Genomic DNA, 57671 nt, shown 5'->3' with positions numbered 1-57671 from the left:
CGTAAAACAATGGATGAAATTGTCACTTGGGTTGAGTAAATATTTCGCATCCGCAATATCAACATTTCTTTTTTAATCAGGATGCCAAACGTGGCGTCCTTACTTTATGCATCAATTCAGCTGTTTACTTTCTTCCATTAAACTATCACATTCCCAACCGATGTATTCCCCCATAAATTGGGTTGCCAGTTTTTCAAATTTTTCCACCAGTTCAAAAATTTCGCTGTTATCAAGGGAAATTTCTTGTTCAAGTTTCACCAAATAATAAGGCTCGTCATCTTCGTTAAAGCGAATTGGTTGTGCCGAATATTGCAAAGTAGTAAAGGAATAATTGCCAAGGCTCACTTCATCCATAAAGGGAAACATTTTTTGTTCTTCATCGAAGTGAAAACTGTGTTCTACCAAATAAGTATCGCTTAAATTACGCCCTTTACTTTGCAACAAACCAAGCAATTCTTCTGTGGCATTCATTTTAATTTCAAGGGGAGAAGCAAGAAGAAAGTCAAAATAAATGTCCCAATTGGGATCATCTTGCACGCTAATTTCTTCTATAAAATTAATCTGCGACAAGGTTTCCAACACAATCTCGGGATGTTCGCAATAAAAATGCATTTTTGCCTGTCCGTTACAAATAAAATGGCCGGCAAAAAATACATTCGGCAGGGCGGTCAGTTGTGCCAAAATTTTGAAGACCCGATTAATTAACTTGTCGTATTCTTCCTCAGAGGGTAAGCCAATGCCATCACTTTCATAATGAATGGCGAACTGCACGATTTTGTTGCAGTTCTTGCCGTGAAATTGATCGACATCCTCAATATTTGCGGTAAACACGGCAGGCATATCATTCACGTTGGAACGATAATTCTGCCAATTTGCCATATCCATATTTTTATCCTATTTAAATTCAGCCCAAATCGGCGCGTGATCCGATGGCTTTTCCATTGCCCGAATATCCAAAGCAATGCCGACATCCACACAACGTTTCGCCAATTCGTGATTCACTAAAATATGATCAATGCGTAAGCCTCGGTTATCATCAAACCCCTTAGAACGGTAATCAAACCACGAAAATTTATCATTTGCGGTGGGGTTTAATTTACGGAAACTGTCTTCCAAACCGTAATCATACAAACGTTGATACCATTCGCGCTCTTCCGGCAAGAAAGAACATTTGCCGGTACGCAACCAACGTTTGCGATTTTCTTCACCAATGCCAATATCCAAGTCGCTTGGGCTAATATTCATATCGCCCATAATCAAAATGGGGTTGGCTTTATCGTGATCTTGTTCCAAATAGCGTTGAAGATCGGCATAAAATTTCTCTTTTGCCGGAAATTTGGTTTCGTGGTTACGGCTTTCACCTTGTGGAAAATAACCGTTAATCACCGTTAATAAACCAAATTCTGTTTCCAAATCCGCCATAATAATGCGTTTTTGGGCTTCTTCGTCATCTGTTGGAAAACCACGGCGAACGGCTTTTGGTGCTTGCTTGGTTAATAACGCCACACCATAATGCCCTTTCTGTCCGTGATGAAATACGTGATAACCTAGGTTTTCGGTGATTTCATAAGGAAATGCCTCATCTGCCACTTTGATTTCCTGTAACCCAATCACATCCGGTTGATATTTTTCGATCACAGCCTCAAGTTGATGAGGACGGGCGCGTAACCCATTAATATTAAAAGAGATAAATTTCATTGAAATTCCTATTTATAAGATAATTTGAAAAAATTGCGGGGCATTATACAGGATCTCGTGCTATTTTCTGAAATCCGTTCAGTTAAATTTCCATTCCTTTTCGTAAAGCACTTTGCACGCCGGCTTTCTGCCACCATTCCCCTTCTTTTGGATCAGTGAAAACCGCGATCTTTTCACCTTTAAATTCAAACGCCAGTTTGGCGGCGTGTAAGTAAGTGCGGTCAATTTCTGTCGTGTTTTTGCCATACAATCCATCGCCTAAAATTGGGCTGCCAAGGCTTTTCATTGCCACACGTAATTGGTGGGTTTTGCCGGTTTGCGGTTTAAGAATAAATAAACGTAAATTCGGCTCACAACTGACACTTTCAAATCGGGTAATTGCCGGATTTTCTTTGCTTTGGCACAATTTCCACGCCCCATTACGGGCTTTTTGCATATCGCCAATGATTAGTCCCTGTTTCTTTTTCGGCTTTTGATTGCTCAAGGCAAGGTAGGTTTTGTGGATTTTGTGTTCGGCAAAAAGTCTTGAAAATTCAGCCGCACTTTCAGCATTTAAAGCGAGGATCAGCAAGCCTGAGGTGATTTTATCCAAGCGGTGAACAAGCCATACTTGCGACACGCCAAGTTGATTCGCCAGCAATGTGGTTAAACCAAGCTTGGCATTATCTTTATGCACGCTGATACCACAAGGTTTATAAATGATGATAAAATCGCGGTGTTGATAAATAATCTCGAATTTCATAAGTGCGGTTAAAATTTTATGGGTTTTGAACACATTATACTGGTTTATATCATTCCTGTGTTGGCGTGGCTGACGATTATCTCGGTTACCCTTCGTCTTTTAGTAAAAAAACAATCCTCCTCTGCCACCCTTTCTTGGCTTATGCTCATTTATCTCGTTCCGGTCATCGGCGTGTTGGCTTACTTGATTTTTGGTGAAGTGAAACTGGGGACAAAACGTGCCAATGCCTTCAAAAAATTGCACCCCAAATATAGTGGTTGGCTTACCCATTTATCGCAACAGAAAGATCTCGTCAGCATACAAAAAAACCTGCGATATCGACCGCTCTTTGATCTGAATTATCGCCGTTTGGGTATTCCTTGTTTGAAGGGAAATGAATTGCATATTTTAGACACACCGGAAAGCATTATTCGCCAAATCATTGCCGATATTCATCTGGCACAATATTCGATCAATATGGTGTTTTATATTTGGTCGGATAAGGGGATGATAGAAGAAGTCGCTCAAGCCTTGTTAGAAGCCAAACAACGTGGAGTAAAAATTCGTATTTTGCTGGATTCCGTGGGTAGTCACCCTTTTTTGAAAAGCCAAACCTGCCGTGATTTACGAAAACAAGGCATTGAAATTGTCGAAACCTTGCACGTAAATTTATTTCGGATGTTTTTCAGCCGGATTGATTTACGGCAACATCGAAAAATCATTGTCATCGATAACCAAATTTCCTACACCGGTAGTATGAATATGGTCGATCCCGCCTTTTTTAAACAAGACAGCAAGGTGGGAAATTGGGTGGATATTATGGTGCGGGTGAACGGTGCGGCATCTGCCGTGTTAAATAGCCTGCACGCGTGGGATTGGGAAATTGAAACCGGCGTTGAACTGCCACTTTCGTTGCCAAGCAGCCCAACCATACGGGTCGATGAAAACGATACCCACTCGGTGCAAGTGATTGCAACCGGCCCTGAATTTCCTGACGATCTCGCCCCGCAAACATTGGCGTTGGCAATTTATGCCGCCAAAGAAAGCATTGTCATCACCTCCCCTTACTTTGTACCAAGCCACAGTATTGCCGAAGCCTTGCGAATTGCCGCATTACGGGGCGTGGAGGTTTCCTTAATCTTACCGAAGAAAAACGATTCTCTAATGGTGGGTTGGGCAAGCCGTACATTCTTTGATGATTTACTCGCCGCCGGTGTGAAAATTTATGAATTTAAAACCGGACTTTTGCATACCAAAAGTGTGTTAATTGATAACAAACTCGCCCTCGTTGGCACAATGAATATGGATTTGCGTAGCTTTTTCCTAAACTTTGAACTTGCCTTAGCGGTGGAAGATAATGCTTTTGCCAATGAAGTGGCGATTTTGCACGAAAGCTATATCGCCAATGCGGAATTGCTCGATCGTGAAAAATGGTTCAACCGCCCTTTTTATTATCGGATTATTGAGCGATTGTTCTTTTTATTTAGTCCGTTGCTGTAATCCTTGCTTCAGGTTTGAAATAAGAATAGTTTTCATATAGAATCCATCCAATTTTAATGTTTCTCACGGATTATTTGTGTTTCAACTTCAACAGGTTTCATTTTCTATTCCGCAACGGACATTACTTCATCCCTTATCCCTCAGCTTTGAGGCGGGAAAAATTTATGGCTTGATCGGGCATAACGGCTCGGGCAAATCGACCCTCATCAAACTAATGGCACGCCAACACCCCCTTTCCCAAGGGGAAATTTTATTGGATAACAGCCCAATCAAACACTGGAATGGGCGTGATTTTGCCAAGCAGGTAGCATATTTGCCACAACATTTGCCACAAGCCACCAATATGACGGCAAAAGAACTGGTGGCAATGGGGCGTTATCCTTGGAAGGGTTTATTCGGGCGGGAAAACCAAGCGGACAGAGAAGCGGTGGCAAATGCCTTGCGCCTTACCCACACGGAAAAATTTGCCGAACAATTGGTGGATACCCTCTCCGGCGGTGAACGTTCACGCATTTGGCTGGCAATGCTATTGGCACAACAAAGCCAATTTTTATTGTTGGATGAACCTCTCGCCGCATTGGATATTGCCCATCAAGTGGAAGTAATGCAACTATTGCATCAACTCAGTCATGAATTACATTTAGGGATCGTTATCGTGATCCACGATATTAACCTCGCCGCCCGTTTTTGTGATCATTTAATCGCCCTGCATAGCGGAAGACTTTTGGCGCAGGGGAATGCACAAGAAATTGTGAATACACCTTCATTACAACAAATTTATGGCATTACCTTAAATGTGATTGCTCATCCCGAAACCCATCGCCCTGTGAGTTTTTATTAAAATGTTACGCTTTATCAAAAATTCACTTCTTATTTTGACCGCACTTTTCGGCAGTCTAAAAAGCCTTGCCGATGAACCGAAGATCAACTATGCCACAGTGGATTGGTCGGTTGCGGAAACCTTGATTGCACTGGGGCAACCGCCCCTTGCCGTGGGTGATGTAAAAAGCTATCAAACTTGGGTGATCGAACCTCGGCTACCAAACAATACCCTTGATTTAGGAATTCGCCTGCAACCCAATTTAGAACGCATTTTAAGCCTTTCCCATTCGGCTCAACCGCTCACTTTTATTCATAGTTCGTTTTATTCGGCATTGAACGATAAATTATCATCCTATGGCAAAGTTTATAACGTGGATTTTTATCAAGCAGGAAATGCGTGGCAAAACATCGTTGCCGCCACAAAAGCCATCGGCAACATTATTCACAAGCCGGAAGCCGTGCAACATTTACTTTCTCAATATGAAAAAACCATTGCTCATTATCGCCCCTTATTACAACCTTTTCGCCATCAACCGATTGCACTGGTGCAATTTATTGATACCCGCCATTTACGCATTTATGGCGAAAATAGCCTGCTCGGTGCGGTGATCACCCAACTGGGGTTTAACAATGCTTATCGGCACGAAGTGAACGCTTGGGGCTTTCAAAATATTGATCTTACCGAACTGGCAAAACTGCCCGAAAATACCCGTTTTGTGGTGATAAAACCTTATCCAAACAATATCGCTGTTGCCCTCAAACATAACACCCTGTGGCAACGTTTACCCCTCGCCAAATCACCGTTGATTTTACCTGCGGTGTGGACATTTGGCGCGCTCCCTTCCGCCCAACGTTTTGTGACAATTTTCGCCAACGGATTATTACAGGGAGGGGAAACGTGGTAAATCGTGCCTTATTATTTGTGCTGGTTTTAATCACTCTCTTTATTGCCTTTTTCGGGTTAGTAATTCAGCAACAACTTCCTGAAAATACGGCAATATGGCAACTGTTCCAGCACTCGGATAATCTTGATTTATTGTTGCTGCAAAGCTATACCCTGCCCCGTATCGCCATTGCTTTACTTGCCGGCGGCAGCCTTGCTTTTGCCGGTTTACTGTTACAACAAGTAATGGGCAATCCCCTCGCTTCCGACAGCACGCTCGGCATTAATAGCGGTGCGCAATTTAGCCTTTTCTTAACGGCAATTTTCGCCCCCCATTTGTTGGAATATGGCTCGGGCTTTATCGCCTTTGTCGGTGCGCTGCTCAGTTTATTACTGGTAATGACACTTGCAATGCGTAAAACCCTATCGCCGTTATTGTTAATCCTCGCAGGGCTTGTGGTGAACCTCTATTTTGGTGCGTTTACCTCAATGATGATGTTGTTCTATCCCGAAGAATCACGCGGTTTGGCACAATGGGGAGCTGGTTCATTGGTGCAGGAAAGCTGGTGGGATAGCCAAATTTTATTGCTACAAAGTGCGGTCGGTTTTGCCTTTATTTTTTTGCTCCGCCGGCCTTTAAGTATTCTTGCTTTAAATGATCACAATGCCAAAAGCCTTGGCGTGCCGGTGGGGAAACTTCGTTTTATTGCCGTATTGGTAAGTGCCTATTTGATCGCCTCTGTCGTCAGCGCGGTGGGAATGATCGGTTTTATCGGTTTAGCTGCGCCAACCCTCGTTCGCCAATTAGGTGTTCGTTCTTTTGCTTGGCAATTAATATCATCATTCTTAGTGGGGGCATTATTACTTGCCCTCACGGATTTAACCTTACAACTGCTTCATTTTTATTATCGGATCAATTTGCCGACCGGTGCGGTTACCGCCCTTCTTGGCACACCATTATTGCTTTGGTTAATGTTCCGTGCATTGCCGCAAACAGGGCGTTTAATTTCTCCTTCCATACAAAAACATCGTCAATATCGACCGCTCTTTACTTGGTGGATTGTTGCTCTCTTGGCGATAAGTTTCGTGATTGCACTGTGTTTTGGCAAAGGCACATTAAATGCACAATGGGAAGTGATTTTCCCCACTCATCCCCTACATTCGGAGATTCTCGCCCTACGCTACCCTCGTCTTTTAATCGCAATCAGTGCCGGAATTTTACTTTCCATTGCAGGCGTATTATTACAACGTCTCACCCTTAACCCAATGGCGAGTCCGGAATTACTGGGGGTGTCATCCGGTGCAGGAATGGGGATTCTCGTGCTACTTTTTGTTTTCTCGGCACAACACGCCCTATGGTTTTGGCTTGCCGGTATTGGCGGTGCTTTAGTGGCATTAATGGTTCTTGCCACCATTAATGGGCGGAATGGAATGTTGCCGGAAAAAGTATTACTGACGGGAATAAGCCTTTCCGCATTATTTGACACTTTACAACGTATTGCCATTGCAAGCGGTGATCCTCGTGCCAATCAATTAATTAGTTGGACATCCGGCTCAACACAAAATCTTGATGCCACACTTTCTGTCCCTTTCATTCTGCTTGCGATCTTCTTATTGGCAATCAGCCTTTTGTTTAGTCGATGGTTGGATTTACTGAGTTTACAAACGCCAATGGCACAAGCCTTAGGGTTAAATATTCAGCGCACACGTTGGATCATTATTATTTTTAGTGCCGTTTTGGCCGCACTTGCGACATTAATTATCGGCCCACTCAGCTTTATCGGCTTGCTCGTGCCACATTTGACCCATTTTTTAGGCGTGCATAAAGCCCGCACCCAATTATTACTTTCTGCATTGCTCGGCAGCACCATTATGTTGATTGCCGATTGGATAGGACGACAAATACTCTTTCCTTACGAAATCCCCGCAGGCTTGGTCGCAACCTTGGTGGGCGGCACTTATTTGTTATTAATGATGCGGAAAGTGTAACCATTTATTCTCTCAACCTTGAAGGAACACAATATGAAAAAAACCTTTGTTTATAGCACGCTAACCGGTGCAATCATTTTTGCCCTCAATTCCGCCTATGCGCAAACCCCAAATGCGACATCACAAAATGTGGAGGAATTAGAAGAAATCAACATTGTCGGCTCGGTCGCCAAAGCCGGTAAAGTGGATTATATGACGCCACGTTCCATTGCGGTGATCAACGATGAAACCCTAAAAAACTGGAACTTGGATCAACTTGATGCAAGCCTGCGTTATGAACCCGGTACGCTATCCCAAGTGTATGGTTCGGATCTCGACACCAACGATTGGGTGAAAATGCGTGGAATGGACGCCCGCTTAACCATTGACGGCTCGGCGGTTTATAACACCGGTTACAGCCATTGGACACCGAATATGTACGGCGTAGAAGCGGTGGAAGTGGTGAAAGGCGCGGATTCCTTAACCTATGGTTCGGCACAAAGTGGCGGTTTAATCAACTTAATCACCAAACGCCCAACGGCTGAACCAAAAGGGGAAATCAATTTCAAATTGGGCAATCGACACGAACGTGGTATCAGTGCGGATATTAGTGACAAAGCGGCAGAAAATGTGCGTTATCGTCTCGTGGCGGACTACAACAAAAAACAAGGAGAATTACGTGGTACTTGGTTAGAAAGCTATTATTTCGCACCTAGTTTAACGTGGGATATTTCCAACCGCACTTCCCTTACCTTATTGGCAAGCGTGCAAAAAGATGTGGGCGTGCCAACTACCGGTTTCTTCCCAATGCAGGGAACCCTTTATACGGATTTAGGCAAAATTGACCGCCGCACCAATTTGGGCGATCCCACAACAGACAGCTTAAATCGTAAGCAATATTCTCTTGGTTATGAATTTACCCATAAATTTGATGACAGCTTAACATTCTCACAAAACTACAAATTCAATATGCAGGATGTGAAACAACAATCCGCTTTCTCAAACGGTGTGACGGTTTTCCCGACTATCGGACAAGGGGCGGTATTTAATGATGTGATCACCCGAAGCCACTCCATTGATAACCGTCTCACCAAAACTTGGACACGGGATAACTACGAAAATAGCCTAACCCTAGGGGTGGATTATCAACATTTGACGGCAAAAGGGGCATATAACAGCTACTATATGCCATATTCCGTGCCGGCGACTTTCACACCGCTTTATACCCTCAATAGCCTTGCGCCTGTTTACAACGCTATTCAAGTGCCGAATAACACCCTCGCCCGCCCCAATTACGATGTAACCCAACGTCAATTAGGCTTCTATTTGCAAGATCAGATAAAAATCGGTAACTGGCATTTCTCCGGTGGTGTACGTAATGACCGCGCCAAAGGTGAAGAAGGGGCAAATCGCTATAAAATCAATCACACCTCTTATTCCGGTGGATTAATGTATGTGGCGGATAATGGGCTTGCACCTTATTTTAGTTATTCCGAATCTTTCGTACCGGAAACCGCCCAATATAAACCAACAGAAGGCAGACAATACGAAGCCGGTATCAAATATTTACCGAGCTTTATTGACGGCACATTTTCCATTGCTTATTTTGACTTAAAACAAGATAACGCCTTCACCCCAAGTGCTACCGGTAATGCTTTCCAAACCAAAGAATTAAGAAGTAAAGGTGTTGAATTTGCCGCTAATTTTAACGTGGCGGAAAAAACCGCGATTACCTTGGGTTACACCTTTAATCACGTAAAAGATATTCGGGAAACCGGTGATGAAATTCGTCCGGCACTCATTCCCCGCCATACCGCCTCCGCACAGCTAACCCATCAATTCTTTGATAATTTCATTGCCGGTGCGGCGATTCGTTACATTGGCACTTCCTCAAATGGTACGGCGGATAATATTAAAGCGCCGGCAAAAACCTTAGCGGATTTAATGTTGAAATATCGCATTAACCCAAACTGGGAATTGCAGGCAAACGTCTCCAACCTCACCGATGAAAAATATGTGGCAAGCTGTTTTTATAGCACTTGTTACTACGGTGAAGGACGCCGTTTTAGCGCAAATTTAAGTTACAAATGGTAATTTAACGCCTTTCAAATTGTTTGTTTTTTTGATAAGAACGCGAAACGTCGCGCCCCTACCAATCACGTTATTTGAGCGTTGTGTGGTGGGGAAAATTTTGATGAATTCGTAGGGACGCCACGCTGGCGTCCTTAGTTAATTCATTGAAATTGTTTGGTTTTTTGATATTGAAATTGTTTGATTTTTGATAAAAACACGAGCATCGCGTCCTTACCTAAAGAGCAAGAGGGAAAAGTAAAAAGATCTCCGTTAAATCTGCGCTTTTTCTTTCACTTTTTTATTAAGCACTACATCTTTAAGGGTTGTTAAAAGTTCTTTTTGAATATGGGACAGTTTTGGTTTTTCAGAAGCCTGAAATGCAAGGGGGCGACAAAACTCCATTGCTTTTACGCCTAATCTTGCCGTTAGCAATCCCACGCCAATACCTTGTGCAACCCGTGCGGAAAATTTTGCCGTAATATCTTGTGAGAGCCAATCCATACTAATATCCTGCACCACTTCCGTCACGCCGGCAAAAGCAATATTCACCAGCACCATCCGAAATAAATGAATACGCGTGAAATAACCTAATTCAATGCCATAAATTGTCGCAATTTGATTGATGAGGCGAATATTTCGCCACGCCACAAAAAACATATCCACTAAAGAAAGGGGGCTTATCGCCACCACCACGGCGGATTCTGCTGTCATTTTGCCAATTAATTTCTTTGCTTTTTCATCAAAAGGTTTCAGTACCTGATGGCTAAAAAGTTGTGCGACCTCTTGTGCGGAATAGGCTTCATTCAACTGTGCCTGCCATTGCACAATAGAGGGCGATTGAGTATCTAAATGTAAACTTTTTGCTATTTCCAAACAAAGTTTTTTGCCTTTTTCACTTTCTTGATATTCAAAAACATCGGCATTTTTGACCGCACTTTGTCGCCAAAACAGACGGCTTTGCTGTTGCAATTGTTCACGTTTTTTTAAGCGAATCAAACGCCGCCACTCACCCAAGATTTCTTTCACGCCGAAGCACACCACAACCAAGCTCACAAGGGAAAAAGCAAAATAAATCCATTGGTGATTCTGATAACTATCCCAAATCCATTGTATCGACTGTGCCACCGTTGCCACGCCGAATAAAAGTGCGGTCAATTTCAGTGCCGTTTTCCAACCCTTTGATTTCGGTTTCATCGCCTGCTCAAACTGTTCTTCCAATAATTCCCCTTCTAAGGGTTCATCGGGGAGGGTTTCTACGTTAATAAATTCCTGTTTTGGCTGAAAAGTTTCCGCCTCTGATTCATCATATTGGTTGAAAATTTGCTTTTCCATTATAAAATACGCCCTGTTTCTAATTTTCGTCACCGTTTCGGTGATAACTTTGACTTATCAATATCACAATGACAACGCCAACTCAAATTTCATTTCCGACTTATGTGCAAATGTATCCTTATTCAAAGGATCGTCCCCTTGCCAAACAACTGCGGGAAAGAATTCGCTACTACGCCTATACCTTTCTTCATCAAAAACAATGCCGCCAACTCATTGAATTTTTAAATAAAATACCACTTTGGCAGCCGCTTTTTACGCAAGATTATTATCGTTTTAACCCACTTTTAACCACTTATTGTGATAAACGTTTTTCAGCCGAACAACGTTTTGAGGCGATTACGCAAAATTTAAATATTGCCGAACAAAAATGGGGAAAAACGTTCTGTTCCCGTTTGTTGCAAGAACAATCGATCTTATTAAGCCAACTCAGCGATGATCTTTCACTCAATTTAAGCTTGAACTTTATCGATCCTTTTGAAGGCTACTTTGCCATCAATATTCGCAATAAAAACAATGAACGCATTTATGATGCCTCCTTCACTTTTTTATCGCCAAATAAATTATTAATTGCCTCAATGCAAGGCCCCCGCCACGGCAATACACAAGAATTGGTCAAGCAAGCCACCAAAGATCTACACGGTGTTCGCCCGATGTTTATGTTAATGAACGTATTCCGTGAATTGGCAACATTTTGGCAATGTGATTTGGTCGGCATTCCACACAAATCACAGGGAAAATATCGCCTTTCCGCACGCAGTAAAATTCTCTTTAATTACGATGAATTTTGGCAGGAAAATCAAGGGACTTACCAAGCTCCTTATTGGCAACTTCCACTTGAAATTGAACGCAAACCACTGGAAGAAATTGCCAGTAAAAAACGTTCGATGTACCGCAAACGTTATGAAATGTTGGATCAACTTGCCCGAGATATTGAAAATCAGCTTAATTAATTCGATATTTAATAAATAAATCATCGGAAAAGTAGGAACGCCACGCTGGCGTCCTAACATTACCCCATTGATTTAATTGATATGGAGGCGAGCGTTGCGTCTCTCCCCTTCACTCTATCTCTAACATTAATCAAACCGATCCCCTAACAGGAATTGCAATACGGCGTCCATTCGCAAATGAGGGATCGTTTCTCCAGTTTCAAGCGGTTGAGGTTCAAAGCTATCAAAATCAAATGGAGATCTCTCCTCAATCTTTCCGTCAACGTGCGGTTGTTTTTGCCAAAATTCTTGGTTGGGTAATTTACTCGGCACACTGCCCGGATAAAGGGTCATTAACCGTTTATCTTTAGAACGCACGCCTTGGATTGCTTTAATTTGCTTGCCGTTTTGATTCACGATCACTTGTTTTGTTGCCCGAATAGCTGCAATTGCCGTGTATTCAATTTCAATGCCCTCAAATTCTACGTGACGACCACCCTCTTGCACTAATTGACGCATAAGGCTTACCAAATTAGGGAGTTGATCCGAGGTGATATGATCCGCTTTTGTGGCAATAAACATTAATTTATCAATGCGTGCAGAAAATAAACGATGCAAAAAATTTCGTTTACCATAATGGAAATTATTGAATAACCGATTTAATCCTAGCTGCATATCCAGAAAGGCTTGCTGACTGTGATTCAGTGGGGTTAAACAATCCGCTAAAATCACTTGGCGATCGAAGGTGGAAAAATAATTTTCATAAAAACCTTTCACGATCTTATTGCGATAATACTCATAGCGTTGATTTAAGAGAGCAAAATAACTGTTTGGTTTCGCCTCTTTTTTAAAGCTATTCCATTGTGCCTGCGTTAAATGCAATAGCGGGAAAAACTGTAAAGCCGGTGCGCCTTCTAATTCTCCCGGCAGTACAAATCGCCCCGGCTGGATAAATTGCATTCCCTGCATTTTGCATTGTTGAAGATAATCCCTATAACCTTTTGCGATATTGGCTAAAACCTCTTCATTTACCACCGCACTTAAATCCAGTTTTTGTATTTCTTCAAGCCAAGGCTTCGCCAATTCGGCACGCACCCCTTGAGTAATTTGACCTTGTTCCGCCGACCATTGCGTAAAATCTAAATTCAGCAAAGGTAAATCCAATAACCATTCCCCCGGATAATCAAAAATATCCAAGTAAAGCGTTCCCTGTTCTTTGATATGGCGAAACAACCCTGATTGGCGTTGAAAACGAATGGCTAGACGGGTTTCACTCACACCACGGGTAGATTGACACCATTGCGGTGGTTGTCGGGAAAGATCATTCAAATTCGCTTCATAATCAAAACGCGGTACGCTTAAATCCTGCTGCGGAACACGTTTTACCGCTAAAATTGTGCCATTTCGCACCGCTTCAAATAAGGGCAAATGATTTCGTGTATGTTGATCAATGGATAAAAGTTGATTGATGAGACTGGTTATAAAGGCGGTTTTACCGCTACGGCTTAAACCGGTTACCGCAAGGCGTAAAGTGCGGTCAAATCCACGGTTAATAATTTGATTGATTTCTTTTTGAATGGAATTAAACATTAGGGTCTTGAATAAATTCGGCGACTATGAATAACAAAATTAATATAAACAATTCGATAGCCTCTACAAAAGGCTTCTCGGCTACCATCTTCTCTTAATCGACCTATGGCTTGCGGCATAAAACCGATTAATGAAATTTTATCATTTAAATCATTAAATAATTTAAATCCGCTCTCAAGAGAATTTGTATATTCCACAATATTTTCAATAATTTCATCAATATGTTTTTGTGCTTTTTGTGTCACAACAATCTTAGGCATATACTTTATTTTCCATTGCAGTGAATTCTCGTGCTTTACGTTCCAATAATGCCAAGGTTTTAGCTTGAGATTCCTCGTGGCTTAACACGCGTCCTGCTTGGATATCTTCCCGAGATTCTTTGAGTTGTTGCGCTAAAAACTCATCATAGCCTTTTTCTTTAAACATCTTTTTTCACCTCTATTTTTGTGTTGAAAAACTATACGCTTTACTCTCTACAAAAGCAACGTCTAGCCATTTTTAGCAATATACCTTACAATTTGCGGCATAATTTATCACAACCCGTTCATTATGTTACGCCGAAATTTTATCTTTTTCTGTTTTCTTTTAAACTGGGGCTTTTCTCAGCCTCAAGCTGCGCCCCGCGTGCCTGCCGATTTAACGGAAAACGGTTTAATTTATTGTACGAACGCCTCAGGATTTTCCTTTAATCCACAAACGGCGGATGCCGGCACCAGTATGAATGTGATAACGGAACAAATTTACAACAAGCTGTTTGAAATTAAAAATCACAGTGCCACCGTAACCCCTTCTTTAGCGCAATCTTATTCTATTTCCGCAGACGGAAAAGAAATTTCCATTTATCTACGCAAAGGGGTGAAATTTCACCACACACCTTGGTTTACGCCCACTCGTGATTTTAATGCGGAAGATGTGGTGTTTTCTATTAATCGGGTGTTGGGTCACGATACTTACCTGCCGACATTAAGCCAAGACAGTTCGGCGTATGAGAAAAATCCGCAATACCGTGTGTTTCACGAACAAGCCAAAAAAGTACGTTTTCCTTATTTTGATAGCATTAAGTTAAATCAAAAAATTAAATCCGTGACGGCGGTTAATCCCTATTTGGTCAAAATCGAATTATTTGAACCGGATTCCTCAATTTTGTCCCACCTTGCCAGTCAATATGCCATTATTTTCTCGCAAGAATATGCTTATCAATTAAGTGCGGATGATAATTTAACACAGCTGGATACCCATCCTGTCGGCACCGGGCCTTATCAAGTGCAGAATTATGTCTATAACCAATATGTACGCCTGTTGCGTAATGAAAATTATTGGAACAAAGAAGCGAAAATTAAGCATATTTTGGTGGATCTTTCTACGATTCACACCGCCCGTTTAATTAAATTTTTCAATAATGAATGTCAAATTGCCGCCTATCCGGAAGTCAGCCAATTAGGGCTTTTGCATAACAATGACGAACGCTATTATTTGCAATCGGTCGAGGGAATGAATTTATCTTACCTTGCCTTTAATTTTAATAAGCCCCTTATGCAAAATGCACAAATTCGCCAAGCGATTTCGCAAAGTATTAACCGAGCGCGCATTGTGCGGAATATCTATCACAACACCGCAACGGTCGCGAACAATATTATCCCGAATGTTTCTTGGGCATCAAATATTAATACACCGGAATTTGAATTTGACTATTCGCCCAAACACGCCAAAAAGATACTACAAGATAAAAATCTTCACCTAAATATGTGGGTACTGAATGAGGAACAAATGTACAATCCTTCCCCAATCAAAATGGCGGAATTGATCAAATGGGATTTGGCACAAGCAGGGGTAGAAGTCAAAGTGCGGTCGGTTACCCGCACGTTTTTATTGGAACAACTTGATAAAGAGACGGAAGACTACGATATGATTCTGACCGGTTGGCTTGCCGGAAACCTTGATCCTGACGGTTTTATGCGTCCTATTCTAAGTTGCGACACGAAAAATGAGATCACCAATTTATCCAACTGGTGTAACCCTCAGTTTAATCAATTAATGGATAAAGCACTTGCTACCACCGTTTTGCGTGAACGGGCAAAAGATTACAATGCAGCGCAAGATCTTGTGTTAAAAGAACTTCCGATTGTTCCAATCGCCAATGCAAAACGTTTTTTAGTCGCCAATAGCAAAGTAAAAGGTATACAAGCTACCCCCTTCGGCAGTATGAATTTTTCCACGCTCTATTTTGCTAAGGAGAAAAAATAATGTTGTGGTCGGCATTGCGTCATCTTCTTTGGGTGGCATTGTTATTATTTATTCTGACGTTGGTCAGTTTTGGCATTTTAATGCGTGATCCACTGAATTCTGCATTGGTTACGGATAATGTTTATAGCGGTTATTTCAACTATTTAGGCGGTTTACTTCAGGGTGATTTAGGCATCACCTACAATGGAGGAGAATCATTAAAATCGCTGATTTTTACCGTGCTGCCGCCCACATTGGAACTTTGCTTTATCGCGCTTTTGCTCGCTTTTATACTCAGTATTCCCCTTGGTATTCTAAGTGCGGTCAATAATCAGGGCGTTTTTGCAAAAACCTTGCAAACCTTGTCTTACCTAGGATTATCCATTCCAATTTTCTGGCTTGCACCTATCCTACTTTATACGGCGGCAATTTATGGCTGGGAAATTTCCGCCACCGGGCAATACAATTTACTTTATGAAATTAATCCGATAACCGGTTTTCCCGTGATTGATGTATGGTTTGTCGATGTGCCTTATCGTACGAAAATCGTGCAAAGTGTGTTACAACATTTAGCCCTACCTGCGCTCATTTTATGTATTCTGCCGACAATGGAAATTATCCGAATCATTCAACAACGTGCCGAATATATTCTTCACCAAAACTACACCAAGGTTGCGATCACGCGGGGTTGGTCAAAGTGGAAAATTTTACAACGATACGTTTTCCGTAATACCTTCCCTTTGGTTGTGCCGCATATTACCCGTGTCTTTACCTTAGTGATGACACAATGTATGTTGGTTGAAACCGTGTTAGGTTGGCCCGGTATCGGACGTGGCTTAATCGATGCCGTGACCAATCAAGATTACAACAGTATTTCTGCTGGTGTGATTGTTTTGGGAATTTGTATTATCACCATTGATATATTATCAAAGAGCGTTATGTTTATTCTCGATCCCTTTAATAAGAAAGGTTGGTATGCAAGATAAAGAACCTGATGAATTTCGTGAAAGCACCTCTTTCTATCAAATTTGGTTACAGTTTCGTAAAAATCGTGTCGCCTTATTTAGCTTTTACTTATTTTTTCTCCTGATTTTGACCGCACTTTTTGCCCCAATGATTGCGCCATATAGTGACAGTGCGGAGTTTGTTGGGCTGGAATTGTTGCCCCCTTCTTGGGTGGAAAAAGGACAAATTGCCTTTTTCTTCGGCACGGACGATCTCGCCCGAGATGTATTAAGCCGTGTCATCATCGGCACACGTTATACCTTGGGATCTTCGCTTATTGTAGTCTTTTTTATCGCCATTATCGGCGGTGCATTGGGCATTTGGGCAGGAATGGCAGGCGGAATGAAAGCCCGTTTTCTCGGACATATTTTTGATACGTTTTTATCGATTCCTATTTTGCTCATTGCCATCATCATCTCCACCTTTATGGAACCAAGCCTGATCAATGCGATGATCTCCACCTTGTTGGCGGTGCTACCCTATTTCATTCACGCCATTTATCGGGCAATTCAGCAGGAACTGAAAAAAGAATATGTGGTGATATTAAAACTGGATGGCATTTCCAACAGCGAACTTCTACGCAGTACCATTCTTCCCAATATCACCGTCACTTACATCCAAGAAATATCGCGGGCATTTGTGGTGGCAATTTTGGATATCAGTGCATTGAGTTTTATTTCGCTCGGTGCGCAACGCCCATTGCCGGAATGGGGGGCGATGATTAAAGACTCCCTTGAACTGATTTATCTTGCACCTTGGACAGTTTTACTACCGGGCTTTGCAATTATTATCACCATCTTATTAAGCATTATGTTTACTAACGGCTTATGTAAAGCCATCAATCAATACTATCAATAATTATGGCATTACTGGATATACGAAATCTCAACATTGAAATAAAGACATCAAGTGGTCGAATCAAAATTGTTGACGGTATAAATTTAACCCTCAACGAAGGGGAAATATTAGGATTAGTGGGGGAATCAGGCTCCGGAAAAAGTTTGATTGCCAAAGTCATCGGCAATGCCATCAAAGAAGATTGGGTGATTACCGCCGATCGCTTTCGTTTTCACGATGTGGAACTGCTAAAACTTTCACCAAGCCAACGCAGAAAATTGGTCGGCAAAGAAATCTCAATGATTTTCCAAGATCCATTAAGCTGTCTTGATCCCAGTCGAAAAATCGGGAAACAGCTCATTCAAAGCATTCCGAACTGGACTTACCGTGGCAAATGGTGGCAGTGGTTCGGTTGGAAAAAACGCCGTGCCATTGAATTACTACACCGCGTAGGAATTAAAGATCACAAAGACATTATGGCAAGCTATCCTCACGATCTCACCGAAGGGGAAGGACAAAAAGTGATGATCGCCATTGCGGTGGCGAATCAACCGCGCTTGCTTATTGCAGATGAACCAACTTATGCCCTTGAATCCGTTACGGCATTACAGGTATCCCGCCTGCTCGCCAGTATGAATCAAAACCAAGGCACCAGCATTCTGTTGGCAAGCAATGATATTCGCAGCATTAGCGGACTCTGCCATCACATATCCGTGTTATATTGTGGGCAAAATACAGAATCCGCCCCCACCCAAATCCTGTTGGAAACGCCTCATCACCCTTATACTCAGGCTCTGCTTCATTCCGTACCGGATTTTACCGCCCCTCTTGGCTTTAAAACCAAGCTAGGCACATTGGAAGGCACCGTACCCCTTTTAGAACAAATGCCAATGGGTTGTCGCTTAGGCCCACGCTGCCCCTTTGCACAAAAGCAGTGCATTCAAAAACCGGCACGCTATCGCATTAAACAACACGAATTTTCTTGCCATTTTCCAATCAATTTTAGGGAAAAACGTGCCAAAGAAACCCTTCATAATTCCCCTTTAACCTTATCGGCAGAGCCGAATCATAAGGAATAATCAATGCCGTTATTGCAAGTTAATCATCTATACAAAACCTTTGATGGCCCGGTTCGCTGGTTTGGCTCAAGAAAATTTAATGCCGTAGAAGACGTCAGTTTTCAGCTTGAACAAAAACAAACTCTCGCGATTATCGGAAAAAACGGTTCGGGAAAATCCACATTGGCAAAAATGATTGCCGGTATGATAAAGCCCACCTCCGGTGAAATTTACTTTAACGATACCCTTCTTGATTTTGAAAACGCCGCTTATCGAACCCAACATATCCGAATGGTGTTCCAAGATGTGAATAGTGCTTTCAATCCCCGTCAAAATATCGGACAGGCACTGGATACGCCCTTACGTCTTACAACCGATTGGGATGAAGAAAAACGCAACCAAAAAATTTTTGAAACCCTCAAATTGGTCGGACTTTACCCCGATTACACCAATCTGAAAATTAAAAATCTTTCCGTCAGTCAAAAACAGCGTATTGCCTTGGCACGTGCCTTTATTTTAGAACCTGAAATTATCATTATTGATGATGTCCTCGGTTCACTTGATAGCGCCGTATGGGTGCAATTACTTAACCTTTCCCTCGATTTACAGGAACGTCTTGGTGTTTCTTACATTTATGTGGGGCAAGATTTGGGCTTGGTGAAACATATTGCCGACCACGTTCTGGTGATGGATGAAGGAAAAATGGTTGAATACGGCACACCAAAGGCACTTTTTAGTCATCCGCAAACCACTGTCACCAAACGATTGGTAGAAGGTCATTTCGGCAAATTATTAGATGAAAATTCGTGGAAATCCCCTCACATAAATGATGAATGTAAAATCTAAAAAAATTGACCGCACTTTGTCTATTTTTCGCGTATAACGAGAAGGGAAAATCCATCCTGCCTTGATTTGTTTGATACAACCGTCACACAGCTAAACAAGTAGCTTAGAAAATAATCATTTTTTGAGGTTCTTCACTACCGAATAGGTAGCACGACCAAATTATTAAATTATCTCGTAAAAGTGCGGTGGAAATTTTAAAAATTTTGACCGCACTTTTTTTGCTTTGCTGAAATTTTTTCCGCAGAAAAATGAGTGCATTTTAAGATATACCGGTTGGTTTCAGGCGGAAGTTTTATCTTTTTAATTTTAAATATTCCACCAATGCCTTAAACAGGGGAGAATTTTGCCGGCGGTTCGGGTAATAAAGATGATAGCCGTCATAGCTGATTGCGTATTCTTTCAGAATTTCGACCACTGTTCCGTCGGCAAGCTGGTCCATTATTCGGTCTTTAGGAATCCAAGCGATGCCTAAATGAGATAAGCAAGCTTTAAGGATCAGAAAATTATTATTGACTATAAGCTTGCCGGAAGGCATAAATCTGATGAGTTCGCCGCTTTCAGGCGAGCGAAATTCCCAAGTAAAAATTCCTTCGGAAGTAGGCATTCTGGCACAAAGACATTGATGTTTCTTTAACTCATCGATTGTATTTGGCATTCCATATTCTGCCAGATATTGTGGTGTTGCAGCCAAACACATTTGCATATCCTTGGAGATGCGTACGGCAATCATATCCTGTTCTATTTCGTGTCCTAACCGAATACCGGCATCAAAACGCCCGGCGACAATATCGGTAAACTTCATATCGCTCGTCAGTTCTAGCTGAACTTCCGGATAACGCTGCATAAAAGCGACCAGTCTGTCCCAGATTACATACAGAAAGGAATGATCCGCCCCATTGATGCGCAACTTTCCGTTTAAAGTATCGCGGAATGTACTTAATGCATTAACATTATCTTCAATGCTTTCAAACAACGGCAACAGAGATTTAAAAAGCTGCTCGCCGGCTTCCGTTTTGGAAACACTACGCGTAGTGCGGTTAAACAATTTAATTTTTAACTGTTCTTCCAGTTTTCGCATAGAGTGGCTTAATGCTGAGGTTGATACGCCTAATCTTGCTGCCGCCTTGGTAAAGCTGCTTGTCTGGGCAACAACAATAAAACTGCGTAATTCATTCATATTTTCAATCATTATTGACGACCTTGGCTGATTATTGAGTTTTATTCAAAAGCCTATCAAGAAACAGCCGCCTAATCAAAACAATCTTTTTCTTTTACAATGCATTAATTTCAGTTAAACAGGAGAAAGCAAAATGAAATCAGCAAAATTAAATAACGGTGTAGAAATGCCATTGGTCGGTTTTGGCGTGTATCAAGTGAGTGATGAAGAAACCGAACAAGCGGTGCTGGCAGCCTTGAAAGCAGGTTACCGTTTGTTGGATACCGCTTCCGTTTACGGCAATGAAGCAGGTGTAGGACGTGCGATTAAAGCGAGCGGTATTGCCCGTGAGGAAATTTTCGTGACCACCAAATTGTGGATTCAGCGTGAAAATGCCTATGAAAACAGCCAAAAAGCATTGGAGGATTCTCTTGTGCGTTTGGGCTTGGATTATGTGGATCTCTATTTAATGCATCAGCCGTTCGGCGATGTACATGAACAATGGCGTGCTATGGAAGATCTGCAGAAAGCCGGCAAAGCTCGTGCCATCGGTGTGTGCAATTTCCATACGGATCGGCTAATGGATTTGATTACCTGCCATAAGATTGTCCCCGCAGTCAACCAAATCGAAACCCACCCGTTCTATCAGCGTGAAGAAGAACTGGCGTTCCATAAAGAGCAGGGCATTGTGCATCAGTCCTGGGGGCCGCTGGCAGAAGGGAAATTCGATATTTTCACCAATCCAGTCTTAACTCAAATTGCCGAAAAACACAACAAGTCCGTGGCTCAGGTGATTTTACGCTGGCTGAATCAGCGCGGTATTGCCATTATTCCTAAATCTGTCAAAGTGGAACGCATGGCGGAAAACCGCGATATTTTCGGTTTTACCCTTGACGCACAGGATTTTGCCGATATCGCCGCCTTAAACCGCAATGAAATTATTTTCGATCACCGCGATCCGAAAATGATTCAGTGGCTGGCACAGCATCGGGGATAAACATAGCACTGTGCGGTAGGTCTGGCATAAAATTTTGCAAAAACCGACCGCACTTTCAGGAGAATTTACAATGCTGACAAAACTTTTCAAAATTTCATTGATTGCCGCAGCCTGCGGGCTGACGGTACAAACCGTTGCCGCGCCGATTTCCATTGAACAGCAGGGCAGTTTTGCCGTGGGCGGCACAGTAAAAACGTCGGAGGGCGTTTATAATCCCGAACCTGATGTGGTGAAAGACAAAGACAGCAATAATTTTATGGACGTGTTTACGGCGTCGGTACAGGCAGGTGGACAAACCCTGCACGGCGATCACGCCACGGTGTTTTACCAAATCCCTACCGATGCCCGCAAAAATCCGCTGGTATTTTTGCACGGAGCGGGGCAATCCATGCGGACATGGCAAACCACGCCTGACGGTCGGGAGGGGTTCCAGAATATTTTCCTGCGCCGGCGTTTCCCCGTGTATTTAATCGATCAGCCACGCCGCGGACAATCGGGGCGCAGCACCGTGGATGCAAATGTAAAAGCGGTGCCGGATGATCAGTTCTGGTTTGCGCAGTTCCGTATCGGCAGTTATCCTGATTTCGCTGAAGGCGTGGCTTTTCCGCGGGATCCGAAATCCTTAAACCAGTTTTTCCGCCAAATGACGCCGAATGTGGGGGCGTTTGACGCCAATATCATCAGTGATAGCCTGGACAAACTTTTTGACCGCATCGGCAGCGGCATTCTAGTCACTCATTCCCAGGGCGGCATTGTGGGCTGGCTTGCCGGTATGAAAAACGAAAAAATCAACGCTATTGTGGCTTATGAACCGGGCAATTTTCCGTTCCCTGAGGGTGAAGTACCGCCCACCCTGAAAAGCCGTTTCGGCGATGTGGTGCCGATGAGCGTGCCGAAAGCAGAATTTGAAAAACTGACAAAACGCCCGATTGTGATTTATTTCGGTGACTTCATTCCTGATCATTTAGACGGCACCCAAAGCGGCGAACAATGGTATATCCGCCTGCAGCTGGCAAAACAGTGGGCAGAAACGGTGAATAAACACAGCGGTGATGTTACGCTGGTTGAATTGCCGAAAGCCGGCATTAAAAGCAATACCCATTTCCCGTTCAGCGATCTTAATAATCTGGAAGTGGCGGAACATTTGCAGGAGTGGCTGAAGGCAAAAGGGCTGGATCAGTAAAACGGGAATACCGGTGGTAAGCTTTGCAGAAATTTTACCGTCTGATTATTGAATATCATCCAATGTGAATTTGATCGTTCAGCCGTTACTGATGATTGCCGGAGAAAAAGCCAACAGTCTGTATATGACTGAAGAAGTATTCAACAATGCCACCGGCACGCAAAATAAAGAGTTATTCAAAATTCCGAACGCCACTCATATTGAAACTTACCGGAAACCGCAATATGTGAAACAGGCATCTGAAAAACTCACTCAATTTTTCGGCAGCAATCTTTAATAGCATACGCCCTTGTTTTAAGGGCGTTTTTTAAGGGGAGGCAAAATGAAAACAACGCTTTTTTCGACCGCACTTTTGCTTGTTGCCGCAACAGGCGTATCAGCGGAACAGGTAAAGACTGATTACTCACAACATCAATGGCAGAATGCTCCGGCGGATTATTTTTCAGGAAAAGCACGTTTTACCCGTTTGCCTGAGATACCCGACAGCCCGGATCGCACGGCACTTGTGGAGTTTCAGGCAGGCAGTGTGACGAACTGGCATTCCCATTCACAGGGGCAGTATCTGATTGTGACCAAAGGCGAAGGGCGGACGCAGGAATGGGGCAAGCCGGTTCAAGTGATTAAAGAAGGCGATGTGGTTTGGTGTCCGCCGAATGTGAAACACTGGCACGGCGCGACAGCGCACAGCAGTATGTCGCATATCGCCGTCAGCCCGAATGCGAGTGAAAATAAAGTCACCTGGCTGGAAAAAGTTGATTTGACAGCCCCGGATCCCAAAGTTGAACTGCAGAAAATCAGTCAGCACCAGCCATTAAGCCGGAAACAGCTCGCTATTGTACCGATTGTGTTTTATTCAGCCAAAGGCTACCCGGAACAACTGAAACCGGCACTGGAACAGGGGCTGGCAAGCGGTCTGACGCCTGACGAGTTAGAGGAAATTTTTGCTCATCAGTATGCTTATGCCGGTTTCCCGAGAGCATTAAACGGTTTGCATACCTTACAGAATCTGCTCAAAGAACGGGCAGCAAAGGGCATTGCGGATTCCCCGGCAAAGTCTGCTCAACAGTCACAGTCTGCGCATGACAGGGATTATTATACTCTTGGCACGCAAACGCTGAATGTATTGACCCAGCGGGATAATTCCGCGCTGCTGCAAAATTCCGAGGGCATGGATTATGCCTTAAAAGCCCATTTATTCGGTTATCTGTTCAGCCGTAATAGTCTCAGCACCGTTAATCGGGAACTGGTGGCTGTGGCAACGCTGGCAGCATTGGAAACTGTACCGAACCAGTTACGCTCTCATTTCAGCATTCTTAAAAATCTGGGATTAAGCCAAACGGAACTACAGCGCGTTATCAGCGAGCTTGCCGTACAGGATCAGAATGTTGCAGATAAAGCGGAAGAAGTGCTGCAGAAAGTATTCAATCCTTAACATTACTCACAACATCAATGGCAGAATGCTCCGGCGGATTATTTTTCAGGAAAAGCACGTTTTACCCGTTTGCCTGAGATAGCCAACAGCCCGGAGCGTACAGCACTTGTGGAGTTTCAGGCAAGCAGTGTGACAAACCGGCATTCCCATTCACAGGGGAGAATCTGATTGTGACTAAAGGTGAAGGGCGGACGCAAGAATGGAGCAAACCGGTTCAAGTGATTAAAGAAGGCGATGTAATTAGCTCGCTTGGAATGAAGAATAGTTTTGAGATCAGAAGAAGGGATATAAGATGATTCAAGCATTAAATGCGTCTACAAAGAAAAACGGCCTTAATCCTACTCGCAATAAAATTATCGCTCAATATAAAAAATCCGCCCCAATAAACTTGGCGCGGATTTTTTATTGAGAAAATGCTTAAAGAATGTTTTTCTCGCCACGGGATAGGCTAATCAATCCTGAGCGAACAATTTCGAGCAATGTGGTTTCCTCTTTTACTGCGGCAACAAAAGCATCAAGTTTGTCTTTAGTGCCGGTAAGTTGGATGGTGTAGGATTTTGGCGTAACATCTACGATTTGACCGCGGAAAATATCTGCCAAACGCTTAATTTCATCACGAGAAGCCCCCGTTGCCCGTACTTTGAGAAGCATTACTTCACGTTCTACGTGTTCGTGTTCGCTTAGACTAATCACTTTAAAAACATCTACCAATTTATGCAGTTGCTTTTCAATTTGCTCTAGGACTTGTTCATCTCCCACTGCTTCAATGGTCATTCTTGATAACGTAGGGTCGTCTGTTGGTGCAACCGTAAGGCTTTCAATATTGAAGGCACGCTGAGAGAACAAACCGACAACGCGTGATAAAGCACCGGATTCATTTTCTAATAAAACAGATAAGATTCTACGCATTATTCATTCTCCCCTTGCGGTTTACTTAAAATCATTTCATTCATTGCCCCACCACGCACTTGCATTGGGTAAACGTGTTCGGTTTCGTCCACATTAATATCCACAAAGACAAGGCGATTTTTAATGCTGAACGCTTCTTTCAATTTACTTTCCAATTCATCCGGTGTGGCAATTTTAATGCCAACGTGGCCATAAGATTCCGCCAACTTCACGAAGTCCGGTAAGGAATTCATATAGGTTTGCGAATGGCGACCGGAATAAATGAGGTCTTGCCATTGTTTTACCATACCTAAGAAATGGTTATTTAAACAAATAACCACCACCGGAATACCATATTGCGTTGCAGTGGAAAGCTCTTGAATATTCATTTGAATACTGCCATCACCGGTGACACAAACAACGGTTGCATTAGGCTGTGCCAATTTTGCGCCCAGTGCCGCCGGCAAACCGAATCCCATTGTGCCTAAGCCACCTGAATTGATCCAACGGCGTGGTTTATCGAAAGGATAATGCAATGCGGCAAACATTTGGTGCTGCCCTACATCAGAAGCGATATAAGCCTCGCCCTTAGTGATGCGATACACAGCTTCCATTACTTGTTGAGGTTTGATCACGCCTGAAGTGCGGTCAAAATCCAAGCAGTTTTGTGCTTTCCAAGCATTAATCTGTTTCCACCAATCTTCAAGCTGATTTTGTGGGCGTGCCACGCCTTCTTCACCCAATAAACTTAAAAATTCATTCAATACATTTTTCGCACTGCCTACGATTGGAATGGCTGCCTTTACATTTTTAGAAATTGAGGTGGGATCAATATCAATTTGGATCACTTTGGCATTCGGGCAATATTTTTCCAGATTATTTGTGGTGCGATCATCAAAACGCACACCAATACCGAGAATTAAATCACTTTCGTGCATTGCATTATTGGCTTCGTACGTGCCGTGCATTCCAAGCATACCTAAGAATTGATTATCGGTGCCGGGATAAACACCCAATCCCATTAAAGAGGCGGTTACCGGTAAATTTAACTGTTGTGCAAATTGCGTGAGTTCTTCGCTACATTCTGCGGCAATCGCCCCCCCACCGACAAATAACACCGGTTTCTTCGCCACCAGCAAGGCTTTTAAGGCTTTTTTAATTTGTCCTTTATGTCCATTCACCGTAGGATTATAAGAACGCATTTCAACGGATTGTGGATACGCATAAGGGAATTTATGATTCGGATTCACCGTATCTTTGGGAATATCCACCACCACCGGCCCCGGACGCCCCGTTGAAGCAATATAAAAGGCTTTTTTAAGGGTTTCAGGAATATCTTCCGCTTTTTTCACAATAAAACTGTGTTTCACCACCGGACGGGAAATCCCTACCATATCGCATTCTTGGAAAGCATCGCTACCAATTAAATTGCTCATCACCTGCCCTGAAAGCACTACCATTGGGATAGAATCCGCATAAGCGGTGGCAATACCGGTAATGGCATTCGTTGCTCCCGGGCCGGATGTAACCAACACGCAACCCACTTTTCCCGTTGCACGGGCATAGCCATCTGCCATATGCACGGCTGCCTGTTCGTGACGGACTAAAATATGCTCAATCCCTCCCAATGTGTGAATGGCATCATAAATATCCAGCACTGCCCCACCCGGGTAACCGAATAAATATTCTACGCCTTCATCACGTAGTGATTGCACTACCATTTCAGCACCGGATAATTTCTTCATCATTTCCTCCTAAAATTGACCACACTTTGTTTTGTTACGTCTTGTGTTAAGCAATTCGCTTTTCAGTGCAATTCATCATACTGGCAAAAAAATCTTTGTCTAGCCTGAAACCCAAGATTCACTACTCAATATTTCAGCATTAAAATCTAAAAACTATCAATTTTTAAGATGAAAATAAAAAATAATCAGTCTATAAAATAAAAAATGCGACTTTATGCCGCATTTTATAAAAATCACAAAATTTTATTTTTTATTCATTTTTTGAACCGGATCACGTTTTTAGCGTTTTTTCACAATAAAAATCAGTAACGCTAAAGAAACGGCTGTTGCCACAAAGCCTGCCGCACCCGATTCGGTAAAACCTACTACGATATAACCCACACAGGTTGCCGCAGCAACTGTTAAGGCATAAGGTAACTGAGTCGTCACGTGATCCATATGATTACATTTCGCACCGGTGGAAGAAAGGATGGTGGTATCGGAAACCGGTGAACAGTGGTCACCACATACCGCTCCTGCCATAACGGCAGAAAGGCAAGCCAACATTAATTCCGGTGCGGCATTGGTTGCCATTGCCGCGGCGATAGGGAGCATAATACCGAAGGTTCCCCAACTTGTGCCGGTGGAAAACGCCATTGCAGTACCTAAGATAAATAAGATCACCGGTAAAAATTGCACCGGAATATTGCCGGAAACCAATGAAGATAAATATTTACCGGTTTGCATATCGCCAACAATTTTATTGATCGTCCAAGCAAAAAATAAAATCGCAATCGCCCCCATCATTGATTTAACGCCTAAATACAATGCACGTCCATATTCAGCCAAACTCACTTGGCGGCCTAATGCAATTAAAACGGTTGAAATAATGACCGCACTTGAGCCGCCTACAACAAGGGATACGCCCACGTTGGTATTCTCAAATGCCCCCAATACGGAAAACGCGGTGTTTGCTTCGGCAAGGGCTAATCCACCTGTGTACATCATCATTGAAACCGTTGCGATAATAAGCACCAAAATCGGCAAAACTAAATTGCGAACCTGACCTTTAATACCGCTTTCTTCCGATTCAACCTGTTCACTACGTTCCATCGCCGCTTTTTCGTGGCGTGCCATAGAACCAATATCAAAAGAAAAATATGCCACAAAAAACACCATTAACAGGGCAAAAATAGCATAAAAGTTCATTGAACTCATTGCCACAAACGCCCCCATTGGCGTGTATTCGGTAATGGAATAAGTGGTCAATAACCCCGCCACCAATGTGATGATATAAGCCCCCCAACTGGATACCGGCATCATCACACACATTGGTGCGGCAGTGGAGTCAAGAATATAGGCTAATTTCGGGCGTGAAACCTTGAAACGATCCGTCACCGGTCGGGCGATTGCGCCTACTGCCAAGCTGTGAAAATAATCATCGATAAATGTGATAAACACTAATGATGCGGCGAGTAATTTTGCACCACGGCGATCTTTGATACGCGCTTGCGCCCATTCGGCAAAGGCACGATTACTGCCGGAAACCGTTAAAAGTGCGGTCAAAATTCCCAGTAAAATTAAGAAAAGCACAATATTCATATTTGAATTAATTTCACCATCAATATTTAATAAAAACAAAATATTCATATTTGAATCGCTATCAACATAAACCAATGAGACAATATTGTCTTTTAAATAAGTTAATGTTGGCAAAACTGAGGCATCATTTAACATTAACGCACCGGTTATAATACCGGCACTTAAAGAAAGCAGTACGCGTCGCGTCGCAATCGCTAAAATGATTGCTAACAAGGCCGGTACAACAGACCAAATTGAAGAAGAATAATTGATAAGTTCCATTAAGTTATACCTAAAATAATGGAGAGAACGGCAGAAAATGGACTTGAAATGACCAACCTAACCGTAGCGCTCCATAGTTAATCACTATGACAGTAACGCTCCTTTCGGATACGCTACCAACCGGTCAAAACGACTCTTAACCGATTTCGGCAATCACTCCTTTCTTTTTTCGTCATCGCTATCCACTCAGAAAAAGTACTTATAGTGATCGCACCTCTACTTTTATAGGGAGTCCGAAGATTACAGGAAAATGTGAGAAAAATCTAATAAATTCTGTTTATTTTTATATGTATTAGTAAGATAAATTCAAAATAAATATAGTCAAACTAAAATTTATTCTAATTTCTATCTCCATTTTATTAAAATTTAATGTTTACCTTATAGTTTAATTCCGCTACTATAAAAACCTCTCCATTTACTATCTATCCTAAGATCTATGAGGTTCATTATGGCTGATTTAATTAAAGTATTCACTAATCTTCGCAGTATTCGCGCTGTGGTGCGTGATTTAACATTGGAACAAGCAGAAAGTTCATTAAAAAAATTTGAAGAAGCCGTTGTAGAAAAACGGGCTCAAATGGAAGAAATTCGAAAAGCAGAAATGGAACGTAGAGTCCGCATTGAAAAATACAAAGCCTTAATTAAACAAGAAGGCATTACTGCAGAAGAATTAAAAGCTATTATAGATACTACTCCTTCTATAACTCGTAAGAAACGCTCACCTCGCCCGGCAAAATATCAATATATTGATGAAAATGGCAAAACAAAAACTTGGACAGGTCAAGGTCGCACGCCAAGCGTCATTCAACATGCCTTAGATGCCGGTAAGTCATTGGCTGATTTTGAAATTTAATTATTCTACTTTTATGAACCCATATTATCTTATGGGTTCTGTTTTTTTATTTACAATAAAAATATAACCTAAACACAATGATTGAAAAAAAAATTCTCCTTACCGATTACCCCGATGATAAAGGGTTAATAGCCAAAATCACTAATATTTGTTATAAACATCAACTCAATGTATTACACAATAACGAATTTGTTGATTTTGAAACAAAACATTTTTTTATGCGTACCGAACTTGAAGGTATTTTTAATGAAACAACCTTACTTGAAGATTTAAAATATAGCTTACCCGCCGGTACAAATTGCCGATTAATAGGAACACAGCGTAAACGTATTGTTATTCTTGTCACAAAAGAAGCACACTGCCTCGGCGATATTTTAATGAAAAATTATTATGGCGCATTAGATGTCGAAATTGCCGCCGTCATTGGCAACCATAATAATTTACGTGAATTGGTTGAACGCTTTGATATTCCGTTTCATTGTGTCAGTCACGAAGGATTAACACGCATAGAACACGATAAACTGCTCGCCCAAAAAATTGATGAATATGCGCCGGATTATATTGTGCTTGCGAAATATATGCGTGTGTTAAATCCTGAGTTTGTGGAACGTTACCCAAACCGTGTTATCAATATTCACCATTCCTTCCTGCCCGCCTTTATCGGAGCCAAACCTTATCAACAAGCCTATGAACGTGGGGTGAAAATTATTGGTGCAACGGCACATTTCATTAATAATGAACTGGATCAAGGCCCTATCATTATGCAAAACGTAATCAATGTGGATCATACTTACAGTGCCGAAGCGATGATGCGTGCGGGGAGGGATGTGGAAAAAACCGTGTTAAGTCGCGCCCTTGACCTCGCTTTGCACGATAGAATTTTTGTCTATAAAAATAAAACGGTGGTGTTGTAATGGAAAAAATCACGCTCTCCCCTATCAACGCAGTTGAAGGAACCATCAATTTACCGGGTTCAAAAAGTTTATCCAACCGCGCGCTACTGCTTGCGGCACTCGCCAAAGGCACAACCAAAGTCACAAACTTACTTGATAGTGACGACATTCGTCATATGCTCAATGCACTCAAAGCTCTTGGTGTCAATTATCAACTGTCTGATGATAAAACCATTTGTGAAATTGAAGGATTAGGTGGTGCATTTCAGTTACAAGACGGACTTTCACTTTTTCTTGGTAATGCCGGCACGGCAATGCGTCCACTCACCGCGGCACTTTGTCTAAAAGGCGAAACGGAAGCCGAGGTCATTCTTACCGGCGAACCCCGAATGAAAGAACGCCCGATTCAGCATTTAGTAGAGGCTCTACGTCAAGCAGGTGCAGAGATACGTTACTTAGAAAATGAAGGCTATCCTCCGTTGGCAATTCGTAATATCGGCATAAAAGGAGGAAAAGTAAAAATTGACGGTTCAATTTCATCCCAATTTTTAACCGCACTTTTAATGGCTGCCCCCCTCGCTGAAAATGACTTAGAAATTGAGATTATCGGTGAGTTGGTTTCTAAACCCTATATTGATATTACCCTTGCGATGATGAAAGATTTTGGTGTAAATGTGGAAAATCAGTCATACCAAACTTTCCGTATAAAAGGAAATCAAACCTATACTTCACCGGGGAAATATTTGGTTGAAGGAGATGCCTCCTCCGCATCTTATTTTCTGGCAGCCGGCGCAATAAAAGGCAAAGTGAAAGTCACCGGTATTGGCAAAAACTCTATTCAGGGCGATCGCTTATTTGCCGATGTATTGGAAAAAATGGGGGCAAAAATTACTTGGGGCGAAAATTTTGTGGAGGCAGAACATCATCAACTTCAAGGCATTGATATGGATATGAACCATATTCCCGATGCCGCAATGACGATTGCAACCACCGCCCTTTTTGCCAAGGGGGAAACCGTTATTCGTAATATTTACAACTGGCGGGTAAAAGAAACGGATCGTTTAACGGCAATGGCAACCGAACTGCGTAAAATCGGTGCGGAAGTAGAAGAGGGAGAAGATTTTATCCGAATTCAACCACTTGATTTAGAAAAATTTCAACATTCGGAAATCGAAACCTATAACGATCACCGTATGGCAATGTGCTTTGCCTTAATTGCATTTTCCAACACGCCGGTGACCATTCTTGATCCAAAATGTACCGCCAAAACCTTTCCTACATTTTTCGAAGAATTTGAGAAAATTTGTGTGAGAAACTAAAAAGTGCGATTAATTTTGACCGCACTTTAAAAATATAAAAAGCGAACATCACGTCCGCTTTTTATTAACTTAGTTCAAAAATTCAATTAGTTAATAACTGAAACATTCAATGATGAACCACCGACAATTTGTACACGTTTACCGGCAACAAATTGAGGATCGGCTTTTTGTACAACAACAATTGTTTTGCCGTCATCTTTTTTAATGACAAGTTCAGCACCATTAACTTGGCTTGCCTTTTCTTCAATTTTACTACCGACAACCGCACCGGCAATCGCACCGACCGCAGCAGCAATCGCTTGACCACGACCGCCACCCACCGCACTACCGGCAATACCGCCTAACGCACCACCGCCCACAGTACCGATAACGCCTTGATTGTCCGCTTGAATTTTAACCGGACGAACAGAAACCAGTGTACCATAGGTAATTGAACGTGCTTCTTTTGCCTGATCTGCCGAATAAACATCGCCACCAAAAACATCAGTATTTGCACAACCTGTTGCACCTAATGCAACAGCAAGCACTAACGCAACTGTCATTTTTTTCATCACTAACTAACCTCAAAAATTATTAGATTGGGTTTCTTGGAGACCAAGTAGAAATATTTTTTAAACCATTACCGTTATCGGAAACTCTTACACAAGCCCCCACAACCAAGGTTGAATCATATTTGTGGGTAACGGTCTCAGTTTCACCTTCCACTTTGTATGAACAGTCATTTTTACGAATTGTTAATTGAAGATTTTCACCTTCCATTTGACTGAAAATCACTTGACCTTTATAAGCACTTTCATCTTTTTGATTATTAGATGAACAAGCTGCCAAACCTAAGCTGAATAAAACGGTTAATGCTAACGTTACTTTTTTCATTGTGCTAAACCTCGAGTATTTTTTTAATAGAGTAAGGGTGAATTTTAATGCAGGTATGATTTGCCGTTTTATCCGCCAAACTCACTGCAATAGAAGGATTCGGTAACTGCTCGCCTTCTACTTTGGGTTCACTCACTTTAATTGTTAATTGGCTCACACGTTGCCATAAAAAATGATTGCAAATTCTTTCGACCCAATGTTCCGTAGATTCATTTAAGAGAAAAGGCATCACAATCTCAATATGTTCCCAAGTTTCTTGGGGATATTGCTTCTTTTTAGGAAACGGTAACTCAATAACATCAACAAATTGCCCTGCAAAGGCAAGCGGTTTTTCTAATTGAATTAAGTAGATAGGCCGCCCATTGACGATATTATCGGACAAAATTTTACCGTACTTTAATAAAAGTGTCAGCCAATTTTTTGCATTTTGCTCACTATTTACACGCAACGCTAAATGATCGATCTCATAATCGGATAACTTCACCTTCATTATGCCGGCAAGCACTTGAATTTTCTGTTCAAAATCAGTCAATTCCTGCCCAAGTGCGGTCAAATTTTCATTTAATTTTGTCACTTTGTCCCTTTGATAAATCAACAAAGAACGGTATCATAGCCGATTATTTTTATTATTCAATTTTGAATCAGGAAAAACCGTGAACATTCAATCTATTTTATCCGACAAAATCAAATCGGCGATGATCACAGCCGGTGCCGATCAATCTTGCGATGCCCTCGTACGCCAATCCGGCAAACCTCAATTTGGCGACTATCAAGCCAACGGCATTATGGCGGCGGCAAAAAAATTAGGCTTAAATCCACGTGAATTTGCTCAGAAAGTTTTAGATCACGCCGATCTTGCCGAGATTGCGGAAAAATTGGAAATTGCCGGCCCCGGTTTTATCAATATTTTCTTAAATCCCGATTGGCTTGCCAAACAAACCTCATTAGCACTCAGCCAACCTCACTTAGGAATTCAAGCCACTGAAAAGCAAACCATTGTAGTTGACTATTCTTCACCGAATGTGGCAAAAGAAATGCACGTGGGGCATTTACGCTCTACCATTATTGGTGATGCGGTTGTACGCACCCTTGAATTTTTAGGCCATCACGTTATCCGTGCCAACCACGTGGGCGACTGGGGAACCCAATTCGGTATGCTTATTGCATATCTTGAAAAAATGCAAAATGAACAGGCTTCCGAAATGGAACTGCAAGATTTGGAAGCCTTCTATCGTGAAGCAAAAAAACATTATGATGAAGACGAAGTATTTGCGGAAAAAGCCCGCAATTATGTGGTGAAATTGCAAAGTGGTGATGAATATTGCCGTTCAATGTGGAAACGTTTGGTAGATATTACTATGCAACAAAACCAACGTAACTACGATCGCCTCAATGTTACCTTAACGGAAAAAGATGTAATGGGTGAAAGCCTTTATAACCCAATGTTACCGGCGATTGTTGACGATCTGAAAAAACAAGGTTTAGCGGTTGAAGATGACGGCGCATTAGTGGTTTATTTGGAGGAATTCAAAAATAAAGAAGGCGAACCAATGGGCGTGATTGTTCAGAAAAAAGACGGCGGTTTTCTTTACACCACCACCGATATTGCAGCGGCAAAATATCGCTATGAAACACTAAAAGCGGATCGTGCTTTGGTTTTCTCCGACACCCGCCAAAGCCAACATATGCAACAGGCTTGGTTAATTACCCGTAAAGCGGGTTATGTGCCGGACAGTTTTTCGCTTGAACATAAAAACTTCGGAATGATGCTGGGGAAAGATGGCAAACCATTTAAAACCCGTACCGGTGGCACAGTAAAATTGGCAGACTTATTAGATGAAGCCATTGAACGTGCAACAGCACTCATCAACGAAAAAAATACCGACTTATCCGATTCAGAAAAAAATGCCGTGATTGAAGCGGTGGGGATTGGCTCGGTGAAATATGCGGATCTTTCTAAAAACCGCACCACAGATTATGTTTTTGATTGGGATAATATGCTGAGCTTTGAGGGAAACACCGCTCCTTATATGCAATATGCCTATACCCGTATTCGTTCCATTTTCAACAAAACAGATATAAATTTGACCGCACTTTCCAATGCCCCCTTAATCTTAACGGATGAAAAAGAACGTACACTTGCCATTAAACTTCTGCAATTTGAAGAAGCGGTGCAAACCGTTGGCAAGGAAGGCACACCTCACGTACTTTGTACCTATTTGTATGAATTGGCGGGTGTCTTTTCCTCATTCTACGAGCATTGCCCAATCTTAAATGCGGAAGATGAATCGGTGAAATTAAGCCGTCTAAAACTTGCCTTACTGACAGAAAAAACCTTAAAACAAGGTCTAGAGCTGCTTGGTATCAAGACAGTTGAAAAAATGTAAGTTACTTTAGAAAAAGAGGGACGCCACATTGATTGATCGGCGTCCTTAATTTTAACTGACTGAGATTAATTGTGTTTTTGTAAGATGGAGCGTCGCCTCTCTCTGTTCAGATTATTTCCTCTTTGTGAGTTTGCGACATAATCGGCAAACTATCTTTCTACTTCAAAAAAGGATTGCTTATTTTTTCCCGCTCAAGGGTTGTATAAGGCCCGTGACCGGCAATGATGATCTCTTCATTTAATTTAAACAATTTTTCTCGAATGGAAGAAATCAGTTGATCGTAATTTCCCCCCGGCAAATCCGTCCGCCCAATTCCGCCTTGGAAAAGTACATCACCGGTAAATGCCACTTTCTTCGCTTGTTCAATAAAGCCAATATGCCCCGGTGTATGCCCGGGTAAATGAAGAATATCAAATTTAAGATCGCCAATATTCAGCACTTCTCCCTCATTTAACCAACGATCAGGCAAAAAGGTATCAATATGCGGTAAGCCAAAACGTTCGGATTGTTCCGGCAAACTTTCAAAAAGAAAGCGATCTTGTTCCTGAGAACCCCAAATTTCCACATTAAAATGCGTTTTTAATTGCATTGCGGCACCAACGTGATCAAGATGGGCGTGTGTGATTAAAATCACTTTCAAATTTAATCCCAAGGCTTTAATGCGCTCAATGAGTTTTTCTCCTTCGCCGCCGGGATCAATGATCGCGGCATTTTTTTCATCGTCCCAAATTAAAGAACAGTTTTGTTGAAATACCGTGACTGGAATAATTTCAATATTCATCTCTTTTTCCTCATAAACAAAAACCGCACCAAAGTGCGGTCAAATTTTCAATCTTTTTATACGCCACGCCAAGTTCTCACCGGGCCGGTGTCAATATGCACAAAATTACTATGTGGATAAAACCCTACTCCACCATTATTCAAATTTTCCGCAGCCCGTTTTACGTTGAAAAGTGAAACCGTATCAAGACGAAAATCAATCGCCTGACCTTTCACGTGAAAACTATTACTCGCCACACCACGGCTCTGACGATGACGCATTGCATTTGTCGCGGCTGAACGATAGCCGCATATCACTTGAATCTCCGCCGTTTGTAATCCTAAATTGCTTTGGATACGGTAAAACTTCATAAACAAATTCGGATCCATTCGATGAACTTGGTTGGTGCGTTTATCCCGCATAAAATAATCCAACTTTTTCAACATAGAAGAATTAAAACCTTCACTTGGTGAAAATGCCGCACTTAAACGCTCGCCGGTATTCACATTGCGAAACGCTAAAATACGGGGTTTAGGGGTAGAAACCATTGCCAGCACCGTATTAGGCAACATACTTGCCCCCAACACTACGCCACCCAGCGAAAGCCATTTTCGGCGATGATGATTAATCTTACTCATTCTTTCTTCTCTGCAATTTTGCGATCAAAAATCGCGATTTCATTTAAAAGTGCGGTCAATATGACAAATATTTTTTCACCGTACTCCAGTTAATTTCACTGCCGCCACTGATTGCAGTGTCGTATTTATAAATATCGGGTAACACTTTGGTTTGACCATTATCAACCCACGCCGTTACATAATATAAGAAAACCGGATTTTCGGAACGAATATTGGCAGAGGTTGTTTTTTTACTTGCCAATACATTTTTCTTCCGTTCTTCCGACCAACCGGCTTCTTTTAATAGAATACTTGCAAGTTGGGAAGATTTTTCTACCCGTACACAACCGGAACTTAATGCGCGATCTTTACGGGAGAAAAGATTGTGGTTTGGCGTATCGTGTAAATAAATGGCATCGGAACTTGGCATATTGAATTTATAATTACCTAATGCGCTGTCGCCGGCAGCTTGGCGAATGCGATAAGGGAAATGCTTGCCAATGCTATTCCAATTAATGGAATAAGGATCAATTTTGTTTCCTTTACTATCTAAAATACTGTAATTATGTGCCGCCGCATAGCCCGGGTCGCGCTTTAATTTCGGCACAATATCTTCATTCACTAAGCGTGTTGGTGCATTCCAAGGCGGATTCACCACCACATTGCTCAATTTACTGTACATAACCGGGGTTCGGCGTTCATCCTTACCCACAATCACACGGGATTCTAAAGCAAGATGACCATCGCGGTAATATTGTAGTTGATAGCTTGGAATATTCACAAAAATACCGTTATGAAAATCCGGAATAACGCGTAAACGCTGCGCATTAATGGCGAGCTTTTTACCTGTTGGCGTTAACCCCGAAGCGGAAATCATTGAAGGCAAGGCTTGGATTGTTTGACGATAATGTGAATTGTTGGTCGATAAGCCTTTTACATAAGCTAAAACATCGTTATTTTTAACCGCACTTATCCATTGCTGAATTTGTTCATTACTTGGTGCTTGCGGTTTATAAGAACCTGAACCGTACAACCAACGCTGTGCTTGTTGATTTACATTTGTGCTGTAATAAATGTAATCTAAAAAAGCATCGCTCAGCAGCACATCATAAGTTAGCCCACCAGTTTGCTCCGCTCGACTCAAATTTTCCAAAGATTGTGCAGAACGCTTGGAAATACCGCTTGCCACCATTGCGGCATATTCACGTAAAAATTGCTTTTCTGCCGATTTATCCTGCCAAAGCAAGGCATATTTATTCTCTGCATAAAGTTTTGCCAAGAGAGGTTTAAATTGTAAATGTTGTTCACCAATTTCGTGTGTCAGCGACATCTCAAGCATTGCTTGTTTTTCTGCCGCCAAACGGGCTTGATCCTCTTTAATCTCCGCTTCCAATTTAGCCCGTTCTTCCGGTGAAAGTTTTGACATATCAATGGTTGTCGGTGCAGATTCACCGGAGGCTTGTTTTGCCCAATCTGCCAATGCACAACCGGAGTTGATCATCGATAATGACAACACCAATGCGCTTAATTTAATACCACCTTTTAACATAAACGTTCCTTTAAAGATTCATAAAAGAAACCGCACTTTTATTCAAAGTGCGATCAAAAAATTATTATTTTTTCGCTTCCGCTTTATTTGCTTCCTGCTGAAGATTTACATCAAATTTTTCTTGCTTGGCACTCAGTTTGACTAAATCTGCCGCCATTTTTTCGGCTTCTTTGAGTAAGAAATCCGGTGCTTCATAATCTTTCGGTAAATCATCAATATCTTTGAGCGGCTTTTTGCCTTCACGTTTAAAACGATCATTAATCTCTTTTAAACGTCTGGCATCATCGCGGTCATTTTCTGCTTTACGTTCCTGATAATTCAAAGACATAAACTTCCGATCACGCCGTTCGTCACGGATTTTTAAATCTTCATTTAAAGCGATAAATTCCGGATCTTTTGCAATGCGGGCCTGATGATTTTTATCTAATACCGAAATATATTGACGAACATTACCGGTTTCAGAATAGGTTGCTGCCGGAATTTTATCCCAAGGCAAAGCATTATCTTCTTTTTCTTCCCCATTTTCTTTCGCATCAATTATTTCAGGGAATTTAATATCGGCTGCCACCCCTTTTAATTGGGTCGAGCCTCCATTAATTCGATAGAATTTTTGAATGGTATATTGCAAAACACCTAATGGGGTTTGATCCAAATCGTAAACAAAATTCAACGAGCGACTTTGTTGCACCGTACCTTTACCAAAAGTATTTTGTCCAACAACAATGCCCCGATTGTAATCCTGCATTGAGGCGGCAAAAATCTCGGAGGCAGAGGCACTAAAACGGTTAATCATCACGATTAACGGGCCTTTGTATTGTTCCGCACGATCATCATCTTCGTGAACACGAATACGTTGATAAGCATCACGCACCTGCACCACCGGACCATCGGTAATAAATAATCCGCTGAGTGCCACGGCTTCGGTTAATGCGCCGCCACCATTTCCACGTAAATCAACAATTAAACCTTTCACCTGTTTCTTTTTGGCCTGAACCAATAATTTTTTGACATCCTTCGTCAATCCGATGTAGAAACTTGGAATTTTAACCACGCCGATTTTTTCACCATTTACTTTTTCAACGGTTAATTTCGCCGCCTGATCCTCAATGCGAACTTTGTCGCGAACCAAGGTAACAATGCGTGATTTACCGCCTTTTGCCGGTTCAATTTCCAAACGCACTTTCGTGCCTTTTTTACCCTTGATTTTATCAACGATGTCTTCTAAACGCCAGCCGATAATATCCTCAATTTCCCCTTTTTCTTGACCAACACCGATAATCTTATCGCCGGCTTGAAGTTTTTTACTGCGAGCCGCCGGTGCGCCGGGAACAAGGGATTTGATACTGGTTTCGTCGTCTTCCGATTGCAAGGTTGCCCCAATGCCCTCTAAAGAAAGGTTCATACTTTCATTAAAACTTTTTGCTGTGCGTGGCGCTAAATAACTGGTATGCGGATCAATTTCACGGGCAAAAGCATTGAGGTAAACCTGAACAATATCATCCGCTTTGGTTTGTGTAAGACGGCGAATGGCTAAATTATAACGTTTGGTCAGTTTATCCTTAATTTCAGACCATTTTTTATCTTTCAATTTTAGGCTGATGACATCATTTTTCACCCGTTCTTCCCAAAGACGATTCGCTTCCTCTTCGGTTTTCGGGAAATCGGCTTTTTCACGATCGATCTCAATTTGATCTTTACCATTCAAGTTCGGCTCTTTATCCAATAAAGAAAACGCGTAAGCATAACGTTCATAACGGCGTTTCATCATTAAATCATAAATGGCGAATGCCGCTGAAAGATCGCCCTGATTTAACTGATCATCCAACTGTGCACCGTATTTTTGGCGTAATTCATCAACATCAGATTGCAAAAAAGTATTTCGACTATAATCTAAACTTTTAATATAGCGATCAAAAATCTTTTCAGAAAAGGCATCATCCAACTGAAATTTACGATAATGAGACTGGGTTAAACGGGTTGTTGCACGCTTGGTCGCCAGTTGATTTTCCTCTGTGGCAGAAGGAATGGTAATATCGCTTAATTTCAATTTTGGTGCGACAGCAAAAGCCGCACTCGAATGAAAAAACAAGGCACTTAGTAATGCCGTTGCTAAAATACTTTTGGTCATTTTCAATTTCATTTAACCTTTCCGATAAGAAAACATTATTATGCAAATAAACGATCAGCCGTAATATTCATTACTAAGCCATTTTCAAGCTCAACCCGCGCCGAATCTTTTAACACTTCAACAACGGTGGCTTTTTTCGCATTATCACCCACTTTTACTTTCACCATTGAACCTTTAGAAAGGGTGGAAAAATCAACCGCACTTAATTCAAGTTTTGGTTTGCGTGGTGCTTTTGGGTTATTTTGACGGCGGGGTTGACGTTTTTGTTGTGCTTTTTTAGCGGCCAATTCGGCTTTGCGTTTTTCCGCAAATTTTGCTTTTGCCTCGGCAAGCTGCGCCGCCGCGTGTGCAACGTGTTCTGCTTCTAATACGCCGGCAGGATTACCATATAAATCCACACGTTCCGCCCCTTCACGGCAACCGTGTAAATAACGCCAGTTTGAGGTGTATTGACGAAGTGCGTGACGCAATTGGGTTTTGCTCACCCGTTCATCGTCTTTTAAAGCTTCGGCTAAATCTTGGAATAAACCGATTTTTAAGGGTTTTGCTTCACCTTCTAAAATGAAACAAAGTGGAAATTTTTCTGCCAAATAAGCAATAATTTCTTTGTTATTTGTAAGTTTTTGAACGTCTGATGATGCTTCTGCGGTTTGAACATCAAGTTGAGATTCTGTCATTTTTTGTCCTAGGATTGAAAATAAAAAACCCGCGCATTTTATCGCACTTTAATAAGGCTTGACAATAATCAAACCGACCACCTAATAAAGTTCTTCCATTCATGTGGCAATTTTACGTTTATTTTTAACTTCACAAAGAGGGGGGAATCAGACTAGAATACGCCGTTTTTTGACCGCACTTTTGTAGAGTTTATTATTTCATACCCTAGAATCCCCAATGATGATGACACCAAATTTTTCTAACGCACGATACAAAATCACCCGTTGTGGGGAATGTGATGAAATCGTCTCGATTGCCTACCCTCTTCCACAAAATGAACACGCCGAATGTCCGCGTTGTCATCACACATTAAGCACAACAAATCGCTGGTCATTACATCGTTGTGCAATGATCGCACTCTCTATCCTTATTTTAATGCCCTTTGCTTTAGGCTTTCCTTTATTAAGCATTGATTTACTCGGCGTGAAGGTGGATGCCTCCGCATGGGAGGGAATATGGAAAATGGCAACGGCAGGTTATGAATACACGGCTTTTTTGGTTTTTATTTGTGCCGTATTAATGCCCATTTCCTTTGCAGTTTTAGTTTTAATGCTGTGGATCTCAAAATTGCTCCGACTTCGTCCACGTAATGTTTTGCTCTTTTTAAGTTACATTAAACCTTGGGTGATGTTTGATGTCTATCTTGTCGCCCTTGGGGTTTCAATGTTTAAAGTGCGTGAATATGCCGCCTTAGAAATTGATGTGTATTTAATTGCCTTTGTTTTTACCGCATTATTGACCACCTTATTATTTATTAAGATCAATTTACACGAACTTTGGAATGATTTTTATCCGGAACAAAAGCACGTCCATTCCCACAATGAAAAAATTGAATTGTGTTCTGCTTGCGATTATTCCTTCCCAAGTTCGGAAATAGACCGCCATCACGGCTATTCCGCTTGCCCACGCTGCGATTCTCGTATAGATTTACCCGCTTCCATTAAACTGCAACGGGTTTGGGCAACCTTAATTGCCGGTATTATTATGCTTTTTCCGGCAAATTTGCTGCCAATTTCCGGCGTATATTTAACCGGTGCATTATCGGAAGATACCTTAATGTCCGGCGTGATTTCATTTGTTGAAATGAAAAGCTATTTTGTTGCCTTTGTGGTTTTCTTCGCCAGTATTTTTGTGCCGATTAGCAAAATTTTAATTATGTTGTATTTGCTTTGTGCTGTTCACTTCAAATGGCGACATTCCATAAAATGGCAAATGCGTTTATTGCATATCGTGCATTTTGTCGGGCGTTGGTCAATGCTCGATTTATTTGTACTTGCATTGATGATGTCCCTTGTTACACGTGGACAAATTATCAATTTCACCGTAGGGCCGGCAGCTTTTTATTTTGGTGCTGCGGTATTTTTAACGATGATTTCAACCTCACAATTCGATAGTCGATTTATTTGGAAAATTTATGAGCGAACAACAAAAACAACCGAATAACGAACCTTCCGTCAGTCGGACTTCAAGCATTGATTCACAATACAATGCCGTCCAAGCGGTTTTGCGTAAAAATAGAAAAGTCTCACCATTTTGGCTTTTGCCTTTTATAGCCCTTTGTATTGGTGCCATTCTCTTTTTCCAAATTGTGGAAGAACAAGGGAAAAGTATCAAAATCACGTTTACAAATGGCGCGGGATTGGTGGCGGATAAAACCCCGATCCGCTATCAAGGCTTACAAATTGGTGTGGTGAAGAAAGTCAACTTTGCCGACAATATGCAAAAAGTGGAAGTAATTGCCAATATTTATCCCGAAGCCACCGGTGTCTTGCGTGAAAATACCAAATTTTGGTTGGTGCAACCAAGTGTTTCCCTCGCCGGTATTTCTGGGTTAGATTCTCTCGTTTCCGGTAACTACATTACCTTGCAACCGGGAGACGGCGACAGTGAAGATGAATTTATCGCGCAAGAAAAAGGCCCGATTGCACAAGTTACCCCCGGCGATTTGCTGATTCATTTAATTTCCGATGATTTAGGATCAATTTCTATCGGCGCTTCCGCCTATTTCAAAAAATTACCCGTAGGGAAAATTTACGATTATCGCTTCAACGAAAATAACAAAGTCGAAATTGATGTTGTAATCGATAAAGAATACGCCCATTTTGTAAAAAAAGATTCACGCTTTTGGAATATTAGCGGAATGTCGGCAAATATTACGCCTGCCGGTTTAAACTTTAATATGGAAAGTGTAAATTCCATTGTGCAAGGTGCAGTTTCCTTTGACTCGCCGACAAATAGCCCTAAAGCAGATGAAAACGCCACTTATACACTTTATAGCAGTTTACAGACGGCTAAACGTGGCATTGAAGTGGAAATCACCCTGCCAACAACAGCCGGTTTAGAAAAAGATCACACCGGCGTGTATTATCAAGATCATAAAATTGGCGTGCTTTCTTCTCTCACACCGGTAGAAAATAATGAAAATATGCTAAAAGGCACATTATTGATCGATCCGAATCAGGCTAATTTATTAAAAACCAACACTCATATTGTATTAAGAGATAAAAAACCAAATCTTGGTGATTTAACCAATCCTCAGCTTTTTTTCCGTGGCGACTATTTAGAAGTGATCCCCGGTAGTGGTGAAGAAAAATTACAATTTGATGTCATCAAACAAAACGAATTATTGCTCAAAGCCCCGAATACCCTCGTGCTAAAACTCACCGCACCGGAAAGCTATGGTGTGTCGGAAGGGCAAAATGTGTATTACAACAATATCGCTATTGGTGAGATTATCAACCAAAAAATTGATGTGGATGGCGTGAAATATGAAGTCGCCATTGCTGCGGCATATCGCAACCTGATTAATCCCAACACACTTTTTGTGGCAGCATCAAACTTTGATATAAGCCTCGGTGTGGACGGCGTTCGTTTTGAAGCCGCACATCCTGAAAAATGGCTACAAGGCGGTGTTCGCATTATTGCGAAAAAAGGCTTAGGCGAAGCCTTGAGTCGCTACCCGCTTTACAAAGATGTGAAAAATGCAGAATCCGGCATTACCGGCAATTTGGTTGAACCGAGTATCACCTTAAAAACTACAACGTTACCAAGTATTGATAAAGGTTCATTGGTACTTTATCGCCAATACGAAGTGGGTAAAATCACCAACATTCAACCGCAAGCCAATCACTTTAATGTGGATGTTTACATTTATCCGCCTTACAAACATTTATTAACGGATAAAAGCCTATTCTGGGTAGAAAGTGCCGCACAAGTTGACATTACGCCGAAAGGCATCAGCATTCAAGCCACCCCAATCGCCCGTTCATTAAAAGGGGCGATTAGCTTTGACAACAGTGGCTCGGAAAAAAATAAAATCCTTTACCCAAATGAGTTACGGGCTAAATCCGCCGGTCAAGCAATTACCCTTATCACCGATGATGCCATCAATCTCAGCAAAGGAATGAGCCTGCGCTATCTTGGTTTATCCATTGGTGAAATTGAAAGTATTGCATTAGATCCGCAATCTCACAAAATCATCGCAAAAGCCTTGATTAGCCCAAATTATATGGGAATGATCGCAAAAGAAGGTTCAACATTTAAGATTATTTCACCGCAAATTTCAGCCGGTGCAATCGAAAACTTAGACAGCCTATTGCAACCCTATATTGATGTTGAAATTGGCAAAGGGAAAACCAAAACACAATTTAACCTTGCCCAAACGACCCCAAGTCGTAATAAATACAGTAATGGTATTCCTTTTATTTTGGAAACAAACGATGCCTTAAATCTGACGGAGGGATCTCCGGTACTCTACCGTGGCGTTGAAGTCGGAACTATTCGTAAATTTGATTTAAACAGCCTAGGGGATCGGGTGTTAATTCACATTGCTATTATGCCGAAATACCAACATCTCGTACGTAAAAATTCCGAATTCTGGATTTCTTCCGGCTACGATCTCAGCCTTGGTTGGAAAGGAGCGGAATTTAATACCGGTAGCGTACAACAATTACTGAAAGGCGGTATTTCATTCTCCACCCCGTCAGGGAATGTTGTTCAACCACAAGCCTCGGCAAATCAACGTTTCTTGTTACGGGTTAAACGTCCGCAAGAAGCACCGGTATGGAATAGTGGCGCATTGCCGGCTGCCCATACCCCATAAGGATTTTCAATCATCACTAAATAAAAAATAAACAGAGAGAAAACAATGAAAAAAACAGCCATTATTTTGACCGCACTTTTACTGGCGGGCTGTACGGTTTCCGATGAAACTACTTCAAAATCACGTAAACCTTTTAATATCAACGGCTATGAAAAACGCTTAAATATCGCTGCTTGCAACGATATAGACGACTGGTATCTGGACGGTTTCGGCGTGGGTGAAAGATACCCAAGCTACAAACAAAAAATCTTAGATCAACGTATCGCCTATTGTGGTGATGTCAGCAAAACCGCCCTCCAAGCGTGGGAAGACGGTTTTGCCAAAGGCTCAACAATGACAGCGAAAAAAACCAAGCAAACTGTCAAAAAAACCAAAAAACGTAAACGTTAATTCCCAAAAACATAAAAAAACTCAAACCGATTTGGTTTGAGTTTTTTAATATTATGTAGCAGATACACAAAGAAAAAATAACGTGATTGTTCGGGACGCGATGCTCGCGTCCTTATCAAAAAAACAAACAATTTCAATAAATTAACATCAAGGCGTGGTGTCCCTACTTTTTATTATTCCCTTTTAAAAAGCTCAAACGCCCCCCAAATCGGTGAATGATCTGAAGATTCTACTCTTTCCGTTTTAGTGGTAAGCACGCTCATTCCCCGTACAAAAATATAGTCAAGGGGGTTATCTAAGAAGCGTACGCGTTCGTCTTGGGGAAAGGTGACTTCGGTTAAGTCAAATTTTTGGATCAGTTCGTTTAAGATTTTTTTTCGTTCAGGATTCCACGCATTAAAATCTCCCGCCAAAATGACCGCACTTTTGGGGTTATCAAGCAGGGAAAAAATCTTTTCTAATTGTTTACGGTAAGCGGTGGGCTGCCATTCAAAATTAATTAAATGAACGTTAATTACCCATAATTCTCTGCCGTCTTTAAGGGGATATAACATTGCGCCGGCAACTTTTGGGATAGTTATCCAAGGTTCGGGCTGTGAAATGCCGCAGTAACCTTTAGGCATTATGTTTGAGAAAATTTTTACGCCCGATTGCACGCCTCGATAAGCAAAACTTGAGACAAAAAGTGCGGTTGAAAATGAAGGTAAATTTTGTTGTGGCGTGGCTTCTTGCAATAACACAAAATCCTGATCTTGAGAAAATCGGGCTAAATCTTGCTGCCAACCTTTATCTTCTCCTTTGTGTATGTTCCAACTTAATAGGCGGATACGTGATTTTTCCAAAGGTGAAACCGAAGTCGTGGTGGCAAAACACTGTGTAAAAACGGGTTTGAAATGATTTTTTATCGGGCTTTCCAAGGAAATATGAACAGGATTAAAAATATGAATCTGTTTATTCAAATAAACCCCAACGACAATACCCAATAACAGTAAAAACGCAAAAATTTTATTAATCTTTTTCATTATTTTATTTCTCTCAAGCTGATCTTTATAAATGATAGCAGTTTGCTTATACTAGGCAACCGCTGAATTTCAGCCAGATGATGTTTACTCGGAAATAATATATGAACATTTATACCTACCTCTGTTTTCTTACTACTATTGCGATTTTAATCAGTTTCGTCACACGAAAAATTAACGATAACATCCAATACACTATTGCCATTACTGCCACATCAATGATTGGTTCGTTAGTCTTGGTTTTATTGGGTTATCTAAATTGGTTTAATTTAGATGATATTGCCACTAAAGTGATCGAACGAATTGATTTTAAAGAATTTTTATTGAACGGTATTCTTGGCTTTCTTTTATTTGCCGGCGCATTGGGAATTAAATTGCCGGTGCTAAAAAACCAAAAATGGGAAATCGCTACCTTCGCTCTCTTTTCTACTTTCGCCTCCACATTTTTTATTGGTTTTTTAACCTATGGCATCGCACAATTATTCGGTTGGCATATTGATTTAATTTACTGCATTTTATTTGGTGCATTAATTTCGCCGGATGACCCGATTGCCGTTCTCGCCATTATCAAAAACTTAAAAGCCCCAAAACGCTTATCTATGCAGGTTGAAGGCGAATCCTTATTTAATGATGGTATTGGCTTGGTAATTTTCACCACCGTTTTTGCCGTTGCTTTTGGCGGGCAAGAACCCACAGCCGGTGGGATATTACATCTGTTCTTTAAAGAAGCCTTGGGGGGGATCGCCTTTGGTTTTGTGATTGGTTTAATTGCCCATTATTTAATTTCCGCCACCGATGACGGTTCATTAGAAATTTTATTAACCTTAACCATTCCCACCGCCGGTTTTATGCTTGCCAACCTGCTCCACGTATCCGGTGCGTTGGCAATGGTGGTATCGGGTATTTTGATCGGCAACTGGACTCGCTACACCGGCTTCTCGAAACAAAGCCAACGCTATTTTGATCACTTTTGGGAGATGATCGACCATTTTCTCAACTCCTTATTGTTTATCTTAATCGGCTTGGCAATCTTGCTTATGCACGTTTCGTGGCAAGGTTTAATTTTAATTGCTCTTGCCATTCCTATTTGCTTGGTTTGCCGTTATGCCAGTGTATGGATTCCTTTCCAAGTAATGAAACGCTATCGCAAATATAATCCTTACACACTGCGTGTTCTCACTTGGGGAGCGTTGCGTGGAGGTCTTGCCCTTGCAATGGCACTTTCCATTCCTATGGGAAAATTTTATATCGAGGGATTAAATATGGATGTGCGGGATCTGATTTTAGGAATGACCTATGCAGTAGTAACCTTCTCAATCCTTGTACAAGGGATGACCATTGAAAGTATGATCCGTAAGTCTAAAGAAGTAATTATGCGTGAGCGCGGCTATAACGGTGTGGGATTAGCAAAAAATCACCATAAAGAATAATTCATAAAAAGTGCGGTCATTTTTAACCGCACTTTTTCAGTTGGAAAAATTATTTCTTTTCATCACCGGCTTGATACAACCGATGTTTATATAAATAACTGCCTAATAATGCGTATGCCAAGGCTTCTTTTTTCATTGCTTCGGGAACATTTTTTTCAATTAAAGTTTCTGTTGCTTTATCATAAAAATAGCCTTGTGCGACTTTGTTTGGCATTTGAATGACCACATCATTATTCCCTTTCATTAACGCTTGGGCTTGATCGAATTGCATAATGGCGCGATCGGGTTTCACATTTTGGGTTAAATCAAACCCTATCATTGGGTAATTGCCATTCACACCGGCTAAAGAAAGTAATGTAGTCGGCATATCAATTTGACTGACCAAACGATCATCACGGCGTGCTTCAATGTCTTTTCCTAAAATCAATGCCGGAATATGAAAATGTTTAATTGGCATTAATGATGCACCGGCAACCCGTGAATCGTGATCGGCAATCACTAAGAAAATCGTATCATCCCAATAATTTGATTTTTTGGCTAAATCAAAAAAATGCCCAATCGCATAATCCGCATATTTTGCCGCATTGTTGCGTGTAGCTTTGGGTTGCTCATACAGTGCTATTTTTCCATCGGGAAACTCAAAAGGGTCGTGATTACTTGAACTAAACACAAGGCTGAAGAAAGGTTTACCTTCCTTTTGTAATTTTGTGAAGGTTTCATCGGCTTTATCGAACAAATCTTCATCGCTCACTCCCCAAGTTGCCGTAAATTTAGGCTGAGGATAATCCTGTTGATCGATAATGGTTTTGAAACCATTGCCATAGAAAAAGCCTGCCATATTGTCAAAATGCTTTTCACCACCATAGATAAAAGAAGTGTCATAACCTTGCCTAGCCAATATTTCTGCAAGGGTAAAAAAGTTACGTTGCGAATTATTCAGTTTCACCACGGCGCGTGCCGGTGTGGGCGTAAAACCGGTGGTTACCGCTTCAATGCCCCGCACCGAGCGTGTTCCCGTGGCATAAAGATTTTCAAACAACCAACCTTCTTTTGCCAATTTATCAATATTGGGGGAAAGCGGTTTTCCGCCTAATGTGCCGATAAACTGCGCGCCAAGGCTTTCTTGCAGCAAAATCACAATATTTTTCGGCTTGCCTTGGTAAGTCGCGATATTCTGAGTAAGCGTTGGAAATTTATCGGAAATATAATCACTTTCCGGTCTACCACGTGCTGCTTTCACGATATGTAACATTTCATCGGTACCCATTTTGCCGTACATTTCCGAAGACTTTTCTTCATCTTTAAATTGCTGTGCGGCATAAAGCACCGAATAAGCGGAATTTAAAACCAGAGAATTTACCAAGGCATCGGAAGAAAAGGCCACCATCGCGGGATTAATGCCTCGATGTTGAAAACTTGAACGCGCGCCGATAAAACTCACCGCAATCACTAACAACGCAATAATAGGACGAAATTTCCAAGCCATTACCCGCAGATTTTTCACTGCCCAACCGGACAATTTCCAATAAAGAACTATCGCAAGAAGTGTAAAAATAAGCGTAAAAATGACCGCACTTAGATGTCCGCTTACAAGCATTGAAAAGACTTCTTTTGGATAAATTAAATATTCAATAAATAAGCGGTTTGGGCGGTAATCATAGGTGGCGATAAATGCCGGCGATCCTATTTCCATAAAAAGAATAAATACACTACCTGCCGTCAGCCAAATACGTAATATCTTTTTCCAAATAGTAGAAGGATGAAAGAGTACGGTGAAAAGCGCGGGTATGCCAAACAGATAGCACAGGGAGACAATATCAATACGCAATCCCTGCAAAAATAAGGTTTGCCAGCCATTTACGGCAGAAATACGATCTGCCTGCCATAAAGCTAAGCCAACGCGAGAAAGGGAAAAGACGAAAAGATTGATCAGCACAAAAATGAAGATCGGGAATAAAGGGGAACGGTTGTTTTTCATAAAATAGTCTTCTTTGATGACTGATCGCTTCCCTCATTGAGGGAAGCCCTTTTTTCGCTTTATTAATTTTTTATCATCAATGAAGACGAAGTAATCGTTGCTCGGCAGTTTTTTTCACGTTGTCGGGAATCTTATCCGAGACCGAAATCTCACGATAAATCAAGGAAGCAAGACTTTTATTTGCCGAAGTGCCAATGCCTTCCTCATAAAAAATGCCTAAACGTAGCTTTGCATTGGCATTGCCTAAATCGGCGGCTTTTTTCATCCACTCAAAAGACTTCTTTTCATCCTTTTGGTTCAAATAAATTTCTGCCAACATCATCATGGCATCAACATCTTTTGCTTTTGCCGTGGTTTCAAATAATTTGATCGCCTGCGGAATATCTTTTTTCACATAACTGCCGTTGTAATACATCACCGCTAAATTATTAATGGCACGAATATTGCCACGCTCTGCCGCCTCACTAAACCACCAATAGGCTTTTTCTTTATCTTGCGGCACGCCACGTCCAAGGTTATACATCATTCCCAAGTTGCCTTGCGCCACAATATTTCCTTCTAGTGCGAGCGGCTGCATAATCTCAAAAACCGCTTTCCAATCCTGTTTACCGGCAAAATTTTGTGCCATATCTAAACGCTGTTGTTCCGTCAATTTAGGGGTGGTTAGTGGTTGTTCTGCATAGCCAGAGGCACTTGAAAGCCCCAAAAGTGCGGTCAAAATAAAGAATGATTTTTTCATAACAAATCCATTACAAGGTTTCGAGTAAAAGAAAAATAAAGAAAACGGCAGTGATAGCAAGTTCCGTTAGACCAACCTGTTTCACAGAAAGTTTCTTACGTGGTAAATAAATTGCACGAAGCCAGCCAATAAAAAATCCAAACGCCAAATAAAATTGTCCGACAAGGGCAAAATATGCCACGACAAAGGAATGAAAAAAGATGGAAAGCCGTAAATAGGTGGGATTTTTCCGTTCACGCATTACGGATTTCACATAAAGTGTCGTGCCGATAAAAAATAAGGAAGGATAGATCGCCACCCACCCAATTTTGTTATCCAAAGTACCGTCAGGAAAATAATAAGCCGCCATTCCGGCAATCGCAAAAATCGCAATACCGGCGAGATCATTTAACAAGTTTCGTTCATCTTTTTGTTTGGTGTAATAAATATTGAGCAAAACAAACGGCAGCATTGCCAAGACAAAATACAACACTTGCCAATGATGAAATAAGGCGGGTAAGGCAAAAATGAATGTTGCTACGCCATAGATCATCGTCCATTTGCGATAAGTTGCGATATTTTTTCCTTTAAATAAATTCAAGAACGGATAGCTCATCAGATAAAGGGAAAACCACGCCGTCAATAAAAAAAGATGCGCCCATACGGGTTTTGTCAGCAACATTCCATAAAGAAAAGGCAACAATGCCATCACCATTGCACCGTGCTGATTGGAAATAAGGAATTTCATAAAAATCACAACGTAAATAAAAGGTGGGTTATTTTACGCGGATAAACTTGTGCCAATAAAGCTAAATTTACAAAAATGGAAAGCGGTTTTAGAATAGGGGCAAATTTAATCTCAAGGAGCGATTATGGCGATTCAACGTATTCAACCCTCTCAGCGTTTTTGTGAGGTGTCTATTCACCACGGCGTTGCCTACTTTGCCGGACAAGTGCCGGAAACCAGTCTTGAACAAAATGCTTACGCGCAAACCAAAGAAGTGCTTTCACTCATTGATAAGTTATTAGCAGAGATCGGATCTCATAAAGGCAATATTTTAAATGCTCAAATTTTTCTTGCCGATATGCAGGATTATGCCGAATTTAACCAAGCGTGGGATGAATGGGTGGATAGTGAAAATCCGCCAAGTCGTGCTACGGTAGAAGCTAAACTAGCCGTTCCGGCGTGGAAGGTGGAAATTGTGATCACCGCCGCGGTTTAAATACGAAATTTGTGATCCTCAACACAGAAATTTTTCATCCGTTCCTTTAAACTTTCCCTTTCTCACAAACACAGGAGTAAATTATGCAAGCGTGGACAACCGAAATGTGGCAAGCAGCCGGAATCGGCTTAGTGGTTGGTGTAATTCTTGGTTATCTTATTTTACGTTTCACCAAAGGTTCGGTGAAACACCAAGTGCAAACAGAAGCCGAACTGAAAAGCGTAAAAGCCCAACTTGACGTTCAAAACGAACAACTGGAAAAACATTTCGCCGAAAGTGCGGAATTGTTCAAAACCTTGATTGGCGATTATCAAAAACTCTATCGCCATTATGCCAATTCCTCCGATACCTTGCTTGGTAAAAGCCCGAAAGGTTTATTCACCCAGCAATTAGTCACCGCCACGGATAAACCGCAAGAAGAACCGCCAAAAGACTATTCGGAAGGATCTTCAGGGCTATTAAAGGCGGATAAAGAAAATCATTAAATCTGTCAAAGTGCGGTCGGAAAAAACAATGTCAATTCTGACCGCACTTTTTTTATTCTTTTTCAATCCCCTTGTTTTTCTTGAACATTTCCCCCATTTTTTTGTCTCATCACTCGTGCGTTTGGGCATAACCCCACATTATGTAGCAGTCACACAATGAATAATTCTTAATGAAATACGGGAACGCTATTATTCTGCTTTGTGAATTTGCCCATAATACGGTGAAGCCCTTTCATTCATAAGATATTTTTACTTGGAGATTCTATGAAAAAAAGACATTTTGTATTAAGTAGTATTGCGTTGGGTTTAAGTGTTTTAGGCACATCCATTAGCACACAGGCAAGCCTGCCAAGTTTTATTAGCGAACAAAACAGCCTTGCACCAATGCTTGAAAAAGTGCAACCGGCAGTGGTGACGATTTCGGTAGAAGGCAAAACAAAAACAAATAATCGCGCGATGTTACCGGATGATATTCCGGAAGAATTTCGTTTCTTTTTTGGTGATCAATTTGCAGAACAATTTGGTAACCGAGGCAGTTCCCGCAATTTCCGTGGACTCGGCTCAGGGGTGATTATTAATGCGGACAAAGGCTATGTACTAACCAATAATCACGTGATTAATGATGCGGACAAGATTAATGTTACCTTGCAAGACGGCCGTGAATTTAAAGCAAAATTAGTCGGCAAAGATGAACAATCCGATATTGCTTTAATTCAAATTGAAAAACCGTCAAATTTAACCGCACTTAAATTTGCCGATTCCGATAAGTTACGCGTGGGCGATTTTACTGTGGCAATCGGAAATCCGTTCGGCTTAGGACAAACCGTGACTTCGGGAATTGTTTCTGCCTTAGGGCGTTCAACCGGATCGGATAGCGGTGCTTATGAAAACTATATTCAAACGGATGCCGCGGTAAACCGTGGTAATTCCGGTGGGGCTTTGGTAAATTTAAACGGTGAGTTGATCGGTATCAACACGGCGATCATTTCTCCAAGTGGCGGAAATGCAGGTATTGCCTTTGCGATTCCGAGTAATCAAGCAAACAATATTGTTGAACAAATCTCAGAATTCGGTGAAGTTCGCCGTGGTTTATTAGGAATTAAAGGCGGTGAATTAAATGCCGATTTAGCCAAAGTGTTCAATGTCAATGCCCAACAGGGTGCTTTTGTCAGCGAAGTTTTACCAAGTTCGGCAGCAGAAAAAGCGGGGATTAAAGCAGGCGATGTTATCACCGCAATGAATGGACAAAAAATTTCCAGCTTTGCGGAAATGCGGGCAAAAATTGCCACTTCCGGTGCAGGCAAAGAAATTGAATTAACCTATTTGCGTGATGGCAAATCCCACGATGTAAAAGTGAAATTACAAGCGGATGACGGTAAGTCAGAAAACGGCAGTAAAGTTGAATTACAGGCCTTAGACGGTGCAGAACTTGGCAATTACAATGCGAAAGGCATAAAAGGTATTGAAATCACCAAAATTCAACCTAATTCCCTTGCAGCACAACGCGGTTTAAAAGTGGGTGATATTATTATTGGCGTGAATCGTCAAATGGTGGAATCAACTCAAGATTTACGCAAAGCCTTGGAAGAAAAACCTTCTGCGGTGGCGTTAAATATCCTACGTGGAAAGAGCAATTTCTACTTACTGGTTCAATAAATTAAAAAGTGCGGTCATTTTTACAAGCGATCTGATCGCCACTTTAAGAAAACGGTGTTTTATGAAAAATGAAACACCGTTTTTTCATGGGAAAAACTAGGGGAAAGCCCTATTTTATGCTACAATTCGCCCAATTTTTTTGATCGAAAAAGGAATACCCATGACGGATTCAATCCATTCCTCTATTACCCCTGTCAATATTGAAGAAGAACTAAAATCTTCTTATCTCGACTATGCAATGTCGGTGATTGTTGGGCGTGCCTTGCCCGATGTGCGTGACGGTTTAAAACCGGTACACCGCCGTGTGTTGTTTTCGATGGATCGTGAAGGCAACACGGCAAATAAAAAATATGTGAAATCCGCCCGTGTGGTGGGGGATGTGATCGGTAAATATCACCCTCACGGTGACTCCGCTGTGTACGATACCATTGTCCGTATGGCACAACCTTTCTCGCTTCGCTATATGTTGGTGGACGGGCAAGGTAACTTCGGTTCCATTGACGGTGATGCGCCGGCGGCAATGCGTTATACCGAAGTGCGTATGCAAAAAATTACGCAGGCCCTGCTCACCGATCTTGATAAAGAAACCGTCAATTTCTCGCCAAACTATGACGGCGAGTTGATGATTCCCGATGTGCTTCCAACCCGAATCCCCGCTTTACTTGCCAACGGTTCTTCCGGTATTGCGGTGGGAATGGCAACCAATATTCCGCCACATAACTTAAATGAAGTCTTAAATGGCTGTTTGGCATACATTGATAACAATGAGATCACAATTGATGAGCTAATGCAGCATATTCCCGGCCCCGACTTCCCAACTGCCGCCTTGATTAATGGTCGCAAAGGGATTGAAGAAGCCTATCGCACCGGCCGTGGTAAAGTCTATGTACGGGCGCGAGCAAATGTGGAAACCAATGATAAAGGTCGCGAACAAATCATCGTGTCCGAATTGCCTTATCAAGTGAATAAAGCCAAATTGGTGGAAAAAATTGCCGAGCTTATTCGCGAGAAAAAAATCGAGGGGATCAGCAATATTACCGATCTTTCCAACAAAGAAGGGATTCGTATTGAAATTGACATCAAACGTGATGCCGTTGGTGAAGTGGTACTGAATCATCTCTACTCGCTTACGCAAATGCAGGTGACTTTCGGTATCAATATGGTGGCGTTGGATCACGGTCAACCTCGTTTGTTTAATCTCAAAGAAATCATCGAAGCCTTTGTATTACACCGCCGTGAAGTGGTTACCCGCCGTTCGATCTTTGAATTACGCAAAGCCCGTGAACGTACCCACATTTTGGAAGGCTTAGCGGTTGCACGTTCCAATATTGATGAAATGATCACCATTATCCGCAATTCTAAAAATCGTGAAGAAGCGGCAACAGTACTGAGTTCCCGTTCTTGGGCGTTACATAGCGATATTATTAATTTACTTGATATCACCGCACGTCCGGATGATCTGGAAGAAAATTTAGGGATTCAGGGCGAACAGTATTATTTATCGCCGGCACAGGTTAATGCGATTTTAGAACTTCGTTTACATCGCCTAACCGGTATTGCTTTTGAAGAAGTGGTAAAAGAATACCAAGAATTATTGGTCAAAATTGCCGATCTTCTCCATATTTTAGGCAGTGCGGAACGCTTAATGGAAGTAATTCGTGAAGAATTAGAAGAAGTCAAAGCCCAATTTGGTGATGAGCGTTTAACCGAGATCACAACGGCATCAGGTGATATTGATTTAGAAGATTTAATCGCGCAAGAAGACGTGGTGGTTACCCTTTCTCACGAAGGCTATGTGAAATATCAACCATTGACCGATTATGAAGCCCAACGCCGAGGCGGAAAAGGTAAATCCGCCACCAAAATGAAAGAAGAAGATTTCATTGAGAAATTATTGGTTGCCAACACCCACGACACCATTCTCTGTTTCTCAAGCCGTGGACGTTTATACTGGCTGAAAGTATATCAACTGCCGCAAGCCGGTCGTGGCGCACGGGGTCGCCCAATTGTGAATATTCTTCCATTGCAGGAAAACGAACGAATCACAGCAATCCTACCGGTTTCTGCTTACGAAGAAGATAAATTTGTCGTAATGGCAACGGCAGGCGGTATTGTGAAGAAAATTGCCCTCACCGAATTTAGCCGCCCACGTTCAAGTGGCATTATCGCCCTAAACTTACGTGATGAAGACGAGCTTATCGGTGTTGATATTACCGATGGCAGCAATGAGATTATGCTGTTCTCCTCACAAGGTCGTGTGGTACGTTTCGCCGAAAGTGCCGTGCGTGCGATGGGGCGTTTGGCAACCGGTGTTCGAGGCATTAAACTGGCTCTCACCAATGAGCTATCTGATGATGAAAGTGCGGTCGAAATTGAGGAGGTTTCTGATGATAATACAGAAGAAACCTTAGATCTTAACATCGACAAAGTGATTTCATTGGTTATTCCAAAAGGTGAAGGGGCAATTTTAACCGCTACGCAAAACGGTTATGGTAAACGTACCCAATTAAGCGAATACCCAACCAAATCCCGTAACACCAAAGGGGTGATTTCCATTAAAGTCAGCGAGCGTAACGGTAAAGTGGTTGCCGCCACCCAAGTGGAAGAAACGGATCAAATTATGTTGATTACCGATGCCGGCACACTGGTTCGCACCCGTGTGAGTGAAATTGGCATTGTAGGACGTAACACCCAAGGGGTTCGCTTAATCCGCACCACAGAAGATGAACAGGTTGTTAGTTTAGAACGTGTTTGTGATGCAGATGAAGACGAGCAAGCGGAAAATACCGATTCAGAAGCCTAGTTCTAAAAAGCAATTTACGATGCCACAACGGCGCAATAATCTTTAATAAAAAATAGGACGCCTACTTGGCGTCCACAATATTTAGCCTATTGAGATTGTTTTAGTTTTCAATACGGACGCCGACATAACACTCCTACCAATCATATTATTTTAACTTTATGTGTTTGCTATAAACACCAAAAAGATCAAATACACGGTCAGAAATCGCTCTCCCCAAAAAAGTTAAACTCATTTAATTCAAGAACCTAGTCTACAATGACCGAGTTTAAATTCGAAAGAGAATTACACCTTAATACGGCTAATCTATTGGTACCATGATGATTAAATTGAGCAATCCAATATTCTCTCTTTGAATTTAAAATATTTGCGTATCAACAAACTGTTTTTTATTTTATTGAAGATAAAATTCGATCACTTGCTGTTTGGAAAGTTAGTTATATTTAATCATAAAAAAATCTACACCTTAATCAGTGTATTTAGTCTAACTTTTGGGCACAGATCAAAAAAACACGGTATTTTTCAACCGCACTTTGATTAATGAGCGACCCAGATTTTTTCCAGTTCCATTTTATCGGGGTGATATTTGTAAACGTTAATGCCGCCGCCATGGGCTTGTCCGGTGACTAAGATATGGGCTTGGGGGGAAGAGGCAAAAGTTTGGCTGTTAAAGTAATTATTGGCTGAAATCATCGGGGACGTGCCTAAATCCACAAAACCTTTGAGCCACGGATCGCCAACGGTATAAATGGAGGCGATTGTTGCGTTAGTGTCACTTTTATATATGTAGCCAATACGAATAAAGTCAGTTTCGGTTAAAAAAGCATAAGCGACAGTGCTATCACGCATCGCACGATTAAATTGTTCTTTAGTGAGTGGCATTAATCGACTTTTATCATATTCTCCGACCGATAAATTATAAATGCCCCTATATGGATCGGATAACGAGAAGCGGTTCATCAAATTATCTATGCTCCACATTCGATTACGAGCATTTTCGTCTCCGGTAATCACCCATTTTTCATCAGGGCTAATAATTCCGGTGG

At 41.7% G+C, this 57671-nt stretch carries 50 protein-coding genes, 2 pseudogenes and 1 riboswitch (1 of these 53 running past the window's edge); of the genes and pseudogenes, 28 read left to right on the top strand and 24 right to left on the bottom strand.

Annotated features, from left to right (window positions below):
- On the top strand, positions 1-39 hold the 3' end of the coding sequence (locus BKL49_RS07960; RefSeq protein WP_077424279.1) for an NAD(P)H-dependent oxidoreductase. 624 nt of this gene lie to the left of the window's left edge; the window shows 39 of its 663 coding nt (coding positions 625-663); its start codon lies off the left edge, out of view; it ends in the stop codon at positions 37-39.
- Between the two features lie 72 nt (positions 40-111).
- Here the strand turns inward: BKL49_RS07960 and BKL49_RS07955 are convergent, their stop codons facing one another.
- From BKL49_RS07955 to BKL49_RS07945, 3 genes are all read right to left on the bottom strand, one after another.
- A complete protein-coding gene (locus tag BKL49_RS07955) occupies positions 112-885 on the bottom strand; it encodes a TIGR01619 family protein (RefSeq protein WP_077424277.1) in 774 nt (257 codons plus the stop codon).
- A 9-nt stretch (positions 886-894) separates the two neighbouring features.
- Positions 895-1698, bottom strand: coding sequence for an exodeoxyribonuclease III (gene xthA / locus BKL49_RS07950; RefSeq protein ID WP_077424275.1), 804 nt, complete (start codon positions 1696-1698; stop codon positions 895-897).
- 82 nt (positions 1699-1780) lie between these two features.
- On the bottom strand, positions 1781-2440 hold the full coding sequence (locus tag BKL49_RS07945; RefSeq protein WP_077424317.1) for a TIGR01621 family pseudouridine synthase: 660 nt from the start codon (positions 2438-2440) through the stop codon (positions 1781-1783).
- An 18-nt stretch (positions 2441-2458) separates the two neighbouring features.
- Here BKL49_RS07945 and cls point away from each other — a divergent pair, with 18 nt between their 5' ends.
- The 5 genes from cls (at position 2459) to BKL49_RS07920 (ending at position 9686) form a co-directional block, all read left to right on the top strand.
- The gene (gene cls, locus BKL49_RS07940; protein WP_077424273.1) at positions 2459-3919 is read left to right on the top strand and encodes a cardiolipin synthase; all 1461 of its coding nucleotides are present in this window, start codon (positions 2459-2461) and stop codon (positions 3917-3919) included.
- A 76-nt stretch (positions 3920-3995) separates the two neighbouring features.
- The gene (locus BKL49_RS07935) at positions 3996-4760 is read left to right on the top strand and encodes an ABC transporter ATP-binding protein (protein WP_077424271.1); all 765 of its coding nucleotides are present in this window, start codon (positions 3996-3998) and stop codon (positions 4758-4760) included.
- A 1-nt stretch (position 4761) separates the two neighbouring features.
- A complete protein-coding gene (locus BKL49_RS07930) occupies positions 4762-5646 on the top strand; it encodes an iron-siderophore ABC transporter substrate-binding protein (protein WP_077424269.1) in 885 nt (294 codons plus the stop codon).
- The gene (fhuB, locus tag BKL49_RS07925; protein ID WP_077424267.1) at positions 5640-7613 is read left to right on the top strand and encodes a Fe(3+)-hydroxamate ABC transporter permease FhuB; all 1974 of its coding nucleotides are present in this window, start codon (positions 5640-5642) and stop codon (positions 7611-7613) included. The genes BKL49_RS07930 and fhuB overlap by 7 nt, the downstream gene beginning before the upstream one ends.
- A gap of 33 nt (positions 7614-7646) precedes the next feature.
- Positions 7647-9686 carry a TonB-dependent siderophore receptor gene (locus tag BKL49_RS07920; RefSeq protein ID WP_077424265.1) on the top strand — a complete coding sequence of 680 codons (2040 nt, stop codon included), beginning with the start codon at positions 7647-7649 and terminating at the stop codon, positions 9684-9686.
- 249 nt (positions 9687-9935) lie between these two features.
- On the opposite strand, the gene BKL49_RS07915 is transcribed toward BKL49_RS07920, so the two are convergent.
- A complete protein-coding gene (locus tag BKL49_RS07915; RefSeq protein WP_077424263.1) occupies positions 9936-10997 on the bottom strand; it encodes a TIGR01620 family protein in 1062 nt (353 codons plus the stop codon).
- 68 nt (positions 10998-11065) lie between these two features.
- Here BKL49_RS07915 and BKL49_RS07910 point away from each other — a divergent pair, with 68 nt between their 5' ends.
- Positions 11066-11947 (top strand): VirK/YbjX family protein, encoded by an 882-nt coding sequence (locus BKL49_RS07910; RefSeq protein ID WP_077424261.1) that lies wholly within the window; start codon positions 11066-11068, stop codon positions 11945-11947.
- A 126-nt stretch (positions 11948-12073) separates the two neighbouring features.
- Here BKL49_RS07910 and BKL49_RS07905 read toward each other — a convergent pair whose 3' ends face one another.
- The 3 genes from BKL49_RS07905 to BKL49_RS12435 are packed head-to-tail and all read right to left on the bottom strand — an operon-like array spanning position 12074 to position 13942.
- Positions 12074-13516: a YcjX family GTP-binding protein gene (locus BKL49_RS07905; protein WP_077424259.1), complete on the bottom strand. Its 1443-nt coding sequence runs from the start codon at positions 13514-13516 to the stop codon at positions 12074-12076.
- On the bottom strand, positions 13516-13776 hold the full coding sequence (locus tag BKL49_RS07900; RefSeq protein WP_077424257.1) for a type II toxin-antitoxin system RelE/ParE family toxin: 261 nt from the start codon (positions 13774-13776) through the stop codon (positions 13516-13518). The genes BKL49_RS07905 and BKL49_RS07900 overlap by 1 nt, the downstream gene beginning before the upstream one ends.
- On the bottom strand, positions 13769-13942 hold the full coding sequence (locus tag BKL49_RS12435) for a hypothetical protein (protein WP_167367130.1): 174 nt from the start codon (positions 13940-13942) through the stop codon (positions 13769-13771). The genes BKL49_RS07900 and BKL49_RS12435 overlap by 8 nt, the downstream gene beginning before the upstream one ends.
- Positions 13943-14065: 123 nt before the next feature.
- On the opposite strand from BKL49_RS12435, the gene BKL49_RS07895 reads away from it, so the two are divergent.
- Genes BKL49_RS07895 through BKL49_RS07875 form a run of 5 tightly spaced genes read left to right on the top strand, consistent with a single transcriptional unit; the run spans position 14066 to position 19485 of the window.
- Complete coding sequence (locus BKL49_RS07895; RefSeq protein ID WP_077424255.1) at positions 14066-15760, top strand: ABC transporter substrate-binding protein; 1695 nt, start codon at positions 14066-14068, stop codon at positions 15758-15760.
- Positions 15760-16725, top strand: coding sequence for an ABC transporter permease (locus tag BKL49_RS07890; protein ID WP_077424253.1), 966 nt, complete (start codon positions 15760-15762; stop codon positions 16723-16725). The genes BKL49_RS07895 and BKL49_RS07890 overlap by 1 nt, the downstream gene beginning before the upstream one ends.
- Positions 16715-17602: an ABC transporter permease subunit gene (locus BKL49_RS07885; RefSeq protein WP_077424251.1), complete on the top strand. Its 888-nt coding sequence runs from the start codon at positions 16715-16717 to the stop codon at positions 17600-17602. Before BKL49_RS07890 ends, BKL49_RS07885 begins: the two co-directional genes overlap by 11 nt.
- Positions 17603-17604: 2 nt before the next feature.
- Positions 17605-18660 carry a peptide ABC transporter ATP-binding protein gene (locus BKL49_RS07880; protein WP_077424249.1) on the top strand — a complete coding sequence of 352 codons (1056 nt, stop codon included), beginning with the start codon at positions 17605-17607 and terminating at the stop codon, positions 18658-18660.
- Between the two features lie 3 nt (positions 18661-18663).
- Positions 18664-19485, top strand: a complete 822-nt coding sequence (locus BKL49_RS07875) for a peptide ABC transporter ATP-binding protein (protein WP_077424247.1) — start codon at positions 18664-18666, stop codon at positions 19483-19485.
- A gap of 292 nt (positions 19486-19777) precedes the next feature.
- On the opposite strand, the gene BKL49_RS07870 is transcribed toward BKL49_RS07875, so the two are convergent.
- A complete protein-coding gene (locus BKL49_RS07870) occupies positions 19778-20674 on the bottom strand; it encodes a LysR family transcriptional regulator (protein WP_077424245.1) in 897 nt (298 codons plus the stop codon).
- Between the two features lie 121 nt (positions 20675-20795).
- On the opposite strand from BKL49_RS07870, the gene BKL49_RS07865 reads away from it, so the two are divergent.
- The 4 genes and pseudogenes from BKL49_RS07865 (at position 20796) to BKL49_RS07850 (ending at position 24253) form a co-directional block, all read left to right on the top strand.
- Positions 20796-21638 (top strand): aldo/keto reductase, encoded by an 843-nt coding sequence (locus BKL49_RS07865; RefSeq protein ID WP_077424243.1) that lies wholly within the window; start codon positions 20796-20798, stop codon positions 21636-21638.
- A 73-nt stretch (positions 21639-21711) separates the two neighbouring features.
- Positions 21712-22821, top strand: a complete 1110-nt coding sequence (locus BKL49_RS07860; protein ID WP_077424315.1) for an alpha/beta hydrolase — start codon at positions 21712-21714, stop codon at positions 22819-22821.
- Positions 22822-22891: 70 nt separating this feature from the next.
- Positions 22892-23098 (top strand): annotated as a pseudogene (locus BKL49_RS07855) (alpha/beta hydrolase); the annotation flags it as partial.
- A 45-nt stretch (positions 23099-23143) separates the two neighbouring features.
- Positions 23144-24253 (top strand): cupin domain-containing carboxymuconolactone decarboxylase family protein, encoded by a 1110-nt coding sequence (locus tag BKL49_RS07850; RefSeq protein WP_077424241.1) that lies wholly within the window; start codon positions 23144-23146, stop codon positions 24251-24253.
- Between the two features lie 417 nt (positions 24254-24670).
- On the opposite strand, the gene ilvN is transcribed toward BKL49_RS07850, so the two are convergent.
- From ilvN to BKL49_RS07835, 3 genes are all read right to left on the bottom strand, one after another.
- On the bottom strand, positions 24671-25162 hold the full coding sequence (gene ilvN / locus BKL49_RS07845) for an acetolactate synthase small subunit (RefSeq protein ID WP_077424239.1): 492 nt from the start codon (positions 25160-25162) through the stop codon (positions 24671-24673).
- Positions 25162-26886 carry an acetolactate synthase 3 large subunit gene (locus BKL49_RS07840; RefSeq protein ID WP_077424237.1) on the bottom strand — a complete coding sequence of 575 codons (1725 nt, stop codon included), beginning with the start codon at positions 26884-26886 and terminating at the stop codon, positions 25162-25164. The genes ilvN and BKL49_RS07840 overlap by 1 nt, the downstream gene beginning before the upstream one ends.
- 279 nt (positions 26887-27165) lie before the next feature.
- Positions 27166-28728, bottom strand: coding sequence for a Na+/H+ antiporter NhaC family protein (locus BKL49_RS07835; RefSeq protein WP_077424235.1), 1563 nt, complete (start codon positions 28726-28728; stop codon positions 27166-27168).
- A 56-nt stretch (positions 28729-28784) separates the two neighbouring features.
- A riboswitch (Lysine riboswitch) is annotated at positions 28785-28955 on the bottom strand.
- A gap of 221 nt (positions 28956-29176) precedes the next feature.
- On the opposite strand from BKL49_RS07835, the gene BKL49_RS07825 reads away from it, so the two are divergent.
- The 3 genes from BKL49_RS07825 to aroA all read left to right on the top strand — a co-directional run bounded on the left by BKL49_RS07825 (position 29177) and on the right by aroA (position 31793).
- The gene (locus tag BKL49_RS07825; RefSeq protein WP_077424233.1) at positions 29177-29581 is read left to right on the top strand and encodes an H-NS family histone-like protein; all 405 of its coding nucleotides are present in this window, start codon (positions 29177-29179) and stop codon (positions 29579-29581) included.
- Between the two features lie 77 nt (positions 29582-29658).
- Complete coding sequence (purU, locus tag BKL49_RS07820; protein ID WP_077424231.1) at positions 29659-30495, top strand: formyltetrahydrofolate deformylase; 837 nt, start codon at positions 29659-29661, stop codon at positions 30493-30495.
- Positions 30495-31793 carry a 3-phosphoshikimate 1-carboxyvinyltransferase gene (gene aroA / locus BKL49_RS07815; protein ID WP_077424229.1) on the top strand — a complete coding sequence of 433 codons (1299 nt, stop codon included), beginning with the start codon at positions 30495-30497 and terminating at the stop codon, positions 31791-31793. The genes purU and aroA overlap by 1 nt, the downstream gene beginning before the upstream one ends.
- Positions 31794-31879: 86 nt before the next feature.
- Here the strand turns inward: aroA and BKL49_RS07810 are convergent, their stop codons facing one another.
- From BKL49_RS07810 to BKL49_RS07800, 3 genes are read right to left on the bottom strand one after another with little or no spacing between them, the layout of a single operon-like run.
- A complete protein-coding gene (locus BKL49_RS07810) occupies positions 31880-32344 on the bottom strand; it encodes an outer membrane lipoprotein (RefSeq protein ID WP_077424227.1) in 465 nt (154 codons plus the stop codon).
- Positions 32345-32366: 22 nt separating this feature from the next.
- On the bottom strand, positions 32367-32666 hold the full coding sequence (locus BKL49_RS07805) for a hypothetical protein (protein WP_077424225.1): 300 nt from the start codon (positions 32664-32666) through the stop codon (positions 32367-32369).
- Between the two features lie 4 nt (positions 32667-32670).
- Positions 32671-33240: a VOC family protein gene (locus BKL49_RS07800; RefSeq protein WP_077424223.1), complete on the bottom strand. Its 570-nt coding sequence runs from the start codon at positions 33238-33240 to the stop codon at positions 32671-32673.
- 79 nt (positions 33241-33319) lie between these two features.
- Between BKL49_RS07800 and argS the strand changes: the two genes are divergently transcribed.
- Positions 33320-35053: an arginine--tRNA ligase gene (gene argS / locus BKL49_RS07795; RefSeq protein WP_077424221.1), complete on the top strand. Its 1734-nt coding sequence runs from the start codon at positions 33320-33322 to the stop codon at positions 35051-35053.
- A 157-nt stretch (positions 35054-35210) separates the two neighbouring features.
- Here the strand turns inward: argS and BKL49_RS07790 are convergent, their stop codons facing one another.
- From BKL49_RS07790 to proQ, 5 genes are all read right to left on the bottom strand, one after another.
- A complete protein-coding gene (locus BKL49_RS07790) occupies positions 35211-35834 on the bottom strand; it encodes an MBL fold metallo-hydrolase (protein ID WP_077424219.1) in 624 nt (207 codons plus the stop codon).
- 56 nt (positions 35835-35890) lie between these two features.
- A complete protein-coding gene (gene mepK, locus BKL49_RS07785; protein WP_077424217.1) occupies positions 35891-36451 on the bottom strand; it encodes a peptidoglycan L,D-endopeptidase MepK in 561 nt (186 codons plus the stop codon).
- A 55-nt stretch (positions 36452-36506) separates the two neighbouring features.
- Positions 36507-37979, bottom strand: coding sequence for a L,D-transpeptidase family protein (locus tag BKL49_RS07780; protein ID WP_077424215.1), 1473 nt, complete (start codon positions 37977-37979; stop codon positions 36507-36509).
- Between the two features lie 64 nt (positions 37980-38043).
- A complete protein-coding gene (prc, locus tag BKL49_RS07775) occupies positions 38044-40119 on the bottom strand; it encodes a carboxy terminal-processing peptidase (protein ID WP_077424213.1) in 2076 nt (691 codons plus the stop codon).
- A 26-nt stretch (positions 40120-40145) separates the two neighbouring features.
- Positions 40146-40784 carry an RNA chaperone ProQ gene (proQ, locus tag BKL49_RS07770; RefSeq protein ID WP_167367129.1) on the bottom strand — a complete coding sequence of 213 codons (639 nt, stop codon included), beginning with the start codon at positions 40782-40784 and terminating at the stop codon, positions 40146-40148.
- Between the two features lie 217 nt (positions 40785-41001).
- Between proQ and BKL49_RS07765 the strand changes: the two genes are divergently transcribed.
- From BKL49_RS07765 to BKL49_RS07755, 3 genes are read left to right on the top strand one after another with little or no spacing between them, the layout of a single operon-like run.
- The gene (locus tag BKL49_RS07765; RefSeq protein WP_077424211.1) at positions 41002-42267 is read left to right on the top strand and encodes a PqiA/YebS family transporter subunit; all 1266 of its coding nucleotides are present in this window, start codon (positions 41002-41004) and stop codon (positions 42265-42267) included.
- Complete coding sequence (locus BKL49_RS07760; RefSeq protein ID WP_077424209.1) at positions 42239-44926, top strand: PqiB family protein; 2688 nt, start codon at positions 42239-42241, stop codon at positions 44924-44926. The genes BKL49_RS07765 and BKL49_RS07760 overlap by 29 nt, the downstream gene beginning before the upstream one ends.
- 45 nt (positions 44927-44971) lie before the next feature.
- Positions 44972-45316, top strand: coding sequence for a hypothetical protein (locus BKL49_RS07755; RefSeq protein ID WP_077424207.1), 345 nt, complete (start codon positions 44972-44974; stop codon positions 45314-45316).
- A 173-nt stretch (positions 45317-45489) separates the two neighbouring features.
- On the opposite strand, the gene BKL49_RS07750 is transcribed toward BKL49_RS07755, so the two are convergent.
- On the bottom strand, positions 45490-46338 hold the full coding sequence (locus BKL49_RS07750; protein WP_077424205.1) for an endonuclease/exonuclease/phosphatase family protein: 849 nt from the start codon (positions 46336-46338) through the stop codon (positions 45490-45492).
- 101 nt (positions 46339-46439) lie between these two features.
- Between BKL49_RS07750 and BKL49_RS07745 the strand changes: the two genes are divergently transcribed.
- Positions 46440-47765: a cation:proton antiporter gene (locus tag BKL49_RS07745; RefSeq protein ID WP_077424203.1), complete on the top strand. Its 1326-nt coding sequence runs from the start codon at positions 46440-46442 to the stop codon at positions 47763-47765.
- Positions 47766-47814: 49 nt separating this feature from the next.
- Here the strand turns inward: BKL49_RS07745 and BKL49_RS07740 are convergent, their stop codons facing one another.
- The 3 genes from BKL49_RS07740 to BKL49_RS07730 all read right to left on the bottom strand — a co-directional run bounded on the left by BKL49_RS07740 (position 47815) and on the right by BKL49_RS07730 (position 51209).
- On the bottom strand, positions 47815-49743 hold the full coding sequence (locus BKL49_RS07740) for an LTA synthase family protein (protein ID WP_077424201.1): 1929 nt from the start codon (positions 49741-49743) through the stop codon (positions 47815-47817).
- A 76-nt stretch (positions 49744-49819) separates the two neighbouring features.
- On the bottom strand, positions 49820-50482 hold the full coding sequence (locus tag BKL49_RS07735; RefSeq protein WP_077424199.1) for a tetratricopeptide repeat protein: 663 nt from the start codon (positions 50480-50482) through the stop codon (positions 49820-49822).
- 10 nt (positions 50483-50492) lie between these two features.
- Positions 50493-51209, bottom strand: a complete 717-nt coding sequence (locus tag BKL49_RS07730; RefSeq protein ID WP_077424197.1) for a YwiC-like family protein — start codon at positions 51207-51209, stop codon at positions 50493-50495.
- A gap of 124 nt (positions 51210-51333) precedes the next feature.
- Here BKL49_RS07730 and BKL49_RS07725 point away from each other — a divergent pair, with 124 nt between their 5' ends.
- The 4 genes from BKL49_RS07725 to gyrA all read left to right on the top strand — a co-directional run bounded on the left by BKL49_RS07725 (position 51334) and on the right by gyrA (position 56628).
- Complete coding sequence (locus tag BKL49_RS07725) at positions 51334-51684, top strand: RidA family protein (RefSeq protein WP_077424195.1); 351 nt, start codon at positions 51334-51336, stop codon at positions 51682-51684.
- A gap of 83 nt (positions 51685-51767) precedes the next feature.
- On the top strand, positions 51768-52169 hold the full coding sequence (locus BKL49_RS07720) for a Z-ring associated ZapG family protein (protein ID WP_077424193.1): 402 nt from the start codon (positions 51768-51770) through the stop codon (positions 52167-52169).
- Positions 52170-52433: 264 nt separating this feature from the next.
- Complete coding sequence (locus BKL49_RS07715) at positions 52434-53825, top strand: DegQ family serine endoprotease (RefSeq protein ID WP_077424191.1); 1392 nt, start codon at positions 52434-52436, stop codon at positions 53823-53825.
- Positions 53826-53985: 160 nt separating this feature from the next.
- Entirely contained in the window at positions 53986-56628 is a 2643-nt protein-coding gene (gene gyrA, locus BKL49_RS07710) for a DNA topoisomerase (ATP-hydrolyzing) subunit A (RefSeq protein WP_077424189.1), read from the top strand.
- Between the two features lie 534 nt (positions 56629-57162).
- On the opposite strand, the pseudogene BKL49_RS12335 reads toward gyrA, so the two are convergent.
- Positions 57163-57671 (bottom strand): annotated as a pseudogene (locus tag BKL49_RS12335) (WD40 repeat domain-containing protein); the annotation flags it as partial.

This window comes from Rodentibacter myodis (assembly GCF_001999305.1).
GTDB classification, from domain to species: Bacteria; Pseudomonadota; Gammaproteobacteria; order Enterobacterales; family Pasteurellaceae; genus Rodentibacter; species Rodentibacter myodis.
Note: the sequence above shows the minus strand (reverse complement) of the source record. Positions and strands in the feature narration are given on the sequence as shown.

Excerpts from the sequence above, each read along its gene's own strand:
- BKL49_RS07955 (WP_077424277.1), bottom strand. The coding sequence starts at position 885 with ATGGATATGGCAAATTGGCAGAATTATCGTTCCAACGTGAATGATATG.
- xthA (WP_077424275.1), bottom strand. The coding sequence starts at position 1,698 with ATGAAATTTATCTCTTTTAATATTAATGGGTTACGCGCCCGTCCTCAT.
- BKL49_RS07945 (WP_077424317.1), bottom strand. The coding sequence starts at position 2,440 with ATGAAATTCGAGATTATTTATCAACACCGCGATTTTATCATCATTTAT.
- cls (WP_077424273.1), top strand. The coding sequence starts at position 2,459 with ATGGGTTTTGAACACATTATACTGGTTTATATCATTCCTGTGTTGGCG.
- BKL49_RS07930 (WP_077424269.1), top strand. The coding sequence starts at position 4,762 with ATGTTACGCTTTATCAAAAATTCACTTCTTATTTTGACCGCACTTTTC.
- BKL49_RS07920 (WP_077424265.1), top strand. The coding sequence starts at position 7,647 with ATGAAAAAAACCTTTGTTTATAGCACGCTAACCGGTGCAATCATTTTT.
- BKL49_RS07915 (WP_077424263.1), bottom strand. The coding sequence starts at position 10,997 with ATGGAAAAGCAAATTTTCAACCAATATGATGAATCAGAGGCGGAAACT.
- BKL49_RS07910 (WP_077424261.1), top strand. The coding sequence starts at position 11,066 with ATGACAACGCCAACTCAAATTTCATTTCCGACTTATGTGCAAATGTAT.
- BKL49_RS07905 (WP_077424259.1), bottom strand. The coding sequence starts at position 13,516 with ATGTTTAATTCCATTCAAAAAGAAATCAATCAAATTATTAACCGTGGA.
- BKL49_RS07900 (WP_077424257.1), bottom strand. The coding sequence starts at position 13,776 with ATGCCTAAGATTGTTGTGACACAAAAAGCACAAAAACATATTGATGAA.
- BKL49_RS12435 (WP_167367130.1), bottom strand. The coding sequence starts at position 13,942 with ATGTTTAAAGAAAAAGGCTATGATGAGTTTTTAGCGCAACAACTCAAA.
- BKL49_RS07895 (WP_077424255.1), top strand. The coding sequence starts at position 14,066 with ATGTTACGCCGAAATTTTATCTTTTTCTGTTTTCTTTTAAACTGGGGC.
- BKL49_RS07890 (WP_077424253.1), top strand. The coding sequence starts at position 15,760 with ATGTTGTGGTCGGCATTGCGTCATCTTCTTTGGGTGGCATTGTTATTA.
- BKL49_RS07885 (WP_077424251.1), top strand. The coding sequence starts at position 16,715 with ATGCAAGATAAAGAACCTGATGAATTTCGTGAAAGCACCTCTTTCTAT.
- BKL49_RS07880 (WP_077424249.1), top strand. The coding sequence starts at position 17,605 with ATGGCATTACTGGATATACGAAATCTCAACATTGAAATAAAGACATCA.
- BKL49_RS07875 (WP_077424247.1), top strand. The coding sequence starts at position 18,664 with ATGCCGTTATTGCAAGTTAATCATCTATACAAAACCTTTGATGGCCCG.
- BKL49_RS07870 (WP_077424245.1), bottom strand. The coding sequence starts at position 20,674 with ATGATTGAAAATATGAATGAATTACGCAGTTTTATTGTTGTTGCCCAG.
- BKL49_RS07865 (WP_077424243.1), top strand. The coding sequence starts at position 20,796 with ATGAAATCAGCAAAATTAAATAACGGTGTAGAAATGCCATTGGTCGGT.
- BKL49_RS07850 (WP_077424241.1), top strand. The coding sequence starts at position 23,144 with ATGAAAACAACGCTTTTTTCGACCGCACTTTTGCTTGTTGCCGCAACA.
- ilvN (WP_077424239.1), bottom strand. The coding sequence starts at position 25,162 with ATGCGTAGAATCTTATCTGTTTTATTAGAAAATGAATCCGGTGCTTTA.
- BKL49_RS07840 (WP_077424237.1), bottom strand. The coding sequence starts at position 26,886 with ATGAAGAAATTATCCGGTGCTGAAATGGTAGTGCAATCACTACGTGAT.
- BKL49_RS07835 (WP_077424235.1), bottom strand. The coding sequence starts at position 28,728 with ATGGAACTTATCAATTATTCTTCTTCAATTTGGTCTGTTGTACCGGCC.
- BKL49_RS07825 (WP_077424233.1), top strand. The coding sequence starts at position 29,177 with ATGGCTGATTTAATTAAAGTATTCACTAATCTTCGCAGTATTCGCGCT.
- purU (WP_077424231.1), top strand. The coding sequence starts at position 29,659 with ATGATTGAAAAAAAAATTCTCCTTACCGATTACCCCGATGATAAAGGG.
- aroA (WP_077424229.1), top strand. The coding sequence starts at position 30,495 with ATGGAAAAAATCACGCTCTCCCCTATCAACGCAGTTGAAGGAACCATC.
- BKL49_RS07810 (WP_077424227.1), bottom strand. The coding sequence starts at position 32,344 with ATGAAAAAAATGACAGTTGCGTTAGTGCTTGCTGTTGCATTAGGTGCA.
- BKL49_RS07805 (WP_077424225.1), bottom strand. The coding sequence starts at position 32,666 with ATGAAAAAAGTAACGTTAGCATTAACCGTTTTATTCAGCTTAGGTTTG.
- BKL49_RS07790 (WP_077424219.1), bottom strand. The coding sequence starts at position 35,834 with ATGAATATTGAAATTATTCCAGTCACGGTATTTCAACAAAACTGTTCT.
- mepK (WP_077424217.1), bottom strand. The coding sequence starts at position 36,451 with ATGAGTAAGATTAATCATCATCGCCGAAAATGGCTTTCGCTGGGTGGC.
- BKL49_RS07780 (WP_077424215.1), bottom strand. The coding sequence starts at position 37,979 with ATGTTAAAAGGTGGTATTAAATTAAGCGCATTGGTGTTGTCATTATCG.
- prc (WP_077424213.1), bottom strand. The coding sequence starts at position 40,119 with ATGAAATTGAAAATGACCAAAAGTATTTTAGCAACGGCATTACTAAGT.
- proQ (WP_167367129.1), bottom strand. The coding sequence starts at position 40,784 with ATGACAGAATCTCAACTTGATGTTCAAACCGCAGAAGCATCATCAGAC.
- BKL49_RS07765 (WP_077424211.1), top strand. The coding sequence starts at position 41,002 with ATGATGATGACACCAAATTTTTCTAACGCACGATACAAAATCACCCGT.
- BKL49_RS07760 (WP_077424209.1), top strand. The coding sequence starts at position 42,239 with ATGAGCGAACAACAAAAACAACCGAATAACGAACCTTCCGTCAGTCGG.
- BKL49_RS07755 (WP_077424207.1), top strand. The coding sequence starts at position 44,972 with ATGAAAAAAACAGCCATTATTTTGACCGCACTTTTACTGGCGGGCTGT.
- BKL49_RS07750 (WP_077424205.1), bottom strand. The coding sequence starts at position 46,338 with ATGAAAAAGATTAATAAAATTTTTGCGTTTTTACTGTTATTGGGTATT.
- BKL49_RS07745 (WP_077424203.1), top strand. The coding sequence starts at position 46,440 with ATGAACATTTATACCTACCTCTGTTTTCTTACTACTATTGCGATTTTA.
- BKL49_RS07740 (WP_077424201.1), bottom strand. The coding sequence starts at position 49,743 with ATGAAAAACAACCGTTCCCCTTTATTCCCGATCTTCATTTTTGTGCTG.
- BKL49_RS07735 (WP_077424199.1), bottom strand. The coding sequence starts at position 50,482 with ATGAAAAAATCATTCTTTATTTTGACCGCACTTTTGGGGCTTTCAAGT.
- BKL49_RS07730 (WP_077424197.1), bottom strand. The coding sequence starts at position 51,209 with ATGAAATTCCTTATTTCCAATCAGCACGGTGCAATGGTGATGGCATTG.
- BKL49_RS07725 (WP_077424195.1), top strand. The coding sequence starts at position 51,334 with ATGGCGATTCAACGTATTCAACCCTCTCAGCGTTTTTGTGAGGTGTCT.
- BKL49_RS07720 (WP_077424193.1), top strand. The coding sequence starts at position 51,768 with ATGCAAGCGTGGACAACCGAAATGTGGCAAGCAGCCGGAATCGGCTTA.
- BKL49_RS07715 (WP_077424191.1), top strand. The coding sequence starts at position 52,434 with ATGAAAAAAAGACATTTTGTATTAAGTAGTATTGCGTTGGGTTTAAGT.
- gyrA (WP_077424189.1), top strand. The coding sequence starts at position 53,986 with ATGACGGATTCAATCCATTCCTCTATTACCCCTGTCAATATTGAAGAA.